Genomic DNA, 55,156 nt, shown 5'->3' with positions numbered 1-55,156 from the left:
CCCGAAAGCTGCGCCCATGAGGGCATCAGCCGCTTGATCCATATCCGCATCCGGCATGACGATCATGTGGTTTTTAGCACCACCCAACGCCTGCACCCGCTTGGCACTATCGGTGCCCCGTTTATAGACATATTCGGCGATCGGTGTGGACCCGACAAAGCTGACGGCCTTTACATCTGGATGGTCGAGCAAACAGTCCACGGCGCTTTTATCGCCATGCACCACATTGATCACCCCTTCCGGCAAACCAGCTTCCATCAGCAGTTCACAAACAAAGTTGGCAGCGGACGGATCGCGCTCGGATGGTTTCAGAACAAAGGTGTTGCCGCAGGCGATAGCCATCGGGAACATCCACATGGGCACCATGGCCGGGAAATTGAACGGCGTAATGCCGGCGACAACGCCAAGCGGCTGACGCTCGGAATGGGTATCAATGCCGGTACCGACATTGCGGGAAAACTCGCCTTTCAGAAGCTCAGGTACACCGCAGGCAAATTCAATCACTTCCAACGCACGAGCCACTTCGCCAAGGGCATCGTCATGGGTTTTACCGTGCTCGCGACTGATTTCGCGAGCGATGTCGTCAGCCCTTTCGCGCACCAAAGCCTGATAGGCAAACATCACGCGCGCCCGCTTGGCTGGCGGCGTTGCTGCCCAGCCGGCAAGCGCTGCCTTGGCGGCAGCCACAGCCGCATGCACCTCATCATCAGTCGATAGAGCCAACGCGCCAATCTGTTCTCCCGTAGCAGGATTATAGATCGCACTCAGGCGCTCCGATTTGGAAGATATACTTATCCCGTTGATGATATTCTCGACGTGATACATCACGCGCCCCCCTCAACTCTGTTTGAGCCCACTATTCCCCTTGAAACGTTTTTGGCTGATTGCATTTTGTTTTGCGATTTTTTTTGCCAAACGCCTCTTTCGTGGTAAGAACGCTTGCATTATCCGCACGATCGGTCAATATTTTTCCTGCACGATCGGTCAGGTTTTTGAGTGTTTGCCAAACATTCATGCAAATGCTCAAAAAACGAACAAGAAAAGTCAAAAATTGCAGCAGGTATTTTTGGATACTTTTAGTTTTATCTACAGGACAATCAAAAATACTTCTGAATTTTTCAAATAACTACAGCGCCCGCACAGACTAACAAAACAGGCAAGTTCATGAGACCCCAACAATACACGAAGCAGAAAAAAAACAGGGCGCAGAATATCGAAAATATATTGACTGCTGCAGAAATAATTTTTGCGCAGTTCGGATATAACGGGGCATCCATAAGTCGTATAGCAGAAGAAGCCGGACTCCCCAAGTCGAATGTCGTTTATTACTTTTCTACCAAAGAGTTACTGTACCGAACAGTGGTAGAGGACATCTTCAATGTGTGGCGTGCTGCAGCTGATGAGATCGTGGAAGATGCCGATCCGAGAGAAGCTTTGGGCAGCTATATCGACACCAAGATGGAGTTGGCCAGAACGCGTCCCTATGGCTCCATGGTCTGGGCCAATGAGATCATTCAGGGTGCCCCCATCGTGCAGGACTATCTGGAAACAGAGCTACGCTCCTGGACGGAAGAGCGCGTCAACGTCATTCACAAATGGATCGCGGCGGGAAAGATTCGCCCGATCAGCCCAAAGCATCTGCTTTTCACCATCTGGGCGACCACCCAGCATTATGCAGATTTCAAGCACCAGATCTCCACCCTCAATGAGGGCAGTGATCTTAATGATGCACAATGGGAAGAAACCAAGCAGGCCGTCAAAGAGCTGCTTTTGTTCGGCATCTGCCACTAAGACAGAAAGGGCGTGGGAGAGCCTCCCACGCAAGCGTGATGGTTCGGACTTACTTCCGCGGTCCGCGACGGGAGCCATAGTCCAGTTCTGCCGTTTTGGGGCCAAAAATCTTGAGCGGTTCAGGCGCATCAAACGGGTCGAGATGGACCTCAATGAAAGAAGCACAGTCCTGCTTGACGCATTGTTCAAGCACTGAGGCCAGCTCGCCTTCTGTTTTCACCGATGCTGTAAAGGCTTCCATTTCGGGTGCGAAAACCTTCATCAACGCCGTATAATCCCAGTTGGCCACATCATTGTAAGTAGCCTTCATACCCTGAATATAGCGCTCGATGGTGTAGCCACGATTGTTGATGAGGAAAATGATCGGCTTCAACCCTTCGCGCAGAATGGTTGAAAGCTCCTGTGCGGTGAGCTGGAAAGAACCATCGCCAATAAACAGGATCTGCCGACGCTCTGGTCTTGCCATTATCGTGCCGAGCAAAGCCGGCAACGTGTAGCCAATCGCCCCCCAGACCATTTGCGATAGATAGCTTACGCCTTCGGGCAATTTGACCCCGGTTAGGGCGATGTTAGAGGTGCCGTTTTCTGCCAGAATGACATCGCCCTCTTCAAAGAAATTCCCCATGATGGGCCAGAAACGGCTTTGCGTCAGCGACCTGCTCGCTTCTACCCCGACGGGCTGCACCGTCTGGTCTTGCACGGCGACCGAGGGCTCGGGCCGCTCTTCAATGCTATCGGCAAGACGGGAGATCAGTTCACCCGCCATGACGCCTTCAAACACCTCACCGCCAATCGTCGAGCTGTGGCCTCTGATGGAGACGACCGTTTCGGCAGGCATCTGATCGATAAATTGCAGGGTGCTGGCTTCCACGAAACTTGGTGCGGTCACGAACAGGCAATCCGATTGCTCAATGATTTCGCGCACCTGAGGCTCAGAGGCGGCGCCATTGTAAATGCCAGCAAACAAAGGAGAGGCTTCGCTTAAGATAGCTTTGCCCGAGCGGAAAGACGCATAAGGGATTTTGTATTTTTCCACCAGACGAACAAGCGCATCGGTGTAGCCGGTGCGATCCACATCCATGTCGATCAGAACAGCCGGGCGCTCGGCCAGCTGCAAATGCTTGAGCACCAGTGCCAGCGCACTTTCAAGGCTCTCGCTGTCACTCTGAGGAATGGACAGATCCAACGGACCTTGTGGCGCATCGATCAACAGATGGGAAATGTTGGATGGGATCTGGATGAAGACAGGCTGACGTTCAATCCAGCAAATTTTGAGAATACGATCAATTTCAAAGGCAGCGTTGGCGGGTGTAAGACGTGTTTGCGCCACAGTAAATTCGCGTACGCTGTTCATGACATTGTCAAAGTTGCCTTCGGCCAGTGAGTGGTGAATGCGCAGGCGGCCTTCCATCGCGTAAAGCGGAGGGGCACCGGAAATGAAAACCATCGGCACATTCTCGGCGCAGGCACCAGCCACCCCACAAAGAGCGGAAAGATCGCCCACCCCATAGGTGGTGATCATGGCCGATATCCGGTTCAGGCGCGCATAGCCGTCAGCCGCGTAGGCGGAATTGAGTTCGTTGCAATTGCCAACAAAGTTCAGCCCATCCACTTCGTCGATCTGATCAAGCATTTGCAAGGTGAAGTCGCCGGGCACACCGAAAATATGTCCTATGCCCATTTCCTGCAAACGCGTGAATAGATAATTGCCAATGCTCGTCTTCTTAGTCACTTGCGGCCTCTAAACTTGTTCTGTTCAAATATCTCATAGAATTCTCTAGCCAGAACGGCTGAAGCGATCATGCTCACTGGAGGCAGCATTGTCCAGAAGCAATCGATCGCTTCAGCGCTTTGTTTAGCATCGCCCGTGCGTTTTAGGAAACGGCCTTCAGCAGGGCGCCCACATGGGCCGGACCGGTTGGACGAATTCCGTTCGGATTCAGGGCCTTGATGGAATAGTAGCCACGGGTGATATGGTCCATATTGACAGTGTCGATGACGCCCGGCAGCCGCAAGATCCGTTCCATATAGGCCGAGAGCCTTGGATAGTCCTTGATCTGTTTGCGATTGGTTTTAAAGATGCCATGATAGGCGGCATCAAAGCGGATCAGGGTCACAAAAGTGCGGATATCCGTCTCGGTGAAGCGATCGCCAAAGAGGTAATCTCCTTCAAGGCGGGCTTCCAGATTGTCCAGCGTTTCAAACACGCCATCAACGGCCTCATCATAAGCTTCTTGGGTTGTTGCAAAGCCAGCTTTATAAACCCCGTTGTTGAGCGTGTCGTAGATCACCGGATTGAGCGCATCGATCTCTTCGTGCAGATCTTCAGGATAAAGGCGCAGGTCAGAAGGCACCATATGCTCGAAGGCCGTATCGAACATTCTCACGATGTCCGCGCTTTCGTTGTTGACCATGACGTTACGCTTCATGTCCCACAGAGCAGGCACTGTTGCACGACCGGAGAAATGCGGATCAGCGCGGGTGTAGAGCTCGTGGATGTAGGTGGAGCCGAAGAGCGGATCTTCATCAGCTCCAGGATAGCCGCCGAAAGACCACCCCTGATCCGTCATGGTCGGGTTGACCACAGTAATCGGGATAAGCTCTTCCAGCCCCTTGAGCTTGCGTGCAATCAGGGTGCGAGAGGCCCATGGGCAGATCAGCGCCACATAGAGGCGATAGCGTCCGGCTTCCGCTTCAAAGCCCCCTTCCCCGGTCGGGCCAGGAGCGCCATCGGGCGTGATCCAGTTGCGGAAGCTTGAGGTCTGGCGAACAAAGCGCCCGTCCTTATCGGATTTCTGTACTGGCTGCCAGTCTTTTGTCCATTTTCCGTCGATCAGCATGAGTGTCTCCTGTTCTTTCTGTTCGCTTTGTTCTTGTTACTTCTTTTCGCGACTGTTGTTCTTTTTATCTGGTGTTTGAGTGTTTGTGTGTTTTTGCCCAGAGGGTGGCTCAGGCACCGTGGAAGATGAAAGACCGCATTGAGACGGAGCCAAGATCAATGCTCTCGGTCATGAAGGTCAGATCGTCTTTTTTATCTGATGCCCCAGCGATGGTGAGCGCAGGCAGATAGTGGTCTACGGTCGGATGGGCGAGCCGCAGCAGGGTTCCCAGCTCTTTAGGGTCCGCAAGCGCCTTGAAGTCGCCGTTCGAAAGCTTGTCTGTAAACAGCGTATCAAATTCCAATGCAAAGTCCTGTGCCTTGCCACCAAAACGCATAGCCCGCAGATTATGCACCACGTTGCCTGAGCCGAGGATCAAGACGCCACGGTTGCGTAACTGGGCAAGAGTCTTGCCGATTTCCAGATGCCATGACAGAGGTTTGGTCATGTCTATGGAAAGCTGGAACACGGGTACATCGGCTTCTGGATAGAGATGCTTCAGAACAGTCCAGGCTCCATGATCAAGCCCCCAAGTATCATCTTCCTGCGCATGGTGGCTAGCCAGTAGCGCAACCACATCACGCGCCAGTTTCGGATCACCCTGAGCCGGATATTGCTGGGCGAACAGTTCATCGGGGAAACCATAAAAGTCATGAATGGTTTTGGGCAGATTGGACACATCAACGAGCGTCGAGCCCTGGGTCATCCAGTGAGCAGAAACCACCAGAATGGCCTGGGGGCGTGGCAAGGTTTCGCCAAGCTGATTCCAGCTTTTGCTGTAGATGTTATCCTCGATAGCGTTCATCGGGTTGCCATGGCCAAGAAAGACCAACGGCATGCGGTCAGACGCCTTAAGACTATCACGAAGGCTTTGAAGGGAATGGGTCACGCTCATTGTCTTTCTCCTTTGATGCGGATTTCTCTTTCAAGGGGGAGCCGTTTTGCGGCTCCCCATTTGCTGGTTTTTCTTATTGTTTTTATTATTCTATTTGTTTTTAGATCAGTGTGTTTTGCTGGGCGATTTATTTATTCAGAGAGCCACTTTGGCGCGATCTGGGTGCCGTAGCCAAGAACATAACCGAAGTTGATGTTGAGGAACCCAAGCGGCTCAAGATAGCGGGCGTTAGAAAGCGGACCAGCATCTTTCGGTTCCAGACCGATTTCAACGGCGAGGCCCGTAACAACAGCCTTGGCTGCGTCATCATCGGAAGCAATGAATGTCTGAAGCGCTTCGCCATTCAGTTGGAGGCCAGATGCGTAATGCTGGGCAAACACGGTGTTGAAGGCCTTGACCACTTTGGCTGTGGGGGCAAGAGCGGACAATTCTTCAGCAGCAGAGCTGGTAAAGCCAACCTGAAGGCCAGAGAAGTCGTCGGTGATCGGGTTGGATACGTCGATCAGGACCTTGCCGGAAAAGTCTGCTTCGGCAACGATTGCCTTGGAAGCAGCGAACGGGGTTGCCAGGATCACCACATCGGCAGCAACAACAGATGGCTTCAATGCACCGGCATTGACTTCAACGCCCTGTTCCTTGAGCTTGGCCGCCGCTGCAACGCCATTGTCGGAGTCAACGACCGTAATGCTGTGGCTGGTTTTTGCCAGTACGCTTGCCAGACCTGAACCGATACTCCCTGCACCTACGATTGCAATATTCATTTTACTCACTCCTTGTTTTCGCTGCCGTCTGTTTTCTTATTTTGTTAGGCGGCTTGTTTCGTCTGAAGTGAATATGCTCATTTCTATCTAAGAATGAAATGGTAATTATATTGAATGACTATCTTGACTTTGTTCCTAATAAATGTTTTTAGAACGGGCTGTTGATCTTGATGTCTTCCAAGGCGAAATCGATGATCGCCCTGACCTTGCGCGGCAACACCGTTCCATCCAGATAAACGGCGCTCAATGGGGTCGAGAGCCCCTGATAATCACTCAGCAAAGGCACCAGCCGCCCTTCAGCCAGATCATCCGCAACGATAAAGCGCGGGCAATAGGCAATGGCGTCCCCTGCCACGGCCCAATCCCGAGCGACTTTGGCGCTGTTGACGACAAAACGGCGCTTGATGACAACGTCAATATTTTCTCCCTCCTTCACAAAAACCCATCGGGTCGGATCGCGCCGGTTGGCGTCCACCATACAGATATGGTCGAGTAGGTCTTGCGGTGTGGATGGTTCGCCATGCGTTTCCAAATAGTCAGGAGAGGCCACAATGGCTGAGCCCATATCTCCCAGTTTGCGCATTTTAAGTGAGGAGACACTGGGCGTGCCGATGCGAAAGGCCAAATCAATGCCATCGCGAGCAAGATCCACATAAGCGTCGCTGAGGCGCAGATCGATATTCATCTGCGGATGATTGCCGACGAAGCGGCGCAGCATATCGCCCACATAGATTTCGCCAAAGGAAACAGGAGCGGAAATGCGCACGAGGCCAGAGAGACCTTTGGATTCCTCACGCACTGAACCAATCAGATCGTCCAGTTCATCCAGCAAGGCCGGTGCTCTCGCCAACAGATCTTCCCCCACGGGTGTGAGGCCCACCTTCCGCGTGGTCCTTTGCAAGAGACGCGCACCGATCCGCGCCTCCAGTTCGGCGACATATTTTGACGTCAAGCGGTTGGATATGCCCATGCGCTCGGCAGCATCGGTGAAGGAACCGGTTTGCGCAGTGGCAACAAAGGCCTTGAGACCATCGACAAGATCCATGAGACACTCTCCTTTAAGAACAACATGGCGACAATAAAGCCACATAGTCGTTACAGCAAAGGAAATAATCTCTTTCTGTTTTTACAGATGTCGCCGCTAGCCGACCTTACGCTCGACGTTATTATCCTTGAGCAAGGAGGCAACAAAGGCCTTCTGCGCCTGAGTTTGACGCTTCTTGTCTATCGCGGCTTTAATTTTGGGAGCGGCTTCCTCGTAGCTCGCTTTTTGGGCTGGATAGATGGCTTCACAATAGAGGATATGGAACCCGGCTTCGCTTTCCAGAATGCCACTCGTTGTGTCTGCATCCATTGCAAACAGAGTTTGGTCCAGTTCAGCATAGAGCGTGTCTTTAGCCACACGCCCCAGAGTGCCGCCATTCAGAGCGCTGGGACATTCGGAATAGCGCAAGGCAGCTTCGGCAAACCGCTCTTGGGTTCCATCCAGTTCCTTGAGCACGCCATTGATGCGCTCAAGGGAAGCTTCACGCCGATTCTCCTCGATATCTTCATTGATGGTGATGAGGATATGACGGGCGTCACGTGTCTTACCGATTGAGAACCGTTCTGGATGAGCGTCATACCATGCTCGCACTTCGGCTTCTGTGGCATGCGGCACTTGCCAGGCCACTCTTTCAAGCGTTGCATCGGCTTTTAATTCGCGGGCCAAAGCCTGCTCTAGGCCAGATTGAGTTAAACCATTGAGGGTAAGGTCTGCGATGAAGTCTGTCTCAGCCTCATAACGCCCCTTGATGCTGGCCATGGATTTTTGCAACAAGGAATCCGGAATGACGACATCGGCAGCGAGTGGACTGGATAGCACCAGTTGCTCCATCTGAAGGGCCCGCTCCACCTGTTGCTGAATGCGGTCTTGTGCGGTTTGGGGCAGCTCGTCAAAGCGGCATTGATGGGCCGCCAACGATGCCGTCATGCGGTGATAGGCCAGAAGCATTGCTTTTTCGCTCGTGCGGTTGGCTCCAGTTCTTTTGCCATAGCCCTATCCAGCGCCATCTCCGGCACTTGCAGCGTGCGGCCGGGGAAACGCACATGATAGGCAACGGTGCCAAAAGTTTCGATGATGGCGTCATCCCGAATGACTTTGATGATCTCTCCTCCGTCGCCAACAGAGGCCACCACTTCGCCTGCAATACCAAGCAAAACCTTTGCCTTGACCTTGTCACCAAATTCAAACCGGTTCGGCACCCATGGAGCGTCCGCAGGGATTAACTCTTTGTCACGGCAGCCTACGATCAGATCTTCCATCGTAAAGTGCACCGTATAAATCACCTGATCCTGTAGAAAGGTGCCCACATCCCGCACGATGCCGGTCGCCCCGCGACGAACCAGAAGCGTACCCTTATCCGAGCCAGGATGAGTGCCATCATTGCGCAGGTTGCGAATAACGCGCACTTCTGCGCCATAATCAAAACGTGGTGGTGGGAGTGTTTCCAGCATGTCAGCTCAACACGTCTTCGAGTGGAACGAAAGTCGGCTGGTTGGTTTTAAAAACCTTAAAAACCTTCTCGGTCAGCGCGTCCGACTGAACGAAATCCATGTAGGCTTTTTTCAGTTCACCGGTGTAGAAATCCCACCAAGACTGTCCGGCTACAGGCATGCGACTTTTCATTTCCAGATAATCGTGAAAGCGCTGCAAGATGTGCAAGCGATTGACCATGACCACTTTGGGATCATAATCAATCTCGAAATAGTCGAGAAATTCCTCTGCGCTTCCCAAGTCAGAGAGTTCTGCGTCCAGCTCTTCGTTTCGCATCGTCCGTTTCCTTTCCTGTACCGCTATGCCTGATCAATGGGCGATTTCACTTGCCATAATCTGTTGATGAAAAGTCATGAGGTCCTGACGGGCCGGGGTGCGCTTATAGGTTTCGGCAAAGGAGCGGACCTTCTCCAAAATGCTCTTAGCCTGACCAGCGGTGAGCGCTATGCCCATTGTGCCATAGATATGCAGCACTGCCTTGGTGCCGGAATGCTTACCCAAGACCAGTTCATGCTGGCGTCCCAACCATTCAGGATCAAGCCCCTGATAGGTTTCCTTGTTCTTCACCAGCCCATCGACATGAATGCCACTTTCGTGAGTGAAGACACTGGCCCCCACAAGGCTTTTCTGATGAGGGACAGGGCGACCAGATGCCCGCGCCACCATCTGCGACAAGGCACTAAACTGGCGCTGATCCACACCGGTCTGTACGTGGTAAAGCCGATCAACCGCGGCTGCGAATTCCTCAAGCGAGGCATTGCCCGCCCGCTCTCCCAAGCCATTGACCGTGGTGTTCACATGGGTTGCACCCCCAACAACTGCGGCCAGAGAGTTCGCTGTCGCCAGACCATAGTCATCATGGGCATGCATTTCCAATTCAAGGTCGGAGTTAGACCGCAACTGACGAAAGATTTCGGCCGTGCCGAAAGGCTCCATGATGCCGACGGTATCTGCAAATCGGAAGCGACAGGCGCCAGCTCTGGCAGCCGTTTCCATGGCCTCCAAGACAAAATCCAGATCTGCCCGTGAGGAATCCTCTCCTCCAACCATGACCTCGAAGCCAGCATCAAGCGCCTTGGGGACCATGGTGGCGATCTGCCTGAGCACATAGTCTCGCGATTGGCCAAGCTTGTGAAAAATCTGCCCATCGGACATGGGAATGGACAGATCAATCATGTCCACACCAAGATCGCGGGACGCATCCAGATCAAAGTCGCACATACGACACCAGACGATCAATCGTGCATTAAGCCCCTGCCCTTTGATCTGCCCGGCGATAGCGCGGATGGTTTCCTGCTCGTCGTCGCCCATGGCTGGAATACCCACTTCCAGTTCGGGTACCCCGGCAGCTACAAGCTCCCGCGCAATGGCGCATTTCTCGGCGCGTGTGAAGGCAACGCCAGCGCTCTGTTCCCCATCACGCAGGGTCGTGTCATCAATTGTCACTTGCCTCAGCAAATTCATCCCGAACCACCCTTCCAGTCAAACGAGATTGATCCAAGCTTTCATGATCGGTGCGCGACGCCAGCACCAAACAGGCATCAGGCGGCGAAACTCTTGCCGCAGGCACACATGCCGGCCGTATTCGGATTATCGAAAGTGAAGCCTCCGCCTTTTTCAGTTTCGGCGAAGTCGATTGTGGTCCCGATAAGAATTTCTGCATTCTGCGGTACGACATAAAGCTTGAGCAGACCACAATCGACAATGTGGTCATCCGGCTCAGGATTTGAGACCAGCGCCAGACGGTATTTCACACCGGCACAGCCAGCCATATCGGCTGCGATGCGCAGGCCTGTCAGCGGCTTGCCGGATTTTTCGATGAGGCCTTGCAGGGTTTCTTGTGCTTTGTCGGTGAGTGTCAACATGATAGTGCCTCTCAGCTCGGGTTCCATTTCTTATCAATGAAATTGCAAGAGCCGTGCCAGCAGCCATTCACTCGCCTATCTTATTGAATTATTTAACTTTTACACAACACAATGACCTACATACATTGTCACAAAACTGACAAACCACACCTGACACACAGTATTAAAATGACAATGCCGCCATGACGGCGGCATTGTTGTACCTATTGATCTATCGATGAATCTATCAGGCGGCTTCTTTTGTCGTATGGGAAAAGCATCCTTTCGGACAGATTTTCGAACATGCTTCGCAGCCTATGCAATCCCCATTATTCTTCAACGACATGACCATGCTGGTATCATCGGAAAATCCATCATCATCGTCATCATCATCGCCGAACGGATCATCATCATCGAGATCCTCGTCTTCATCATCCAGATCGAGACTTTCCCGCTCCACCAGTTCGAACACATCTCTGGCGCACACTCTGTAGCAGCGGCCACACCCGATGCATTTCTTTGCATCGAGAGCCTTGACGAACTGGGGAGTCCATTCGGTGCCGTCCAGCGTCAATCCGACAATTGCAGTCATTTCTTGCTTTCCTCTCAAACTGTCGCCTGCACGGCCTTGCTGGCAGCTTCGGCTTCTTCCCACGCCTTACAGGCGGCATATGTTTCTTCTGCCAACTGCGGTAATTCTTCGAATGCGGCGGGTAGTCGATCTTCAACCAGATCATGCAACGCCATCGCTTTCTCCGAAGCGATGCGTTTGGCTCTTCTGGCTGCTTTGGTCAGTGCTTTCAGCTCTGTTTCATCCATGGTCTGATCCCCTATTTGCTTCTGAACGCCCAGCGATTTCTGACGGTCTGGACGTTAAAGCTTGGCAACATCGCGATGGTCTTCGATAAGCGCCGACGCCTTCGTGATAATCTTTTCGGCCTCTTGCTGCATATGCTCGAGCGACTTGAAGCCGAAGCGGTGGACATCGCGCAAATTCTTGTCAAAGACGATCAGCTTGCCCACCGCGATAATCACCCGTCCGAACCCTTCATAGGTCAGATGAATGAGGGGAACGGCCATCAGGCCCGTTTTGGCTTCGATGCTGGTCGAAAGCGCGTTATACCAAGCCTTGATCCTGACAATGATGTCTTCGTCAGGGTCCCCGATCACGGGCACCTGCCGCTTGCGCTCTTTGGTCAGAATGTAGGGGTCGATGATTTCATGCGCACCCGATTTGTCCCATATACCGTAGGAATCCACGGCCCTAATCTGGCGCACCATCTCCAAAATGAAAGGAGATACCAGTGCCGGATCATCCTGTTCGACTACCATGTGGTCCCAATCGCTCATATCGTCCTCACTCGCTCCAACCTTCGGTTTCCATGTCATCAAACCGGCGCGGATCATCGCGCAGGCCCTTTACGCTTTCCAACGCACGCAGCACCCAGAATGCCGGGTCTCCCTTCAGCTCTTCCTGAAAGAGACCGAGCTGATGCTTGATCATTGTGCCGTCTTTCACCTTTATGGGCTGAACACCCGATTGCTTAAGTTGGGCAATGGCAGACGCTCCAACAGCCCGGCAATAAACCGCGGCCACTCCTTCGAGCGCCGCGATACGTGCCTGCAGCTTATCTTCACTGCCATCCTTTGCGGCTTGCTCAAACGCGATGCTCTGATGGAAATGCGCCTCATCACGGGTCACCAAATAGACTGCAAAGCTCTCGCAGGTTCCGAAATGCTGGTCCACGTGGTGCTGATCGCTGGTGGCGAAGGCGATCTTCAGAGCTCCGTCTTCAAATCCGTCATCAATGGTGCCATCCACCAAAGTGAGCATGCGGCTGATCTGGGCCATGGCTCTCCCCCTCCCTGTCCTGAACCTGTGCATAGATGGATCTGTATGGCTCAACTGCGCCCTGTTCGGTTTCGATAAGCAAGTTTGCCAAATCAAACAGGGTCTGCTTTGATCCCTTGTAACCGACCCAGCAACGCGACGACGCGCCCATGCGATCATATTGCGGGAAACCGGCTCTCAGCAGCGGCAGACCCAGTCGTTCGGCACTGGCGGCACAATGAGCGTTTCCGATCAGCAGATCTGCACCGCCAGCCTCAGCAAATTTCTCCAGCTCCTGCAGATCTCCGATTTTGACCTCTTTGGCGAAGACTTGCTTGAGCAGAGCGGAATTGGAAGGCGCAACAGCGGCGACCAATTCACATCCCATACCCGCCAGAAGATCACTAAAGGCCTTGAGCAAATCCGGATCGGCAGCCACAGCTGCCCGTCCCATACCCAGATTGAAATGGGTATCCAGCATCGCGTCCTGCAATTGCTGGCGATGCCGTTCTATGCGTTTGGGCACTGGGCGACCCGTCAGGTCATGCAGTGTCAGAATGAAACGATCCATTGCCTCGAGCCCCATCAGATGGTCAAAGCGATGGTCCGGTACACCCGTGCGTTCCAAAAGCAAATCAGCAGCGGGCGCCATGCTTGCGCCGATCACAATCGTTGCAGAAGCCTTGTGCAATATTTCAAAATCGCCGACACAGGTGCCACCTGTGGTTAGAGGATTGAAGTCCTTCTCATCCAGATGCCCATCAAGGCTGGTGGAAAGATCAGGCAGAACAATTGGCAACAGACCAAAAGCTTCCACCATATCCTTGATCTCGTCGATATCGGCCGGGGTCAGCGACGCATTGACTAGAATATTGACCTGCCTATTGGTGGCAACACCGCCCTTTTTCTTCGCCTCAGGCACAAGGCGATTGATCATTTCATAAACGGCCTTGGCAAAACCGGCTTCAAGGGAGCCCACATAATCTGGGGTTTCAACCGGCACGACAGCGGTTTTGAAGCATTCGGGATGAGCTTTACGGAAGGTCGCCACGGCCCCGTTGACGTCGGCCCCCTGTGTTTCCGAGAGGCCGGTTGTCGGGATGCCGACAAGAGCTGGCTGAAATTTGTCATAGAGGGTCTTCAAGCCCTCGACCACATTCTCATCAGACCCCATAATGGTGCTGACCTGATCCATCGCCGTTGTCTGCAAGGCAACTGGTTCGCGAAAATGGCCGATCAGATAGATTTTGCCATAAGCGGTACAGCCTTGAGCGCCATGCAGCATGGCGATGCTGTCTCGAATACCCAGAAAGGCGAGCGCCGCCCCTAGCGAGCTGCTGGCCTTGAGAGGGCTGACGGATAGAGCTTTATTGCGTTTGATGATATCTGCCATGTTGCTTACTCCGCCGCGGCCACATTGAGAGATTTCTGCCAAGGCGCAGGCGCCCGCACAGCTTGCCAGATGGGGCTTTCCACCGCTTGCAGGATCTGCTCGGCAAAGGTGATCATGCCTTCATAGCCCGCATAGGCCAGTTCACGCTCCTGATTGATATGCAGGAAGGGAATCCGAGCCTTGAGGGCGGTATACATGTTGCGTCCACCAGCGATGAGAATGTCGGTGTTGGTGTCGTTGACCATGTCTATCAACGCCCGTGCGCCCTGGCTTTCATCAAGCATGACGGTCTTGTCTCCCATCAGTTCGCGAATCTTGGCCTTATCCTGCTCGGTGGACTTGCGGGTCGATGTAGCAACCACATCCATGCCCAGGTCCTGAAGGGCCGAGATAATGGACCAGGCCTTCACGCCACCGGTATAGAGCAACACACGCTTGCCCTTGAGACGCTCCTTAAAGGGGGCCAATCGAGCATACACACTCGCCTCTTCGCGCTTGATCAGCGCTTCTGTGCGCTCTGTAAGGGATGGATCATCGATCAGGCGAGCAAAGTCTCTCAGCGCGATGCCCATATCGCGAATGCCATAGAAACTCCCCTCAAACCATGGGGTGCCAAAGCCTTCCTTGAGCTTGCGGGCGACGTTGATCATGGCCTTGGAGCAGACCATCATATTGACTTCGGAGCGATGCATGGTCTGCACTTCACGAAAGCGCGCATCCCCTGAAAGGGAACCGAGAATGCGCAGCCCCAATTCATCGAACAGTGGCTGCACATGCCACAATTCGCCCGCGATGTTATATTCACCGATCAGTGCGATATCGTGGACGGGGATGCCTTCACGCTCGAGATGAGCGGGCACAGGATCTGGCTCTCGGGTTCCGATCACATGGCGCACCATTGTCTCGCCGGCGATGCGGTTGCCAAGGTTTTTCGTGCCGTAGAAACCGGCAGCATCGACAGGTACAACCGGCACCCCCCAGCGCTGTTGTGCGGCCTTGCAGACAGCACTGATATCATCACCGACAAGAGCAGGAACGCAGGTATTATAGACGAACACGGCTTCAGGATTCTGCTCGTCGATCGCTTGCTTAATCGAATGGAACAGGCGCTTCTCGCCGCGTCCCATGATCACATCTTGCTCGGTGAGATCTGTGGTCAGGCCCAGCTTATAGAGCTTGGCACCGGAAGATCGGCTGCCCCGATTGTCCCAAGCACTGCCTGCGCAGGCGATGGAGCCATGAACGATATGAGCAACATCAGCGATGGGGAGCAGAGCGATCTGGGCGCCGTCAAAACAACAGCCACCAGCAGCAGCGCCCGGCTTTGGTCTGGCACAGCCGGATTTGGATTTGTGGTTATGTTCGCAGGCGGGCTCATCAAGCAGTTGAGCAATTTCACTTTGTTTCATTGGCCACAAACCTCACTAAAAGAAATATCTGCCTTTCTAACTAGCAAGGTCTGTGCCACACCCTAATATATTGAAATAATTATAAAATATAGAATTACACAATGTAGCAAAAGCGACAATTTGGCAGGTGTTACAACAATGTCGGCAAAGCGCCCGCCCCGAAAACGTAAGGAAACCGAATCCAGTTCTCGAGCACTTCAAGGTCTTTGTCCGCCAGATAACGGTAATTGCGCTGATGGTCCATATAGACGGCTGTAGCGATCTGCGGCCAGATCTTCTGTTCGACCAGCATGTTGAAATACCAGGCCATGGGGAAACCGGCATTCTTGTCATATTCCTTGAGGAAATGCGACAGGCTGGTCCCGCTCATGTTGGCGACATTGTCGCTCGGCAACGGCAGTTTTTTAACGGGAACGGGCGTTGCTTCCGTTTTGCGCTCGCCAAAGCGATCCAGAAAAGGCAAGAGCTTGAGGACAAAGTGATCGGAAAAACGCTGCTTGCTGGAGGCTGTGGTTTTGCCCCACTCTTCCAGAAAGCGGATATAGCGCAGATCAGACCCTTCCGAAGAAAGCTGGTTGCTCACAAGCGCGCTGATATCGGTTATGGAATGGAAGACATAGCGCGGTGGAGCAATCTCGGTAGGGTCGACACGGGCAGCAAAAGCCCCTTGCGGATCGAGCAGGTCTTCCAGATCATCTGGCACCAGATCATTGACGAACAGGGGACGATCGATCACCTCCGTCATTTCTTCAACCTTGAGCTGGACAAAGTCGGCTGCTCCCTTGCCTGTTGGTGCCACAAAATAGTGGCATTTGCCATCAAGACGCGTGGTGTAGTAGTCCGCTCCGCCATATTGCTCATAAAGGGCAAACATGTCGTGGTCAGATTCCGCCTCGGCCCATTGCCTCAGATTGGTAGCAATGCGGTTGTCCTCATCGTCGACCAGCCCGCCCAAACGATACCAGCCACTAAGCGTTGTGCGATAGCGAAAGGAAAGATCAGGCAAAATGGTACTGATGGCCTCGACCAGTGAAACATGATGGGTTCCGGGTTTGATCTTGCTGCAGATCTCCTTGAGCTGCGCAATCCGCGGTTCGAATTCCTTGACTGGCTCTGTCATGGTCTTTTCCAAAAGGTCTTCCATCATTCCTCCCACTCTTCAACTTCTGCCACAACGATGCCCGTCGCAGTCTGCTCGGATGAAGTGAAGCTGATGCAGCCCTCTCCGCCCACGACCAGATAGAGATTGAATGTCTTGTGTTCTCTGATCGGCTGCGCTGTTGTGATGTCGTCATCCTGACAATAGGTGAAATGAACCTTGGGCCATTTGCTCCGCAGATAGGCGGAGATTTCCTCGCCAGGCCCCTGTGCAGAGACTTCCCCCGCGACATCATCAAGTAGCGCAGCGTCGATCATTCTTCCATTTCCTCCAGAAAAGGCGTAAGGCTTTTGGCCTCTTGTCCCATGACACGTGCCAGCCATGGTGGCGGGTTTTCGGCCAAAACATGCTGCAGATCAGCCAGAATATCCCGCGCCTGCCTGCTGGCTAGCAATTTGATAGGATGGATACCGGCACGCACCACCTTGGCAGCCGCAGGGCCACCGATGGAAATCACATAGAGAACTTCGCAATCGGCAATCAGAGAGGCGCGCCATTTGTTCTTGTCCTCGGCATCCTCTCCATCACGTGTAGAACGGATATCAATCAAACGGGCTTCCCGGCCCGAGACCTGATAGACTAGAAAACGGCGACAGGAACCAAAATGTCCGTCCATTTCTTCAGCGGAATTGGACGCGCAGGCAACGCGAATGGAACCGGGCATATCACCATCTTGGTAAGGATCGACAGACACATCCTCGGGCGTCTCCTCCACGCCATCTCCCTTGAGGATGCGCAGTGCCGCCTTGAGCTGATCTCCAGGTATCTTGATGAAGGCTTCCCCACCGGCCTGACGAAAATGCTTCATTCCGAGATTGGCAAATTTCTCCTCAGTCATCGGCAAGCCGACCGCTGCACCAAGAATGGAAATCAGGGCACCGGCGTCAATGCCGGGCAAGTCATTTGCCGCAAGGCCAATGCGCAAGGCGATCTCGCGCGATAACGGGGCGGTCATGTTGGACCTCCGATCCAAATTCAAATGTGTTACACAAAAAAGGGACGCGAACTCAGTGAGGAACAACAGGCTGCAGGTGATGTTCGCGTCCCTCCCCTCGACGACTACTCAGCAGGAACTATGCAGTCTTCCTCAAAACAGCCTTCCATGCACTGGGGGCTGTCATGAATGCCTTCGCATTCATTGCAGAGGGCGGGATCGATGTAATAGACACCTTTACGGGGGGAAATTGCATTAGACGGACAGGTTGATTCACAGTCGCCGCAAGCGGTGCAAACATCTGCATTGATCATCATTGCCATGGTCTATCTCCTTTCAGGCGAGACAAAGTCCGGTAGGAATGGCTAACCGCGCTTGAAGCGCAGTGTGGTCGGGAATTCGGGTGGCGGGGAAATCGGATCAATGAAGAACTTGTCTCCATTGGAAAGCTCCACCGTGCCGCCCCATGCTTCATCCGTGTTGGTCTCAACGGAAGCAATCACTTCCTCAAGGTCCTTCTTGGCCACATAGAACAGCAGATCACCCTTGTCGTTGTATCTGAGCATTACGTTTGGCATTTCGGTCTCCTTTTCACCCTGTGCGCCCTCCGCCACGCCTAAGGTGACGGAGGGAACAAGGATGCGATATGTGGCCGATGCTTAGCGCACCAGATCGTAGTTGAAGTCGGTAACGCCCATTTCCATGGTGTCCTTGTCCAACTTTTCCAGAACGGCGTTGGTCAGCGTCGTCAGGATGGTCATTGCGCCCTCATAGCCCAGAGTGGTGGAGCGATGCAGGTGATGACGGTCAAAGATCGGGAAGCCGATACGCACCAGAGGCACCTGGAACTCCGGCCCTTTCTTCAGGGTGTCGCGTTCAATGAACTTGCCGTAGGAGTTGCCAATCATGAAGTCTGGCCGATTGGTGAAGATCAGGGACCGCAGGTGCCACAGATCCTTGCCGTTATGCACTTCACAATCCTTGCCGTAAGGGCTGTCGGCCAACATCTTGTCCATGGCTTTCTTCCAGCGCTTGTTGGCGTGGTTGCAAAGGATGTGCGTCGGCTCGGCACCCAGCTCGAGCAAGAAGGCCGTCAGGCCCATGACAAAGTCTGCATCGCCCCAGATGGCGTATTTCTTGCCATGGAGCCAGGCGTGACTGTCGGTCATCATGTCGACAAGGCGACCGCGTTCGATTTCCAGAGAAGCAGGGATGTCCTTGCCGGAAATCTCGGCGACCTTCATCAGGAAGTCATCGGTTCCCTTAAGCCCCATCGGAATGTTGATGACAGGGGTTTCATGCTTCCATGTGTTCTTGGTGTATTTGCGAGTCTTGACCAGCTGCCATGGCTGCAACAGCAGCGTATCCTTGGCATTTGGCGCGTCTTTCACCTCATCCTGCGTGGTGCCGCCTGAATACATGCGGTATTTGCCATCAGCAGGCGTATCCAGCACTTCGGAAGGATCACAGAGCAGCGAATAGTCGACGCCCATTTCCTTCATGTAGCGATGCAGCACACGGTAGTTGCCAAGATAGGTTTCAAAGCCCGGCACAATGTTGATTTTGCCGTTCGAGCCAACTTCCTTGTCTTCCATGCTATTAAGCGTGAAATAGCGGATGGTGCCTTCGAACATATTGTCCCAACCAGTGGTGTGGGAGCCAACAAAGCTTGGCGTATGGGCGAACGGAACCGGGAAGTCTTCCGGAATATGCCCTTCCTTGCGGGAGTTGCCGATGAAGGCGTTGAGGTCATCACCGATCACCTCGGCCATGCAGGTTGTGGAGACCATGATCATGTCCGGCTTATAAAGGGCACGGGCGTTCTCGAGCCCGTCGAACATATTTTTCTGGCCACCAAACACCGCCGCATCTTCGATCATGGAGTCGGAAACACAGGCGACCGGCTCCTTAAAATGGCGGTTGAAATAGGTGCGGAAGTAAGCCACACAGCCCTGAGACCCATGCACATAAGGCAAGGTATTTTCGAAGCCGAGCGAACAAAGCACAGCGCCAAGTGGCTGACAGGCTTTGGCCGGGTTGATGGTGAGAGCTTCTCGGGAAAAGTTCAGCTCTTTATATTCTTCGGACGTGGTCCATTCGAAGATTTCGTCAACTTTGGACGGCTCATGTTTCTCTTCGAACAGAGCCCGTTTGTCACCCAGAGATTTCTCATACTCCTCTTCCTTGAAGAGAGGATAGCTGGGTTTGATATTATCAACGACTTGGTTCATTTGGTCCTCCTTCGCGCCACCAATCTGTGAACTCACGAAGTGTTGGAGAGAAGTGATGTCTCTGGTGCCGGATCATTCCGCAGCAATCGCGGTTTCATCGCCCATGCGCTTCCATGGTGGGGTCATGCTGTCCCAGCAAGGATTGTTGAGCGTCATGTCCATGTCGCGAGCAAAGATCGCAAAGCCGTCATAGCCATGATATGGGCCGGAATAGTCCCATGAATGCATCTGGCGGAATGGGATGCCCATCTTCTGGAAGATGTATTTTTCCTTGATGCCCGAGCCGATGAGATCCGGCTTGACGCGCTTGACGAATTCTTCGAATTCATAGCCCGTTACGTCATCATAGATGAGAGTTGCGTTGCCCACTTCGGCGATGGTGCGGTCATAATCGTCATTATGAGCAAATTCGTAGCCCGTGCCGACGACTTCCATGCCCAGATCTTCGTAAGCACCGATGATATGGCGCGGACGCAAACCGCCGACATAGAGCATGACGCGCTTGCCTTCCAGACGCGGACGATATTTGTCGACCACGGCCTGCCATTGCGGCTTGTATTTCTCGATGACCTTCTCTGCACCTTCCTTGATCTTGTCATCGAACTGGGCGGCAATCGCGCGCAGGGATTCTTCGATTTTAGTTGGGCCAAAGAAGTTATATTCCATCCAGGGCACGCCAAACTTCTCTTCCATATAACGGGAGATGTAGTTCATGGAGCGGTAGCAGTGCAGCAGGTTCAGCTTGGCCTTTGGCGTATTTTCCATTTCCGCCAATGTGCCATCGCCCGACCATTGAGCAATCACGCGCAGGCCCATTTCCTCAAGCAGAATACGCGAAGCCCATGCGTCGCCACCAATATTGTAGTCGCCGATGATGGTAACGTCGTAATCGGTGGATTCAAATTCCTTGCCGGTTGCCGGATCGATGACCCAGTCACGGATAGCATCGTTGGCGATATGGTGCCCGAGGGACTGTGAAACACCACGGAAGCCTTCGCACCGTACCGGCACGATTGTCTTGTTCAGTTCCTTACCCTTCTGTTTGGCGACGGCTTCAATGTCATCACCGATCAAGCCAATTGGGCATTCGGACTGAATGGACAGACCTTTGGCCAGCGGGAACAGCATGTTGATTTCATCAACGATCTTGTTCAGCTTTTTGTCGCCGCCGAAAACAATATCCTTCTCCTGAAAGTCGGAGGTGAAATTAATTGTTCCGAACGTATCGACGCCAGTGTTGCCGACATAATAGTTACGGCGCCCAGCGCGGGAATATTGGCCGCAGCCAACAGGGCCATGAGACAGATGGATCATGTCCTTGACCGGCCCCCAAACCACGCCCTTGGACCCAGCATAGGCACAGCCACGGATGGTCATGACACCGGGAAGGGATTTACGGTTGGAGGTAATGCATTTGCTCGACTTCTCGATCTCCTGATCGTTGATCGTCAAATGCTTGGCGCGGTCCTTTTGCGCTTTCTCGGGGTAGACTTCGAGCACCTCTTGAATGAGGGCTTCGGTCTGTTCTCTTGTCATTTCAGACATATTCATTTTCCCGTTCTAAGGTGGGAGCTCATGCGCCCCACACCTTGATCAACAGTTCAAAGTGAATGCTTACAAGGCTCAGGCCACAGCGCTGTCGGCAGTTTTCCCAACGATGCTCTCGTCTTCGACTTCCATGATGCCGAATTCCATCAGCAGATCTTCCAGATCATCCATGGAAATTGGTTCCGGAATGACAAAGCGATCATTGTCGATGATCTTTTGAGCCAGATCGCGATATTCTTGGGCCTGCTTGGCTTTCGGGTCATATTCGATCACGGTCATGCGACGGATTTCAGCGTGCTGCACAACGTTGTCGCGCGGAACGAAATGGATCATCCGGGTCCCGAGCTTTGCAGCCAGAGCGTCGATCAGCTCATCTTCGCGGTCGGTGTTACGGGAGTTGCAAATGAGGCCAGCAAGACGCACGCTACCGGAGTTGGCGTATTTCACGATGCCTTTGGAGATGTTGTTGGCCGCATACATGGCCATCATCTCACCGGAGCAGACGATATAGATTTCCTGCGCCTTGTTTTCACGAATTGGCATGGCGAACCCGCCACAAACAACGTCCCCGAGCACGTCATAGAAGACGAAGTCCATATCTTCTTCATAGGCCCCTTCTTCCTCAAGGAAGTTGATGGCCGTGATAACGCCGCGCCCAGCGCACCCAACGCCAGGTTCCGGACCACCGGACTCAACGCATTTGATATCGCCGAAGCCAACTTTGAGAACATCATCCAGTTCCAGATCTTCGACAGACCCTGCTTCCGCAGCCAGGTGCATAATGGTGGTCTGGGCTTTTGCATGCAGAATAAGGCGCGTGGAGTCTGCTTTTGGGTCGCAGCCGACGATCATGACTTTTTTGCCAAGCTCTGCGAGGCCAGCAACGAGGTTCTGCGTGGTGGTGGACTTACCGATGCCCCCCTTGCCGTAAATTGCGCATTGACGAAGTGCCATAGGTCTTCTCCTTGAGGCTTGTTGAGTTCCGTGAGTTCCGCAAACAAACGGGTTCACGAAACGGTGTCTGCCAAAGGGATTTGCAAGGGGTGTGCCAGTTCTGAAAAGTTTTGCTAACCCGTTGTTTTTTCTATATTATATTTTATAATTCAGCAAAATTCGAGCGTTGGAAGAGTGACATTGAAAAAGGGGAATTGTCGCAATGGCGACATGATGTCGTGTGTCTTTGTCAGATCTGCGCGACAAAGCCGTCACTGCTACAGCCGCTGCCTAATCAGGCGACAATTGGACCAGTCTCTCCTATTGTCTGTCGCAAATACGACAAAATCCCAAAACTGGATTATCACGATAATTCAATATCTTATCTATAATTTATAATATGGTTCGTTTTTTGCTTGCCTATCCATCAAGACAAATTGGCACCAACGATTGGCAGGCATGAGATGACACAGGCAAGCATCGAGCAAATTATGGACAAGATCCGCAGTGGTGAGGTCGTCCCCTATCTCGGACCGGGCGTGCTGTTTGATGCGTGCAATCGATCGAGCGGTGAACCAATGCCCGCCGATAGCGACAGCCTTATCCTTGCCATGAACAAGGGACGCCCGATGGCGCCCAAACTGATGTATGAGTTCCCGCGCGCTGCAATGAATCTCGAACTCAAACGCGGGCGTCGCTTCATCGAGCAGTTTCTCACACGTCTATATAAGGCAGAGGACTGGAGCCGTGCGGCGCTGCATGACTGGATCAAGTCTGTGGCCCCACCTTATGTTATCGACATCAACCGCGACTTGCAGCTCCAACAGAGCTATTCTGGCACGCCGCACTATCTCGTGCGTGGGCTAGCCCGTATCGGAGGAACAGATTACAGGTTCACGATCAACCGTTATGATGGCGAGCGCTATGTTCCCATTGGCCCTGAAGAGCTAAAGGACGATCTACCGATCCTTTTCAAGCCACTCGGTTCGCCTGAGCCGACCGCCAGCTTTATCGCTTCTGACGCTGATTTTGTCGACTATCTGACAGAGCTGATGGGCGGGTTCGGTGTGCCATCATTCCTGAAGAGCTATCGCAAAGAAAAGCAATATCTGTTTCTGGGCATGCGGTTTGTGCGCGATACGGAGCGCATGGTCATGTCAGACATCACCTATGATGCAGCATCTCCAGCTGGTTGGGCACTTATAAAACAACCGACTCCCAAGGAAATCCGCTATTGCAACAAGAAAAACATAGAGATTATCGAAATGGATGTTTCTGACTTTCTGGAGAAAACAGCTATTCCCGTTTCGTCGCACGCTATGCTATAACTGTAGAAATTCTAATGTGTGGGGGCACAAGGATGACATTAATCGAGTGGGAAGAAGGTCGGCATCTAGTTGGTGTTGACGAAATGGACTCTGTCCATCAGGAATTTACTCTGATTGTAAACAGGCTGGGTGAAACGCAAGACCCATCCATATTCAAGTCCTTGTTCATACAGCTTCTGGAACATACGCAAGAGCATTTCGCCCTTGAAGACCAACTCATGGAAGAAACAGGCTTCAGAGGGTTTGAAGACCATCGCGAAGAGCATGAGCGTGTTCTCAAGCAGATGAACTATATCAATGAAAAGGTACAAGCCGGCAATCTCGACTTCGGTCGGGCCTTTGTCGAGGATCTGCCACGCTGGTTCGATCTGCATGCCGACACGATGGACAATGCCCTGGCTGTCCATTTGAAGGCAGCTCCAGAAGCGGACAGTTTCGCGGTCTAACAGAATGCCTAGCAAGCCTATGTTCAGGCGCCCTCTGGAGCAAAACAGACATCATATTCACTGCATGTTTCGCAACTGGGAGACCGACAGAGAATAAAGCCCTCTTTGGCGCAAAGCTGACGATAGAAGAATTTTTTCCAGCGCATATTGTTGATGTTTTGCTCGGCGAGCGGACGAAAATTATACAGTAGCATCTCGCCAAGGCTCTTGCGCGTAAACAATCCCAGATCAGACCAGAGATGGTCCGAGCCCATGCAGCCGGTCGCAACGATCTGGGCAATCCATAGTTCCTCATCGCTCCGATGGCTGCGATGGTCGAGCAACAGAGTTTTGACGTCCTCCAGTTCACTTGCGCGGTCCGGTTCAATGTCGCAGCGGGTTTGCAGTCCAGCATTTTTGAACTGGGCAAATGAGCCACTGATCATGGCCTTGAATGTCTCTTCATTTAGTCCCATGAAACGCGGTAGTGCGCCCTTGCCGCTCATCCAACTGGCGAGCATTTGCGCAAGGAAGGGATCATTGCCCTTCCCGCTGGCGCAAGACATCAAGCGCTCGTAGAGCGCCTGATGATCGAGACTGGCTTTGGTTGTCTCGATGATATTCAGCCCGTCATCTCTTGCGATATACATCATGCGCTCTCGTAAGTGATGCGGATATCTTCATCACGCACAATCATCTGGCAAGCCAGACGCCAGTCGCTTGGCATATCGTTGACAATGACTTTTTCAAGCTCGTCTCTGCTCAGTTTGCCCTGCTCCTGCAGGACATTCTTCTCCTTGTCCGTCATATGAACGCCCATATGGGTCGGGCCGCCATCGATATCGCTGACCTTGATGACACAGGAGCCGCACTCCCCGTCGCCGCAATCGAAATGGATGGGAACCTTGAATTCTTTGGCCAACTCCAACACGGTCTTCTTATGACTGCCAGCAGGCGCGTAAATTTCCATTTCATCAAATTCTGGATGCTGAAATATGATCTTTGGCATTCTACTTGGTCCTTCCTTGGTCGAGTAAAAAGGCAAGCTGTTTTTGATATGGTTATCATGCAGCTTGCAGTCTGCCTTGATCCGTTCGGCTCAGGCTGGCTTGATCTTGACTTCGCCTTCACCGATGATCTGGGCCTGACAGGCGCAACGCATGTCTTTGCCCGCCATATTTTCCTTGAGCACCTTGTCTTCCAACACAGTCGGCTCGGAAAGATTTTCCATGCCTTCTTCCACTTTCATCAGGCAAGTGCCGCAATCGCCCTCGCGACAGCCATAGATGATGCCCGCCCCCACTTTCTCGGATACTTCGATAACGCGCGTTCCCGCAGGAACATTGACGGACACATCGATATCCGCGAATGTCAGTTTTCCTTTTGCCATGATTGTCTCCTTGGTCCTTTACTAGTCAGAGTTCGGCAAAGTCGATGACTTTGGGCCTTGCCTTACCAGCCAGAAGCTCGGCGATTGCCTGTCCATATTGGCGACAATCGTCCAGCTCCTGTTCTGTTGGGTGAAACTTGATGCGCTTGCCCTTTTCCGGAACGCGCATCTTGAGGCCTCGCAGGCGATCTTCGATCATAGGAACGGCTTCGCCCGACCAGCCAAACGAGCCAAAAGCCGCCCCGATCTTGCCCCGTGTGTCAATCGCAACGAGCGAAGCCAGCAGATCCCAGATGGGCTTGACCGCATCACCATTAATGGTTGGCGAGCCAAAGATCATGCCATCGGCACCCTCGATCAGATCGACAAAGGGTTCGACCTCTCCGCCTTGCAAATCATAAAGAGAGACCCGCACGCCTTCGATGCTGCTGGCACCTTCATAAACCGAGCGCGCCATATCGGCCGTGGCGCCATAGGCGCTCATATAGAAGATCAGCAGGCTCTTCTCTCTGGCGGACAGCTCGTTAGGCAAATGGGAACCGGAAAGCGTTCTATAGCTTTTGACATAGTCCATCGGGCGCTCTCGCAAGATCGGCCCATGTGAAGGAGCAATCATCAATGGGGCCAATGGCTCGATCTTGTCCATGGCCTGCAACACCCATTTTTTGAAGGGTCGCATGATATGCTTGAAGTAATATTCAAAGGAAAAGCGGAAATCCCCGACCAGATCGTTATAGAGCCGCTCATCACAGAAATGCGCGCCGAACACATCACATGAGAAAAGAATTCTGTCCTCGACCAGAAAGCTGCATTTGGTTTCAGGCCAATGCAGATAAGGTGTCAGCACAAATTTTACGGTGCGTCCGCCAAGATCCAGCGTGTCACCGTCGTCGGTGAGCGTATAGTGATAGTTGGCCAGCTCATCCTTCAGCGTTGCCTGTAGCAACTTGAGCCCGCGTTGCGAGACATAGATATGAGCTTGCGGCGCACGACGCATCAACTCGGGCAACGCGCCTGCGTGATCAAGCTCGAGATGATTGAGCACCACTGCGGTGATCGCATCATAGGTCGTTACGGCTTCAAGGCGCGCGAAGAATTGCTCGGCGAACGCCTCCTTCACCGTATCGATGATGGCCACCCCTTCAGCCCCTTGAATGGCATAGGCGTTGTAAGTGGTGCCATTGGCAGTCTTGAGGATCAGATCGAAGGTGCGCAGATCAGGATCGAACGCCCCGATCCAGTTCACCCCTGGTGCGATTTCTTCTGGTGGCTTGCTTGCGAAGGTGGAGGACATGGGCTTACAGAATCCCTTCGGCCACGAGTTGCGCGACACGCTCCGGCGGGATGCCTGTCAGGCTGCCAGCCGGGTTCACGGCCTCGCCGAATTCATCAAGGATCGCCCCCTCAACCGGACAAATGCTGCCGCACTGGGCGTGGGCATAGTCACCTTCACAATGGTTGCAAGCCTTGGGGTTGATGACAAACTGACTGAGCCCAACGCTGATCGCCTCTGAGGGACAAACATCCATGCAGGCATGGCAATTGACGCAAAGGTTCGTGATCTCATATGACATGATATACCCCTATGCGCTGATGGTTTTTGAACAATCTGGCCCGAGGGCACCGGAAGTGTGCATCTCTTTGTAAACGGCCATCAAAGCGGGAACGATCGGTTCATCGGCATGTTCGCCATTGGGGATGATCCCTGCGCTTTCCAGCTGGTCCCATGGCTTGAAGCCAACTTTGGAACAGAGCACCACTTCACAGCCCTTGAGCATCTCGATGGTTTCAGGCAAGGCCGCGTCGCCCTCTCCGCAATTGACGGGACCGGAGCAATATTGCGCCGTCTTGCGATGACCTATCAGACGAGCGCCTTTTGGCGAAACTTCATAGATCATGAATTCTCTAGCCGAGCCGAAATGCTGATTGATCAGCCCCTGCCCACTGCTGGCCACCGCCATTTGCACGGACCTTAAGTCGCTCGGCAAGGTGCCTTGTTCGGCACGATCGACAACGGCACCAGAGGCAACCGACGCCAGTGGGGCCTGTTGCTCCATCGTCAGGCCATTGACGGTGAAGAGTGTTTTGCCATTGGCTGCTTTGAGCTGTTCCTTTAGGCTGGATTGCCGCGCCTTCTGGCGCTGCCGCTCAGCCTCTATATCAGCCTGCACCTTAGCCCGCTTTGCCATTGCCGCAGCATAATCGACATCAAGCGCGTCAATCTTGTCGAGTGTGAATTCCTCGCCACGATCCTCACCAAGCAGACCGACAGCATCGGCGCGACATTGACGACAGTGACGCATCATGTTCATGTCACCGCACGCATCTTGCAGTTCGGTCAACTCCCGCTGGGTTGGGGCACGTTGGCCCATAACACCATAATAGGTGCCATGCTCGGGTTCAGTGATGAGCGGCATGACGTTATGCAGGAAGGCACCTTTGGCCTTGATGACGCGACTGACCTCTTTGAGATGCGCATCATTGACGCCGGGAATGAGCACCGAATTGACCTTGACCAGCACCCCGCGCTCAATGAGCATCTCAAGGCCCTTCTGCTGGCGCTCGATCAGGATCTTGGCAGCTTTAACCCCGCGCATACGGCGGTTGTTCCAATAGATCCAAGGATAGATCTGGGCCCCGATTTCAGGGTCGACCGCATTGATGGTTATGGTCACATGATCAACATTATATTGCAGCAATTCATCCACGCAGTCCGGCAGCGACAGGCCATTGGTCGAGACACAAAGCTTTATGTCCGGCGCCTGTTCACTCAGCATGCGGAAAGTCTCAAAGGTGCGCGCCGGATTGGCGAGCGGGTCGCCGGGACCAGCAACGCCCAAAACCGTCATCTGCGGGATGGAGGCCGCCACCGCCAAGGTTTTCCGGACGGCCTGTTCCGGCGTCAAAAGCTCTGAGACGACACCGGGGCGGCTTTCATTGGCGCAGTCATATTTACGATTGCAATAGTTGCATTGAATGTTACAGGCGGGAGCAACAGCCACATGCATGCGCGCATAGTGATGGTGCGCCTCTTCGGAATAGCAGGGATGGTTCTTGACGCGCTCTCGAATGGCGTCGGGCATCTGATCCAAATGGTCGTTGGAGCTGCCACAGGAAGTTTGTGTGCATCCGGTTTGTTTGTCCGCCTGCGTCATTCCATCCAGCATGGGTCCCGATCCTTTCTTCAGCATTGGTCCATAGTTGAAGAAAGATTTGCAAAGGCTGTGCCAGACGCAGAATTTTTACTATATCATTGAAATATATAATTTTTCAGGAAGGAATAGGATATTTTGTTTTGTCGCAGTTCCGACAATCACGCGTCAAGCGTGGGGCGGGTTTTGTGGCATACCGACCAATGCCTTACTCTATCTGCCTGTAGGAGAAAGCCCGAAGGCTCACTATGAAAGCAGAAAGCAGGAGAAGGTATCCCGGTCAGATGCGTCTGACCGAGATTCCGAGTATCTTGATGCGGTAAGCAATCTGGCGCGGTGTCATGTCCAGCAGGCGAGCGGCCTTGGCCTGCACCCAGCCAACCTCTTCCAGAGCAGCGATCACCCGCTCGCGTTCATCCAGCTCTTCATTCTGCCAAGCCTTCTCCGCCGATGTCGTTTCTTCGGCGGCAGGAGTTTTCAAGACCGGCGGCAAAGGTTGGGCCGGTACACCGACAAGTGTCTTTTCCGGCAGGCCGGAGAGAGAAACCACATCGCGATCAATGATTCCATTTGGGCTCATCACCGAGGCACGTTCCAGGCAGTTTTCCAGCTCACGCACATTGCCGGGCCAACTGTGTCGCATGAGAAGACGCACAGCACTATCCTTGAGCGAAAGTGGCCGACCTTGCTGCTGGCTGATCTTGCCAATCAGGAATCGCGCCAGTTCTGGAATGTCATCCATACGATCCTTGAGAGATGGCATCTGAATGGCCATCACATTGAGGCGATAATAAAGGTCTTCGCGGAAGTCTCCCGCTTCCACGGCAGCTTCCAGATCCTTGTTGGTGGCCGCGATGATGCGCACATCCACCTTGTGGGTTTTATTGCCACCGACGCGCTCGAATTCGCCCTCCTGCAATACACGCAGAAGCTTGGATTGGAAGGCGGGCGTGATTTCGCCGATTTCGTCAAGAAACAGCGTTCCGCCGTCGGCCTGTTCAAAGCGCCCCTTGCGCATGGAGGTCGCGCCGGTAAAGGCGCCCTTCTCGTGACCGAATAATTCCGACTCCAGCAGATTGTCCGGCAATGCGGCGCAATTGAGCTTGAGATAGGGTTCATTGGCGCGCGGCGAATTGTAATGGATGGCGTTGGCAATCAATTCCTTGCCGGTGCCACTCTCGCCTCGGATCAACACAGTGGTGTTCCATTTGGCGACCATGCGCACCTGATCGAACACCAGCCGCATGGCCTCGGTTTCGCCGATGATATTTTCAAATCCATGCTGGCGCTTCACTCGCCGACGCAGGCTGTCGCGTTCTTCGCGCAGTTTTTCCTGCTCTTCCTGCACCGAGCTGGACAGCAAGATTGCCTGCCCGATGAGCGAAGCAATCATCTGCATAAGTTTGGCATTGTCTTCGAGAAACTTGTCCGCATAGTTCGGTTGCGCAGCGAACACGCCGACGGGATCATTCGAGCCCAGAAAGATGGGCGCACCGATAAAGGGCCGGCGCGGATCATAGACACCGAGACGATCCAGAAAGCGCGGTTCTTCGGCGATGCGTGGCACAACGATCAGTTTCTTTTCGCTCAAGATGGAGCCGACAATGCCCTCGCCGGGCAAGTAGCTGACATTCTTGGTAAAGGTGGCTTCGTCCTGATGAATATCGATGATCCGTAGCAGTCCGCTCTCCTTGTCGAGCAGACAGATCATGCCATAATGCAATCGCCCTTCTTCATGCAGCAGTCGCAGCACTTCTCGTGCCGTATCATGCAAATTGAGGGAACGGCCCAGCAGTTGGCTTACTTTGTATAGGGTTTCCAGTTCTCTTCGATAGAAAGCACAAAAGACGGGCTTTGGGCATAAACCATCTTCGTGATTGATGACTTCATCCGACGTCGTTGGACACTGAATGCTCATGATGCTCGCAATCTTCTAGGGAGGACTAACAGGCAGGCAGGCTGACACAGAGGGTGGAGCCGCGCACGTTGCTCTCCCGGATCTCGATGTCACCATGCAGGTCTGCCACGATCTGTCTGGCAATAGCCAAGCCCAAACCGGCATGGTGAGGGCCTGACTGCCAAGCGGTATAAAATGGCTCGAAGACCTTTGTTCTGGCGGCCCGGTCGATACCGGGGCCGGAATCCTGAATACTGACTTCAACCATTCTATCGGCACCAACGCGCGATATGACGCTAACCGAGCGGGCGGTCGCGCCATTCTCCCCTATGGCGTTGATGGCATTGTCGAGCAACATCCGGAGCAGAACGCGAATGATGACTTCATCACTATAGATCATCGGCAGTTCCGGACTGGCTCGCCAGTCGACCTCAATGCCGCTGGCATCGATCCGGTCGGCTGAAATAATGAGGCAATCCCTTATCGCTTCGTTCATATTGACTGGCGTATGCGGGACATTTTTATCGTTGGGTAGTGAAAGCCTTAAGGTCCGCGCAGCTTCTTGACCGGAATCAAGAGCCTCATCCAGAGCGCAGCCCATAGGCATGCAGCCAGGCGCTTTTGTGCTGCATCCCGTACGTTGCAAGTTGTTGGAAAGGGCCGTCATGACATTGAGCGGCTTTTGCAGCAAATAGAGTGCCCCGTCGATCACCTCGCGGGTGCGATACTCCATCTCTGTTTCAGCCATTCTGGCCCGCACCGCATTCAAACGGGCTTTCTCATATTCCTGTTTCTGGAACTCCACCAACTGGCAGCGCGCGGCGCATTCAACGGTGTAGAAAGGTGCGTGAGCACGATTTGCGAGTTGTTCTGTCATGGCGGCCTGTCGCTTCCGTATCAAATCCATACAAAAGAATGATGCAACAAGCGTGCCGAATGTAATTTGGCGGGTTAGAGCCGTTTTGCGCGGCTTGGTTGTCGTCTTTGCGACAATACAGCGCGTCACTCGCGCAATTTTGTAGCAAATGCATCAGAATTGACCGGGCTGCCCCCCGCAGCTGGCACCGGCAGAAATCAGCCCGTTTTGCACCATTGGAGGGGCCAACCTGCCGGTTTGGCATGGTTGATGCAATCTCTCCATCAAACCCTTTTTCAACCAAGGCGAATGGATTGACCGCATGGAACATACACTGCTGATCCTTCTGGAAACGGCGCTGGTCAACAATGTAGTGCTGGTCAAGTTTCTGGGCCTGTGCCCCTTCATGGGCGTGTCGAACAAATTGTCCGCGGCACTCGGCATGGGCTTTGCCACAACGTTTGTGCTGACGCTGGCCGCAACGGCTGCGTGGGTTGTCGAAACGCTGATCCTCGAGCCTCTGGGGCTTCAATATCTTCGCATATTGACCCTGATTTTACTGATCGCGGCCATCGTGCAATTTACGGAAATGGCCATTCACAAATTCTCACCGGTCTTGCATCAACGGCTTGGTATCTTCTTGCCGTTGATTACCACCAACTGCGCGGTGCTTGGCGTGGCGCTGCTCAATATTCAGGAAGACCATACCTTCTTTGAGAGCGTTCTGTTTGGGTTGGGATCGGCTCTCGGTTTTTCTCTGGTTCTCATCCTGTTTTCCGGACTGCGGGAACGCATCAAGCTGGCCGATGTTCCAACCCTGTTCAAGGGCACCCCGATTGCCTTTCTAACCGCAGGCTTTCTTTCCTTGTCCTTCATGGGCTTTGCGGGACTGGTATCTCACTAGCAACCGATCATTCATGCGCACAGAATGTAGCACTTAAGAGGATTTGACGATGTTGGCAGCGATAGGCGCTCTTTTGGCTTTGGGTTTGCTTATTGGCGGCGGTCTGGGATTGGCTGCGTATTATTTACGCGTGGAAGGCAATCCGATCGCCGGAGAGATCGAAGATATGCTGCCAGGATCCAATTGCGGCCAATGCGGATTTCTTGGTTGTGCTGACGCCGCCAACGCACTGGCCGACCACAAAGCCGAGGTGACCCTCTGCCCACCCGGCGGCAGGGATCTGGCCACGGCTTTAGCAGATAAACTGGGCGTTGAGGCTGATCTTTCCAGTATGAAAGACACCGGCCCAATGATCGCCTTTGTCTTTGAAGATCTCTGCATCGGATGCACCAAATGCTCCAAGCGCTGCCCGACCGATGCCATCGTGGGAGCCTCCAAGCAGATTCACGGCGTCGTCGATGATGCCTGCACCGGTTGCGAGAAATGCGCAGATGTCTGCCCCACCGGAGCGATTGCAATGCGCAAGGAAAGCACCACCATTCAAACCTGGCACTGGCCCAAACCAGAGCTTGCTCTGGCGAGTTAATGGATTGACCCAATGAGACTATTCAAGATCAAAGGGGGCATTCACCCCGACGGGCGCAAGGAACTGGCCGAGAATGAAAAGATCGAGCAGATGCCCTTGCCCACCCTTATGCGCATTCCGCTCAAACAGCATACCGGTGCGCCGGCGAACCCGATTGTTGCAAAGGGCGATATGGTCAAAAAGGGACAGGTAATGGCGCTCTCGCGCGGCGCTGTGTCGGCAACCATCCATGCGCCGACCTCCGGCCGGATCATAGCGATCGGACGGTTTGTGGCGCCACATGCCTCCGGCTTGCCAGAACCCACCATCACACTAAGGCCAGACGGTGAGGACGAATGGGATACACTTCCTCCGCCGCTTGATCCCTTTGAAACAGATCCCGATACCCTTGCCAACCGCATTGCTGAAGCCGGGGTTGTCGGCTTGGGAGGCGCCGCCTTCCCCGCTGCCGTGAAGCTGAATTTGCGCAACCGGACCGAACTGCACACACTGATCATCAATGCGGCCGAATGTGAGCCCTACATCACCTGCGATGACCGACTGATGCGCGAGCGCGCAGAGGAAATTATCGACGGCGTTGCCATCATCTGCCACACGATTGGCGTCAAAAAGGCCCTGATCGGCGTTGAAAAAAACAAACCGGAAGCCATCAAGGCACTCAAAAAGCAAGTCGCCAAACAGGATCGCTATGACATCAAGGTCATCGAGGTACCCACGCGCTACCCGACCGGCTTTGCCAAGCATCTGGTACAAATTCTAACCGGGCTGGAAGTCCCTGCCCGGGCGCTTACAGCCGAAGTCGGTGTCATCGTTCATAATGTGGCCACCACTTTTGCCATTCAGCAAGCCGTGCGCTTTGGTCGCCCGTTGATATCGCGCATCGTGACGGTGAGCGGCGAAATGATCACCCGCAAGGGCAATTTCGAAGTGCCTATCGGCACGCCCATCTCTCATATCATCGAGCATTGCGGCGGCTTTATCGATGAACCTGAAAAGCTGCTGCTTGGTGGCTCGATGATGGGCGATCCGGTTTCCAGCACGCGCGCCCCGATCATCAAGGGGTCAAACGGCATTCTGGCGCTGGGACGCAAGGAAACATCACAAAAACCGATCATGCCCTGCATTCGCTGCACCTCTTGCGTAGCTGCCTGCCCGTGCGGGTTGATGCCTTATGAGATGGCAGCCCGCATCAAGGCTGACGAGCTGGAAAGCGCCGTCGATATTGGGCTTCGAGACTGCATCGCCTGTGGCTCATGCTCCTTTGTCTGCCCAGCCAACATCCCGCTGGTGCAATATTTCAACTATGCCAAGGGCAGCCTTACCGCCAAGCAGCGCGCCGCCCACAAGCAGGAAGAAACAAAGCGTTTGGTTCAATTCCATGATGAACGTATGGAAAAGATCAAGAAAGAAAAACAGGCCGCCATGGCACGCATGAAGGCCGAACGAGCTGCCAAGAAACGGCTGAAAGAACACGAGGAAGCTGCCAAAGCCAAGACAGCCACCCCGGAGGAGGCCTCTTCAGCACCCAAAAGTGAGAAAGTAAGAGCGGAAGCATGAGTGACGTCCAAATTCTGGCTGGTCCCTATTCCCATTCTGGAGCGAGCGTATCGCGCACCATGGGGCTCGTCCTACTGGCGCTGGTGCCCTCCACCGCCTTCGGCTTTATCCAGTTTGGCTGGCCATCCATCTATCTGTTTCTAGTGACAGTCCTTACGGCTATTCTCGCCGAAGCCCTCTGCCTGAAAGTGGCGAAGAAACCGGTCATGCTGCATATCATGGACGGCTCGGGCATCCTCACGGGCTGGCTTCTCGCCATGACCCTGCCGCCATGGGCGCCATGGTGGATCGGGGCTGTCGGCTCGATCATCGCGATCACGCTGGCCAAGCAGGCCTTTGGAGGTCTCGGACAGAATGTCTTCAATCCAGCCATGGTGGCGCGCACGGTTCTGTTGATCTCTTGCCCCATCCAGATGACCCAGTTTCTAGGCCCACAGCCGATTTTTGCAGAATCTGCCCCGGACTTTCTTGGCGGTTTGGCCATTACCTTCGGCGGGCATCCTGAGATTGATGCGATTACCAGCGCGTCCCTTTTGGGCACGATCAAGACCGAACTGGGCCGCGGCGAAGTGCTTCAGCAGATCCTTGCCCAGTCCTTTGACCTCAGAAATATGGTGATCGGCTTTGCACCCGGCTCAATGGGAGAGACTTCTGCAATTCTGGCCCTCATCGGCGGCCTTTTTCTGCTCGCTACCCGCGTCATCAGCTGGCACATACCGGTGGCCATGATCGGAGCTATGTGCGCCCTTTCCGGCCTTGCCCATCTGCTCGATCCAAGCCATTTCCCAAGCCCGCTCGTGCATCTGGTTTCGGGCACCTTTGCCTTTGCGGTCTTCTTCATCGCCACGGATTATGTCACCGCCCCCGGCTCGCCCCTGGGCAAGATCATTTTCGGGGTTGGGGTCGGCACGCTGACTTTCATCATTCGCACCTGGGCTGCATATCCTGAAGGCGTTGCCTTCGCGATCCTTTTGATGAATTCAACCGTGCCTCTGATTGATACCTATATCAAGCCGCGCATCTATGGCCGCACCCGAAAAGGCGACCCGATCAAGCTGAAAGAAGCCAAGAAGGGAGAGGCAAGATGAGCGACGCGGACATCGATGCAAACAATTTGCAGACGCCGGACTCCTCTCCTTCGGCCTGGCAAAAGAGCCGTGAAAGACTTGCAGCTTTCTATGAGCGCCATCGCGATAACCCGATCTATTTGTCAGTGCTGTTGGGTGGGTTCTGCCTGATCTGCGCGCTTATTCTCGCGTCCAGCCATTTGGCAACACTGGAGCCAATCGCCCTTAGACAAAAGGAAGACCTGCAATCATCACTCGCCAAGGTCATTCCGGCGGCCTTGCATGACAATGATCTGGTCAAGGATGCCTACGCCCTCAAAGCCGCTGACGGCACCGAGACCATGCTCTATCCGGCCTATAGAAACGGTGCTTTTGCAGCGGTCGCCTATCAGGTGAGTGCAGTAGGCTATGGAGGTCCGATCCTATCGCTGATCGGCGTGGACAAGGAAGGCTCTCTGCTCGGCACTGAGGTCTTGATGCATACGGAAACACCGGGGCTGGGAGATCGGATAGAGTCCTCTCGCGGAGACTGGATCAAGCAATTTACTGGCCGTTCGCTTGGTGATCCTGAACCTGAAAAGTGGAAGGTAAAGAAAGACGGCGGCTACTTCGACCAGCTTTCCGGCGCCACAATCACCCCGCGCGCAGTGGTGTTGTCAGTGCGCAATGGTCTGCAATTTTTCAAGGCTCATCAAGAGCAAATCGTCCACTGCCCGAAAGGCATTTGCGAAGAAGGAAGCGGATCATGACAAAAAGCTATCGCGAAATTACCCTTGAGGGCCTCTGGACCAACACGATCCTCTTTTCGCAAACGCTGGCGCTGTGTCCGCTACTGGCGGTCACCGGAACAGCTACCAACGGACTGGGCCTTGGTCTGGCCACAACGGCGGTCCTCGTAGCCTCAGGCTTCTTGATTTCGCTGCTGCGCAATTTCATCGAGCCCGAGATCCGCATTCCCGCCTATGTGCTCATCATCGCCGGTCTGGTGACCATCGTTGATCTGTTCATGAATGCCTATCTACATAATCTCTACAAGATTCTCGGCCTGTTCATTCCGCTGATCGTGACCAACTGCGCCATTCTGGGGCGGGCGGAAAGCTTTGCCTCCAAGGCTCGCGTCTTACCGTCAGTGCTCGATGGATTGATGATGGGAGTCGGCTTCACCTTTGCACTCATCCTACTTGGTGCCGTGCGCGAAATTCTAGGCTCAGGCACCCTCTTTGCTGGAGCATCCCTGTTACTGGGGCCAAGTTTCAGCTTTTTGGAGATGACTGTCATCCCAGACTATTCTGGATTTCTCATTCTCATTCTACCACCGGGGGGGTTCATCATGCTCAGCCTCATTATTGTCGGCAAGCGGATGATCGATAATCAGTTTGAAAAAGCACGACAAATGGATGACGACCCGATCGAGCCCGTGGGCAAACAGATCACGATATAGGAGACTGCATCATGAATATCGGCGTTGCCTATGTCACTCCGACCCATAAGGTTTGGCTGAAGATGGAAATGCCCGACGGCTGCACCATAGAGGAAGCCATTCACAGGTCCGGGCTTCTGGACCAGTTTCCCGATATTGACCTAGAAACACAGAAAGTTGGGATTTTCGGACGCATAGCCAAGCTCGGAAAAGTGCTCGAGGATGGAGACCGGGTGGAAATCTACCGCCCTATTACTGCGGACCCCGATCTCGTTGAACGGCGCGATCAATAACACCACACCCGAATTGTCATCCCGCCGAATTTACCAAAAGGAAACCAAGAGGTCGGTCGCTCGCGCTGAAGCGCTGTACATCAGGTTGCCCTTCCCTCTCGGGCCCTGAATGTGGTCCAAAGAGCCGAAGAGGTCTCCTCCCTCTCGCCTCTTCGCTTTAGCCTCTAGGCAGGGCGCAATAAGCCGTGCGACCGGCAACCCAGGTGTGACGAATGGCCGGCATATGGCCTTTTGGCCACCCCACCAGCACAAGATCAGCGCGCTTGCCGACCTTGATTTCACCCCGGTCGTCCAGTTTCATGGCCTTGGCAGGGTTGGTTGAAACCAGCTTCCAAAGAGTCTGGCGATCAGCGAGATTATCCGCATCCATGCGCGCGATAGCCGCGAGCATCGCCGGATAATAATAGTCAGAAGCCAGAATATCGCATAAACCGGCTTTCACCATATCTGCCGCATTGGGGGAATCCCCCAGATGGCTGCCACCGCGCACAACATTTGGCGCACCGAAAATGACCATATCGCTGCGTTCCTGAGCGACAGCGGCAACAGCTACGGTCATCGGGAATTCGGAAATCGTGGCGCCGTGACGGCGATAGAAATCTCGCGTTTCATCCTGCGTATCATCGTGGCTGAGCATCGGGACATTTTTCTCGCGCCCCAATTGCCCGACTTCCGCGATGGCCTCTTTTACCCTCGGGCGCATCTGCCAACGATCCTTGATCAAATCCACATACTCTTCAGCAGAAAGCCCCGACCGCTCGGCGCGGGTAGCCATTTTGGCAAGAAATAGCGGACTTGATGCATCCGCAACGCGGAACTGCAAGGAATGCTCAAATGGGCGGTGTTGTTGGGGAACATCGGGGTGGAGCATCGCCATAGACGTATGGTCATTGAAAGCCAGAGACGGCGTGAGAGGCCCTTCCAGAGCGTCCTTGAGCAAATCCATGCCTTCAAGGCAGAAGGTTTCCCAACGCAATTGAACCCGGTTTTCAACCGTAAGCCTGTTCGCCCAGAGATGGAGCGCCGCGATCATTTCCCGGGCACGGTCAACACTGCGTAACCCCGGCTCCCAACTGATAGAAAGGGCGTGATAGGCGGTCGCGATGCCATTCGCAGCCAGTTGTCTGTCGGTTTCCAAGATGGCAGCTTCCATGGGGAAAAAGACATTGGGGCGCGGCATCAATTGTCGCTCAAAGGCATCGCCATGCACATCAATCAATGCGGGAGCAAGAATACGTCCTGTGCCGTCGATCTCTTCTCCCTTTACAGGGCCTCCAATCTCGGAGATGACCCCATCTGCAACAGTGAGCGAGGTCTCCACGATCTGGTCTGGCAGATAAACCTGAGCCCCGATGATTGTAAAGTCACGCATGGGAATTTCCTTGCCGATGCCGATGCCGATGCACCTACAAGCAACCGATTTGATGTCACTATGATAACAAATTGCACAGATAGTCAGCCCTTCAGCCGGGAATCGCTCCATCCTCCAGAAAAGGAAGAGCAAAATGGCTCCTATGCACCATTTGATGGGCTCATTCGCGTATGATTTACACCTTGGCATTGCAACAGGGGGAAAGTCTCTTTATCCCATAACAGGGCTTGCCAAACGAGCCGGGGAGCCAACCCGAAAATAAGGAATAAACCAGTATGAAAGCGATTGTATTCGATTTGGACGGCACTCTGGTCGATAGTGTGCCAGATCTGCATGACACAGCCAACAGACTGCTGGCAGCGCATGACTGCGCGCCTCTGGAGTTGACACAAGTGCGCTCATTTGTTGGCAACGGCATTCCGGTATTGGTGGAGAAAATCTGCAGAGCTGCCGACCTTACCTTTAACGAAAGCAATCGTGAGGCCATCATTGGCGAATATCTTTCCACCTATGATCTGGTGCTCGAAGACAAAAATACCCAGCCTTTTCCGGGAGTCACCTCTTGCCTTGAGAGCCTCAAGGCCAAGGGCCTGGTGCTTGGGCTTTGCACCAACAAACCCGAAGCGCCAACCCGCATCATTTTAATGGATCTCGGGTTTGAGGCATTCTTTACAAAGGTCATTGGCGGCGACACGCTACCTCAGCGCAAACCGTCCCCCGAACCTCTCTGGGTCAGCTATGAAGGCTTTGATCTGAAAGACTGCCTGTTTGTCGGTGACAGCGAAGTGGATGCCGCTACGGCCGCAGCCGCCGGTGTTGACTGCGCGCTTTACGCTGATGGCTATCGCCAGACACCTCTGGATGAGCTCCCCCATGCCTTTAGCTTTACGGACTTTTCCCAGCTTCTGGCTTATGTCGAAAGCAAGCTCTAAGCGGGCCACCAATAGAAAAATCCGGCTTTCGAGTGCTGAAAGCCGGATCAATTGTCATACCACTCTATTCAGCAGCTTCCAGTGCCCGCTTGATGCGGCGCGCCAAGGCCCTGCGGGCCTTTTCATCGGCAAGCTTGTCGAAGGCTTCCTTAAGATCAATCTGAAGCTCGGCAAACTCGTTATGGGCGTCCCAGCCACAGACGTCACACTGTTGGACACGATGCTTGATGTTCGGCGCATATTCGGCCACGCCTTCGACCTTCAGGTTCACTTCATCATCAATGGCAGGCACGGTGATCATCTTCTCCGGCAGGCCTTTGGCGATCAAATCGGCTTTAAGAGCCTCTGAGGCCTGTTGTTCGCCATGACACAGGAACAGACCGTGGCGGATGGGTTGGCGCTCCAAAATCCACTCGATCAGTTCATCGCCATCGGCGTGGCCGGAATAGGTTTCCAGCTGACGGACCTTTCCTCGGATGCGGATTTCCTCACCCTGAATGCGAACCTTTGTGGCCCCGTTGCTCAGCAAGCGTCCGAGGGAGCCTTCGGCCTGAAAGCCAACCAGCAGCAACGTGGTGTTGGTGCGCCACATATGGTTCTTGATATGGTGGCGGATGCGCCCGGCATCGCACATACCGCTGCCAGCCATGATGATCGCACCGGACTTGATGCGATTGAGCCCTTTGCTCTCTTCCACGCTCTGGGTGAAATGAATGCGCGATGTATCGAGTTTATCGACGAAATTCTCGATATCTTCCAGATCACCGGCATGCTTGACGAACACCTCCGTTGCCTTGATCGCCAGTGGGCTATCAAGGAACACCGGCACATCATGCAATTGCCCGGTATGCTGCAGAATGAGAATATCGGCGAGCAGCTCTTGTGTGCGCTCAACGGCGAAGGACGGGATCAGCAACAGTCCATTATCCTTAAGGCCGAGTTGGATCTCTTCCAGCAAAGTCTGGCGCTTTTCGTCCGGCGTGACATCCGGGCGATTGCGCCCGCCATAGGTGCTCTCGGAAATCACATAGTCATAATCGCTCGACGCGGCCGGATCGGGATAGAACAGCTTGTGATCAGGCCCCAGATCGCCAGAGAAGAGCAAACGCAGGTTTTTCTCATCAGGATCATCAGACGGAATTTCCAATGCGATGGATGAAGACCCCAGAATATGGCCCGCATTCCAGAATTTGGCCCGGATGCCTTCGATCGTCATCCATTCCTCAAAGGGCACGGGCTCGAAATAGTCCTGACAGGCCTGCGCATCCTCCTGCGTATAGATGGGCTCGATCTGCGGCTTGCCACGCCGCGCATTGCGGCGATTAAGGTTCATCACATCCATTTCCTGGATATGGCCACTGTCAGGCAGCATGGCGGCCAACAGGTCTTTGGTCGGCTCGGTCATGTAGGTGGGGCCATTGAACCCTTGCTTATAGAGCTTGGGCAGCAAGCCGGAATGATCGATATGGGCGTGGGTTAGCAACACAAAGTCGATTTCTGCCGGATCGAAGGGGAAGCCGTCATAATTGAGAGACCGGACGGTTTTTGTGCCCTGAAACATGCCGCAATCGACCAGAAACTTGTGTCCCGCCGTCTGCACAAGATAGCATGAGCCGGTGACAATGCCCGCAGCACCACAGAATTTGAGCCTTACATCCATTTTCGCACTTCCTCCCGGTCGTTTGATGAGCGACCTTTTGATCTTGGACTTAAAAAGGTTTGCTTTGTCGTTTGTTCTTTCCCCTCGCCTGTCATCCTTTCACGCTGGTGACGGAACGCAACATCTCATTGAAATAATTATATCATATTCCCTTAAAAACGCGTCAACTTGTTCTATCTATAAAGTAGAAGACGCCGCCCGTTTTCATCCATTTGGCAACGACCAGAGAAGTGACTGTTACCTATGCAATCAAATTCACCTCAACATGACCAAACCAATACCAATGACCTGCTCGCCTATGAAGACGTCAACTTCCTTCGCCGCGAAGAATTGCGCGGGGCACGTCTCGAACTCGAATTCACCAAGGCCGACCTTGGCATGCGGGATCATGGCATCTTGTCAACTGTGGTAGTGTTTGGCAGCGCCCGATTCAAAGAGGATCATCCCTACTATCAGCAGGCGCAGGAACTGGGCCGCATCGTTTCCGAGCGCGGTGGCGCGCTTAATCCGACCAATGGCACGCATCATAACGTGATCTGCACCGGCGGCGGCCCCGGCATCATGGAAGCAGCCAACCGCGGCGCTCATGAAGCTGGCGCCAAGAATATTGGCCTTAACATCGTGTTGCCTCACGAGCAGCATATCAACCCCTATGTCACGCCGGGTCTTAGCTTCCAGTTCCAGTATTTTGCCCTGCGAAAGATGCATTTTGCCATGCGGGCCAATGCTCTGGTGGCCTTCCCCGGCGGCTTTGGCACGCTCGACGAGCTATTTGATATCCTGACTCTCAAGCAGACAGGCAAGGCCTCTGGCATGCCCATTATTCTGCTGGGCAAGGGGTTCTGGGAAAACCTCATCAATTTCGACATCCTGATTGAACATGGTACGATCTCTCCCAAGGATGTCGCGCATTTCATCATAGTCGACACCCCGGAAGAGGCATGGCAGGTGATGGTGGATCACGGACTTCAAACCTCTTTGCCAACCAAAGCCGTTTGACACCAACTCTCAGCAGCAAGAATATATAGGCCACCCCGGATTGTTCCGCCCGGGATGGCCTTTTCTTTTGTCGGTTCGGGGAACACAGCAAAGCTAGGAGGCGGTCGCCTCATAACTTGGTAGTGAGATCGGCCCCTCTTCTGTCACGTTGATCGCAGAGGGATAGAGCACCGCTTTTGCCGCTTGCGTGGTTGGATCGGCAATATAGCCATGAGGCAGGATGAGTGAGAGTGCCAGATCGCCTTCTCCATTCCGCGTGATATCAGAAGCGAGCCATTCGCACCCCACTGTATCAAGTGGGAGATTTCCGCCCGCAGGAATGATCGACAGGTCCAGAGCCTGCCCATTGAGGGTCAGCTCTTCCCCCGCGCATTGCAAGACCAGCGTATCATCGCGTCTTTGTGGTACAAGGTTGATTTTCATGGTGGCTCCTTACCTCCAGCGCCCGATTGCAAAAACCGTGATGTCAGTTTCGGCGCGACTGCCATTGAGGTCCCAGCAATTCACCGCAATGGTTGAGGCAGACCCGGATCCGTTAGGCTGGGCATGATAGGGTGTAAGACCGCGCGCCGTCATCATGACATTTTCCGCAGCGCCTGAAAATTCAGCCGGATAGGTCCAGATGATAAAGGTGCTATCGCTTGACGTGACCAGCGACGTGCAAATCTGCAGGCCATCAGCAAAGCGCACATAGGTTCCGTTCGCGTTGCTACCGCTTTCAAGGACCGCCCCCAGCCCTCCATTGGAGACGTTGCCGACCCAATTGGCAGCAGCCAGCAGCCCGTTGCTTGCATCAACCTGCAATGCCGTTGTCCAGTTGCTGCCATCGGCACTGACCTTGACGGACCAGTCATCATCGCCCGCACAGCCCATTTCTGCGCGTCCGGACCAGTTGGTCTGGAACAGCAAACTGTTTGTATCGCTGGCAGCCGCCTTGTTGACCTTGATCTGATGACCATTTCCAGCATGGTTGAACAGGCTGGCGCCTGCTGAAAGCGCAAGCCTGTTTGTCGCATCTGCGGTGGCGTTGACCCCTATTTTGTCGAAAGATCCGTTCGTCAAGGCACTGCCTAAGCCAGCAGAGATGAAATCGGACCAAGACGCTCCGTCAAAGCAGAGCAGTCTGTTCTCATCCTCGAGCCATGCCAGCCAGCCAGCCAGCGGTTGCAGTTCGGCCCACGCCCCATCCAGATAGGCTGCGATGCTGCCCTCCCATCCGGTCCATGCATCACTGGCACCATCCGCTACGATATAGCGTACACCATTGGTGGGCGCATCTGGCGGTGCCGAGAGATCCCGATCAGCGACAGAGAGCTGCACGAGCGCATCCAGCATCCGCAGAGCTTCGTTGTGGGTGATGTGCTTCTGGTTCTGATTGCCCACGATATAGGGCAAGGCTAGGTTTGTTGTCTGCTCCATAACTCTACCTTTGGTTGTTATGGATAAACAGTACCAACCCTTATCACAGCGATGATAGGTTCAATAGGTCAGGCGGAAAGTGAGCCTTTCCGCCCCCTGAACTGACCTTCGGAAAAGCCCGGATTATTGCTGTTTGTCAGTCTGAGACCAAATATAGCTGAAAGGCAGAAACTACAAACGCATCATAAAAGCCGTTCGACTTATCCGCCTTTTGCCACCTGCAAACTCAAACCCAGCCCTGAAGTTCGTTGATCGTCAGACTTGCCAACATGTCCATGCCTTCTTCGCTGTCATTCAGGCACGGCAGATGGGCAAATTGCTCGCCACCATGCTCCATGAAGATCTCGCGATTTTCGCCATCGATCTCTTCGAGTGTTTCAAGACAATCGGCAGAAAAGCCAGGATTGAAGATGGCAATGCGCTTGACACCGGACTGGGCGAGGCTTTCGACGGTCTTGTCCGTGTAAGGCTGCAACCACTCCTCCGGTCCGAAGCGGGACTGGAACGTGGTGCGCATATAGTCCTTGGACCATCCCAAAGCTTCGCGCACAAGGCGGGAAGTCTTCATGCAATGACAATGGTATGGATCGCCATTGTCAAAATAACGCTGTGGAATGCCATGATAGGAAGCCAGAATAACCTCCGGCTCGAAATCGAGCTTTGACAGGCTGTTCTTGAGCGAGGTCGCCAACGCTTCGATATAGGCGGGGTTGTCGTGATAGGGCGGCAAAGTGCGCAGGGCCGGTTGCCAGCGCATTTCCTTGAGCACATCAAACACCACGTCATTGACCGTGGCTGTCGTTGCTGCGGCATATTGCGGATAAAGCGGCAGAACAAGCAGGCGCTCGCACCCCTTCTCGGCCAGCGCCGTGATCTTTGATTTGATCGAAGGGTTGCCATAACGCATAGCGTAATCCACTTCCACGGGACGGGCCAAAGTCAAGGCTGCAAAACGCTCGGCCAACTTTTCACTCTGGCTACGCGTGATGGTCAGCAATGGTCCCTCATTCTTCTCATTGTTCCAGATGGAAGCATAAGCCTTGCCCGACTTTTGCGGTCGTGTCTGCAGAATGATGCCATTCAAAATAGGCCACCATTTCCATCTTGGTTCCTCAATCACGCGCTGATCGGAGAGAAATTCCTTGAGATATCGACGCATTGATTTGTAATCAGTGCCATCGGGTGTGCCGAGATTTACAAGCAGGACGCCGACTTTGCCGAACGCAACAGAGGGGTGATTATCGGGCCAATTCTTATTCATGGTGTGGTCCTCATCTCGGTCAAGATTTTCAAAGGTCGCACGTCGGTGTAAAAAGTCACAATGCACCGTGTGGTTCGTGCGCCGGGTATCCATTTTTAGCAATGCCTCCGGCCAGATGCACCACTGATGCGTAAAAATACATGAAATTATCGCAATACTGAATTTGATCTGGCAGGACTGTGTCGAAAGGTCTCAAAATATACGCTCCCCTTCCTCCATGATCTCAGGAGTGTGGGGGACACAGAGAGCACAGGGAAGCGGAGCTATAAGTCTGGGTTCACTTTTCTTATGCTATCCTTACGCAACCGCGTTGAAACCGGATCACTCAAAAAGTGAAAAATCTCATTTTCCTCGCCATATACTTGCAAACCAGAGGCCCCTTAGCGGTCAACAAGGTTCCTGATATGCGCGACTGGGGCTTGTAGAATGAATGACGGAACGGGATTGCCCGCTCCCATATCATAGCGCTCTTCACCCACCTGACGAAAACCAAGCTTGTCGTAGAAGTCTCTCGCCTTTTTGCTCGCCTGCAACACGCTCACTTCGACAATCGTATCAACGTGAAGCCCCATCATGGCGCGATCAAGCAGGCCGCAGCCCAAGCCGCGCCTTTGCATGTCTTCAGCCACATAGAGCCCCCAGACATAGAGAAAATGATGCCGATGGGCACAGATGATGGAGCCAACGAGCCGGGCTCCGGTATAGGCAAGATAGGCCTTTTCATCCCGTCCGGGTACAAGCGAGTGAACACCATCTCCCAGCATGCTGCGGATCAGCCCGTCTGTCGCGCTACGTCCCACTTCACTGATGTAGGTATCAAGCCAGCATTGCTTGAGAAAGGTACGGAATGCATCACCTTTCTCCTTTGCAAACGGCTTGATCTCCACATCCATGGGCGCCCTAGTCCTCGTCATCCTGTGCGGATTGACCACGAAAGCCCTTGGCGAACACATACATTTCAGGGCTTTCCTTGCGGCTTGCCGGTGGCTTGATATGAGCGATGGACTGATAGTCCTTCTTCAGCTCTGCAAGCATTTCATGCTCGGTGCCGCCCTTAAACACCTTGGAAAGGAACACGCCTCCTGGCCGAAGGTTTTCCTTGGCAAATAGGGCTGCAACTTCAAACAGATGCACGGTGCGTAGATGGTCCGTCTGCTGGTGGCCGGTCGTTGGTGCAGCCATATCAGAAAGGACAATATCAGGCTTGTGCCCACCCAGCGCATCCATCAGCATCTGCGGAGCGTCATCATCCAGAAAGTCCTTGAGCAACACTGTCACACCCGGCAAGGGATCCATACCCAGATAGTCGATACCAACCACCAGCGGGTTGTCGCTGTTGGACTGCACCCGACGCGCAGCAATGTCGCACCAGCCACCCGGTGCACAGCCAAGGTCCACCACCCGCATGCCCGGTTTCAGAAACTGGAAGCGGTCATCCATTTCGATCAATTTGAAAGTTGAGCGCGACCGGAAACCTTCCAGCTTGGCGCGCTGCACATAGGGGTCGTTCAACTGACGCTGCAACCAGCGCGTTGACGAACTCTTGCGACCACGAGCAGATTTAACCCTTACCTTCTCAACGCGGTGGCCGCGGCTGTCACGCCCTTCTCCACCGCCGGATTTTTTAGCCATCGTCAAGGCTCCGATTGTTGCGTTCTTCGAAAAGGCGGCAGATCTGGATGGGTCCAGAGGCCGCTTCAATTCGTTTCGTCCTGTTATGTCTTGCACCCATATAGGCGCTTATGGTCGTCAGAAAAAGGCATTCACGTAGCTTTGGCGCGCCCATGACCGCCGCGATGGCCACGGCCGCCCCGGCGGCGTGAACGTTTTTTCTTGCCCGATGTCTTCTTGCTAGCCTGATTGGACTGCGGATTCCAGACGCCATCATCAATCATCATTTCCATCAGAATACCTTCGCGCAAGCCCCTGTCTGCAACACGCAGTTGCGAGCAGGGCCATTCCCTATGAAAGGCTTCAAGAATGGCGCAGCCTGCCAACACCAGATCGGCCCGATCGGCACCAATGCACGGGTTATTCATCCGCTCCTGAAAATTCATATCAAGTACGCGCCCAATCATATCCCGCAATTCGGTTGCTGTCAGCCAAGTGCCGTCAACCTGCCTGCGATCATAGCGCTCGAGCCCCAGATGCACGCCGGCAAGCGTAGTTACCGTGCCCGAAGTGCCGAGCATATGGATATGCTTGGTCTCGATGGCCTTCGCAAGAGCATCACGCTCTTCGAAATCACCCAGCATGCCGCGCACTTCTTCCACCATGGTTTCAAAATGGGCGCGGGTAACGACCTTGCCGCCATGTTTCTCCGACAGGGTGACAACGCCAACCTGAAGCGAAGCCCAGCAGCGTATGCGCTCAGACAGATGCCGCATGGCGCGGCGCGTCTGTCGATTGCGCTTTTCGCCAGGATGCACGGTGCCCTCTTCTGAAAGCGGATCTAGATCCAACCAGACGATTTCAGACGATCCTCCTCCGATATCAAACAGCACAACGCCATCGGCTTCGGGATGGACCAGTGATGCGCAGCCGGAAACAGCCAGACGCGCCTCTGTTTCCCGATCCACAATCTCCAACCGCAACCCCGTTTCACGGTGGACACGATTAAGGAAGGCTCCTCCGTTCGTCGCCCGCCGACAAGCTTCTGTCGCTATCAGACGGAAGCGCTTGACAGATCGGTAGTTGAGTTTGGATTGACACACCTTCAAGGCTGCGATGGCCCTGTCCTGCGCATCTTCGCTCAGACGGCCGGATTGGGACAGACCTTCCCCGAGGCGCACGATGCGCGAGAAGGCGTCCACAACGCGAAAGCTTTGGCCATAAGGTTCGGCTACGAGCAAACGGCAGTTGTTGGTTCCAAGATCCAAAGCGGCATAAGGCTCACCACCAGAGGCAAGGTGCGCGCGAACATGCGTCGACGGCTGCGGTCTTGTTTGGGATTTCGGCGCTGGGCGAGGCACAGCACTTGCAGCTTTTGACCCACTGCCGTCTTTCTTTGCCCCATCGGCCTTGTTGACGCCAGAAGGCTGGCCTGTCGCCTTGTTGCCATGAACAGGAACCGCACTGGAATGTGCCTCGCTGCGCTGCGCCGCCATATTGGGAGCCCTTACGGCATCATGCCCACGGCCTCCACGCTTTCTGCGCCGAGAGGATTTACGTCCCTGATTGGGTTGACCGGACGATTGGACCTGACCGCTTTCGCCCTGATCCCCATCGGATTGCGAACGACCGGTCTGCTTACCTGAAGCATTCCCTTTATCAGATGAAACTCCAGGCGCAGTTTCCCCTTGCATGGAACGGGTTTCATCCGTTCCATGAGAGTGTTTTGCCACTGGCTGCGTATTCTGGCGCTCCTGCGCCCCCACTGCTCCCGAAGCATTGTCTCTTTTCTTGCGGGAGCGTGAGCGACGCCTTTTTCGCTTTTGCTGCTGACCATTGGAGCCCTCTGCCTGTCTATGAGCAGAGTGCTCCTGTTGCTCAGTATTATGCGATGAACGGGCTTTGCCTGATGTCTCAGGCCCGTCACCAGCTATACCGACAGGTACCGTGTTTTTTTCCCCGGCTGATGCGGATCTGTTGCGTTCAGATCCACTCTTCCCTCTATGCACACGTCTAAGGCCAGCAGATGCACGACCCCCGTTTGGGGGCTCGCCACCATCTTGTGCCAATATCTGTCTCCTGCTGCGCTGCAATCATGAGGACAAGTCACGGCGCGCAGCTTGTGATTCAATTATGTTGTCCCCTCTAGTCTAGCAGTCTGAAGCCAAAGGGCAAGCCACGAATTGCATTTCACAAATCGCTCTTATTGCGCATTCCCTGCGCTTTTTACGGGTGGTGATGATTTTGCCGTTGGCCCTATTTGCTGGAGGCAAGATAGAAGCTCCTGTGGGAAAAAAGCAAAAACAGTCCACTGTCACATCTTTTTCAAAAACCCCTCTTGACGCCCGCCCACGAGGGGGATAGAAACCCCGCACAACGTTTGAAAACAACGTTCTACCGCTTCTTTAAAGCTTTGGCGCAAGCCATTGATTGTACTGGGGATTAGTTTAATGGTAGAACAGCGGACTCTGACTCCGTCGGTCCTGGTTCGAGTCCAGGATCCCCAGCCAAAATTTCTCTGATAATTCAATAGAGTAAGTTACCGGAAAAAGCGGAACGGGAAGAACAGACCGCGCATATCTTCCGCACAAAAGTCGGCACACCTTTTTTGCACCTACCTCCCTCACTTATCCGCTTTTCCGTCTAGCTTTTCCTCGATGCGGCTCAGGCTTTCGAAAATGCGTTTCATGGCCTCGGAATAGCCCTTGATGCGTTCTTCCAGAACCATGACGCGGGCGCGTAGCATGAAGTGAGAGCCCGCAACGGCCACAACGATTCCCCCGATATAGACCAAATCTTTAATCTCGGTCGTCATCACCTGCCCCTTTGCTGCAATTGCTTTTGATAAGGTCATTATTCGCCCGCAGGCTTTTAAGGAATGCCGCCGCGCCCTTGGGTGCATCGGCTTTGAGTTTGCCTTCAGGCGTTAGCCAGGCGCGCAATTGCTCCTTGATTTCTGGCGAGACAGGCACGGCCTTTGCTTCGCACAGGCTGTCTATCGTGATGGTCTGCGAAGCACAGCCCGCCAGCAACAGGCTAAAGCCCGTCAATAAGAACGTTAAGGTCAGTTTCCGCATTCACCTTGTCCCTTATGGCTTGCGCCTGTTTGCTGATAATGAGTTGCTTTTCAAGATTGGCCTTTTGCTCTTTGAGCTGGCCAATCTCTTCGTTGGATTGGCTGGCGGTATAGTCGGCATAGAGTGAGCGCAAAAGCTCACCCAGAAAGCCAAGCAACGCGCCTATGATCCATTCCCACATGCCGCCAGCCCTCCCTGATTATGCGCTTGGCTGCGCGACAATGTCCGCATCGAGCAAGAAACGCTCACCGAGTTTCGCCGTGATCAGATCGGCCAGCTTGTCCGGTGTCAGCTTGAAGTATTTCACCGCGTCAGGGCTCAGCTTGACCACATAGTTTGCGACTTGCGCGATCACCTCATTGTCAATTTCAAGGGTGGTTTTGCCATCCAGCCTTTTAAGAGCGGCATCAAGGGCGCTGCTTATACCGCGCTCAATGGCCCCGTGCAGGCTTTCGCGCTGTTTGGCGTCCACCTGTAGGCCAAACCAGCGTTTTGCCGCCCACGCAGCCCCGCCGACGATCACAGAGGCCAACAGGCTGACAACAGTCTGCATGACATCATTTGCAAGGGAGGTGAGAGGGGAAAAGTCGATAGTTGCCGCGCTGGCCGGTGCCGCGCACATGCAAGCCAAGGCAAGGCCAATGGCAAGGGCTGGAAAAAATGAAAGTCGGGAAGTCATGAAACTTGCTCCTTTTGTGAGTTGTAAAAACCTTCCCACAAAGAGTCTCACGGCTTCCCGCCCCGTTGATATCTTCTTACGCTTCGTTGGTTGAAAGCGTTCCATCCGAGTTGACAAGCGGCAAGCTATCAAAGCCGCCCCCACTATATGGGATATCATCTTCAGGCCAATGATAGGACAAGACGCGGTCTGTCGAGAATGGCCGGATTGTCACCGCGTCCCCCTGGTTGCCGCCGATCACCATCAGATTGCCATGCTGATCACGTCCGACCACAAAGCCAACATGCCCCTTTGAGCCTGTCTTGCTTCCCCGCCAGAACACCACCACAGCGCCCACACAAGGCCCACTCAGCCGCAAGCCCCAATTCTGCCAGAGGTAAGAGCGAGCGCCCGCCGATCTGGTCGAGCGGATCCCGCATTCTTCCAGCACCCCGCCAACAAAGCCCGCACACCATGGCGTCTCATCATCGGTGAACGGCATACGGATTTTAAGCCACCATTCCAGAATTTTCGGGTTATGCCGGTTGCCCTTATATTCGCGCAAGCCCAGATAGGATCGCGCCACCTGAAGCCACTTTGGTTCATCCAGCGCCGCAATGGCCTTTTCTCGTTTGGTCCGGCCTGCAGTCACCATGTCGACGCGCCCGTCAAACAGAGCGGCTTTTGTGAGCGGCCCCACATAAGCGCGCGCCCGATAGCCAATTGACTTCTTAAAAGCGATGATTGCCCGGTTGGTCAGCCGCCCGCACAATCCGTCGATTGCACCGCTATAAAAGCCCTTTGCCTTGAGTGCCTTCTGGATGGCCTTGATTTCCTTTTTAGACATAAAAATACCCTCGGTTGAATTTGATCAATCCGAGGGTAAAGGCCGGTTTGGCTTGGTTGATTTCTCAGGCTCGCTTAAGCAGGCCACTCGATGGCATCAACCACACTTTGCACCGCTTCAGCGCTCGCCGCGCTTTTGATATCGCTTTTTGATTTAAGCCGGATCGCTTCAAGGCTTGCCGCCGTTTGTCGCCATTGGTTGGCCATCGTGAGCCAAACCGTGGCCAGCTCATCCGCCGTGCTGGCGGTTATGCCCACCTCAGCAAACATAAGCGGAAAATCGGCAAGGTCTGGCGACTCCGAGGCCTGCCAGTCTTTCGCCTCTTGCTCTTTGGCCAGATAGATCATCTCTTGACCAATCAAGTCAGTCATCAGCACGCCCCGCGCGGCGCTGATTTGGTCGGTCACCGTGGCAAGGGCTTTGGCCTTTGCCGCTTCAAGCGCCGTGCTGGCCTTGGTTTCAGCCGTGACAAGCTGGCTTAGATCAACCGTTATTGTCATCTGTTGCCCCCGTTGCTTCATAGCTTGGTAATGTGATTGCGCCCTCTTCGGTCACCTCCAAAGGATCGGGATAGAGCACCGCTTTTGCTTCGTCTGTTGTCGGGTCGGGAATGAAGCCAAGCGGCAAAATGAGAGAGAGGGAAAGCACCCCGTCCGCGTCGCGCTCGATATCCGAGGTCAGCCATTTACAATCCACCGCATCGATCGGCAAGGTTGCCCCGGCTGGAATGCTCGACAAGTCCAGAGCATCCTCGTTGATGGTCAACACATCATCGGCAAAAGACAATTCAAGCGCATCATCGCGCCTTTGTGGGATGAGATTGATTTGCATGATAGCCTCTATTTCCAACGCCCAATTGCAAAAACGGTAATGTCAGTTTCAACGCGCGTGCCACTCAGATCCCAACAATTCACGGCAATGGTTGCCGTTGAGCCCGAGCCGTTGGGCTGCGCGTGATAAGGCGTCAAGCCCCGCGCTGTCATCATCACATTTTCAGCCGCACCATAGAATTCAGCCGGATAGGTCCAAATGACATAAGTGCTGTCACTGGACGTCACCAAAGACGTGCAGATTTGCAATCCATCAGCAAAACGAACATAGGTTCCGTTTGCGTTACTTCCGCTTTCAATGACAGCCCCTAGCCCACCGTCGACAACATCACCAACCCAATTAAGGCCTTTCAAAAGGCCGGTTGCGCTATCGATAGAAAGAGCCGTAAGCCAGCTTGTCCCGTCCGCGCTCACTTTGATGGACCAATCATCATTGCCCGCGCAGCCCATTTCAGCGCGGCCAGACCAATTGGTTTGGAACAACAGGCTGTTTGTGTCAGCCCCCGCCGCTTTATTGACCTTGATTTGATGGCCGTTTCCAGCGTGATTGAAAAGACTAGCCGCCGAGGAAAGCGCTAGGCGGTTGGTTGCGTCTGCCGAGGCGTTCACCCCGATCTTGTCAAAAGAGCCGTTCCCCAAAGCCGTACCAAGGCCAGCAGAAAGGAAATCAACCCAGTCAGCCCCATCATAGCAAAGGAGTTTGCTTTCATCGGATACCCAGGCCAGCCACCCCGGCAAAGGCACAAATTCAACCCACGCCCCATCTTGATAAGCGGCAACGCTGCCATCCCATCCGGCCCATGCATCAGTTGCCCCATCAGCCACGATATAACGCGCGCCATCGCTTGGCGTATCGGGTGGCGCTGTCAAATCGCGATCCAATACGGATAGCTGCACAAGCGCATCCAACATCCGCAAGGCTTCATTATGGGTCACGTGTTTCTGATTCTGATTGGCTGCAATATAGGGCAAAGCCAAGAGCGCTGTAGCCGACATGAAAAGACCCTCAGTTGGTTTCGATCAACACGAGGGTAAGGGATGGATTGTGGTGGTTGAAAAGTGAGAGTTAAGAGAGATCACGATCTGACTGCATGCGAGCTTTCGATATGAGTAGAAATTCGAGCCTTCAGAAGGTTGTTTTGCAAAAGGGGCGGAAAGCGATTATCTTACGCTGGTGCGAGATCTCTAATGCCGCAGGCGGAAGCGGCCAATCGGACTCTGTTGCAAATTTACTTGGCCTCAAATGGTAAATTTGTTTCCTAATTGTGCTACCGCTAATGTCAAAACCAACATCATTTCATAGCCGACGTTTGTGCTTTGTCTTGTTTTTCGGGACCATTTCGCCCAACGTGTTTTAATGAAATTCCTTGCGACTTTTTTACAACAGAGCTCAATAGTGTTTGCTCAAATATGTGCAACAACATAAGATTTGCGTGATATCATGAATACCTTCAAGGGAAACAATTAGGAAGGGTGGTTTTGATAAGCCTAATGTTCTTTGACAGGTGTAGAATATTTAACGAAGTTTGATTTTGAAAAATGACCAAAACGCGAAATAATTTAAGCCTTAAAAAGTTACTGATTCGTCTTAATGTTGACCTTGATGAACTATTAAATTGGATTGATCAATATTATTCTGTAGATTCTTCTTTTTTTCTTTCCGAAGAAGATAAAATCATACCAGAACAAATCCATGATATCCTTCTTCTCGAAGATCGGCGGTATTTTCTGCATCTAGGATTTGAACTACGCTCTCTACCTCGAGGCCTAAAACGATACATTACTTATGGAAAATTCGGCGGAACCAGCACCATAGAGCAACTATTGGTTAGAACCTGCACAGGACGAAGGGAAAGAACTGTATCTCGAAAAATTCGCGAAATAATTTTTGCGGCTATTATAAATTTACATCGTTCAAAAGAGGAAATACTACTTGCTTACATAAATTCTGCATATTTTGGGCCAAACATGCACGGTATCATTAAAGCTTCAAAATTTCTATTTGATACGGCCCCCTCCAACCTCACGCCTGAACAAAGTGCTTTTATTGCGAGTCTTTTGCCCTACCCGTTGCCTCCCAATATATATTACTCGGTAAGTGATCGCGATGTATTTTCAAGTCCAGAAGAAATTCTTCAATTATTCCAATCTTCCAATCCTTGGTGGACAAGCCGGGTTCACAAAAGAATGGACTATCTTGCATCTCTTCGTCTTACAAAGAAAGAAGTCTTTTAATTAAAAACAAAGAACTTATATACTTGTTATTTGGATCCTTCCAATCATTTATTTTTTTTAAGACACCAATATTTTCAGAAGAAATATCTGAAGTTAACAGCGCGCAGTACTCATACACTCTTACTGAAATAATATTTAATTGCTCGTTTAATTCTGAAAATTTTAGTTTTTTTGGTCTACCGTACTTTAATATATGCTCAATTTCGTATGAATTTTCAACAATTTTGTCGTTTAGCTCTCTTTCAAAGTCTATCACATAACTGTAACTTGAAAAATATCGCAGTCTAAATCTAACTTCGTTATATCTTTCGCTATATTCTCTCAGAGATTTTTTGTATTCTTCTAGCATAACCTCCCTGTTTTCCAAAAATATATTTCTCAGCATTAGCCTCTGAGTAACAATTCTTTTGTCAAAGATATTTGCAATATCTCTAACTAAAGAAGTTGCTTCAATAGTTTCTCTAATTCTTATTTCTTCTCTATTTTTGTTTAACCAATGAATGTGATTAAACCATGCAGTCAGGAAAACCCCAATAACAGCAATAGTAATAGTGCTTATTATACTCGCCATTGATTTTCTCTTTATCTTTTGAGCTGCTCCAGCCTAACACATCCACCATACTCCGTCACATATCTTTTCAATATGTCCTGCTTTAATCGAATGTTAGGAATGGGGACGCAGGATTCTTGAAAGTCATCTCTGGCGAATCCCGGCTTTGGGCAGCGAATTCCAATCTCTATGCTGAAAGAGCTGCTTTAACAAATGCTGCGACGCACTAATTCGCTTCGTGTCCAAATTGGGTATTAAAAAGCTGATTATTTCGAGTTTTAGAGGCGGCATATCCGCAACTCTTTTGGTTGTTATTTTTTGAAGTATGTGCGACGTAATGCAATTGCAAGTTCTAATAATTTGATATTGTATTGGATACTATGACAGACCCAATTTGCTTTATATCATACGCAAGTGAAGACTTGCTACAAGCACAAGCTTTGTATCGAAGGTTGCGCGAGGCAGGATTAAGTCCGTGGATGGACAAACCTCCTTCTCCGTACAAACTTGAAGGACTGAAGCCAGGGGAATTGTGGGAAGACCGGCTTCGCGATGTTATCCGAACATCAAAATACTTTTTACCTTTGTTCTCTGAAATCTCTGTGCAGAAAGTCGGATATGTACAATCAGAATTTCGGCAAGCGCTAGCAAGGCTGGCGCTTGTTCCTGCTGGAAAAACGTTTGTA

Annotated in this window: 64 protein-coding genes and 1 tRNA gene (2 of these 65 cut by a window edge); 15 read left to right on the top strand and 50 right to left on the bottom strand. The window is 53.2% G+C overall.

Going from position 1 to position 55,156, the window contains the following annotated elements:
- A protein-coding gene (locus BM258_RS02615; protein ID WP_090068535.1) for a CoA-acylating methylmalonate-semialdehyde dehydrogenase crosses the window boundary here: on the bottom strand, positions 1-825 show its 5' portion. It extends 666 nt beyond the left edge of the window; only the first 825 of its 1,491 coding nucleotides appear in the window; the start codon lies at positions 823-825; its stop codon lies beyond the left edge, outside the window.
- Positions 826-1,164: 339 nt separating this feature from the next.
- On the opposite strand from BM258_RS02615, the gene BM258_RS02610 reads away from it, so the two are divergent.
- On the top strand, positions 1,165-1,791 hold the full coding sequence (locus BM258_RS02610; protein WP_090068532.1) for a TetR family transcriptional regulator C-terminal domain-containing protein: 627 nt from the start codon (positions 1,165-1,167) through the stop codon (positions 1,789-1,791).
- A gap of 49 nt (positions 1,792-1,840) precedes the next feature.
- On the opposite strand, the gene BM258_RS02605 is transcribed toward BM258_RS02610, so the two are convergent.
- From BM258_RS02605 to nifH, 24 genes are all read right to left on the bottom strand, one after another.
- Positions 1,841-3,523: an alpha-keto acid decarboxylase family protein gene (locus BM258_RS02605; protein ID WP_210186626.1), complete on the bottom strand. Its 1,683-nt coding sequence runs from the start codon at positions 3,521-3,523 to the stop codon at positions 1,841-1,843.
- A gap of 142 nt (positions 3,524-3,665) precedes the next feature.
- The gene (locus tag BM258_RS02600) at positions 3,666-4,631 is read right to left on the bottom strand and encodes a glutathione S-transferase family protein (protein ID WP_090068528.1); all 966 of its coding nucleotides are present in this window, start codon (positions 4,629-4,631) and stop codon (positions 3,666-3,668) included.
- A gap of 109 nt (positions 4,632-4,740) precedes the next feature.
- Positions 4,741-5,565, bottom strand: coding sequence for a 4,5-DOPA-extradiol-dioxygenase (gene ygiD / locus BM258_RS02595; RefSeq protein ID WP_090068526.1), 825 nt, complete (start codon positions 5,563-5,565; stop codon positions 4,741-4,743).
- Between the two features lie 131 nt (positions 5,566-5,696).
- Positions 5,697-6,326 carry an NADPH-dependent F420 reductase gene (locus BM258_RS02590; RefSeq protein ID WP_090068524.1) on the bottom strand — a complete coding sequence of 210 codons (630 nt, stop codon included), beginning with the start codon at positions 6,324-6,326 and terminating at the stop codon, positions 5,697-5,699.
- A gap of 148 nt (positions 6,327-6,474) precedes the next feature.
- On the bottom strand, positions 6,475-7,371 hold the full coding sequence (locus BM258_RS02585; RefSeq protein ID WP_090068522.1) for a LysR family transcriptional regulator: 897 nt from the start codon (positions 7,369-7,371) through the stop codon (positions 6,475-6,477).
- A 96-nt stretch (positions 7,372-7,467) separates the two neighbouring features.
- Positions 7,468-8,319 (bottom strand): nitrogen fixation protein NifM, encoded by an 852-nt coding sequence (gene nifM, locus BM258_RS02580; protein ID WP_090068520.1) that lies wholly within the window; start codon positions 8,317-8,319, stop codon positions 7,468-7,470.
- The gene (locus BM258_RS02575) at positions 8,295-8,822 is read right to left on the bottom strand and encodes a nitrogen fixation protein NifZ (RefSeq protein WP_090068518.1); all 528 of its coding nucleotides are present in this window, start codon (positions 8,820-8,822) and stop codon (positions 8,295-8,297) included. The genes nifM and BM258_RS02575 overlap by 25 nt, the downstream gene beginning before the upstream one ends.
- A 1-nt stretch (position 8,823) precedes the next feature.
- On the bottom strand, positions 8,824-9,138 hold the full coding sequence (gene nifW, locus BM258_RS02570; RefSeq protein WP_090068516.1) for a nitrogenase-stabilizing/protective protein NifW: 315 nt from the start codon (positions 9,136-9,138) through the stop codon (positions 8,824-8,826).
- Between the two features lie 33 nt (positions 9,139-9,171).
- The gene (nifV, locus tag BM258_RS02565; RefSeq protein ID WP_090068514.1) at positions 9,172-10,326 is read right to left on the bottom strand and encodes a homocitrate synthase; all 1,155 of its coding nucleotides are present in this window, start codon (positions 10,324-10,326) and stop codon (positions 9,172-9,174) included.
- Between the two features lie 77 nt (positions 10,327-10,403).
- Positions 10,404-10,727, bottom strand: coding sequence for a HesB/IscA family protein (locus tag BM258_RS02560; protein WP_175527887.1), 324 nt, complete (start codon positions 10,725-10,727; stop codon positions 10,404-10,406).
- Positions 10,728-10,953: 226 nt separating this feature from the next.
- Complete coding sequence (gene fdxB, locus BM258_RS02555; protein WP_090068510.1) at positions 10,954-11,298, bottom strand: ferredoxin III, nif-specific; 345 nt, start codon at positions 11,296-11,298, stop codon at positions 10,954-10,956.
- 14 nt (positions 11,299-11,312) lie between these two features.
- On the bottom strand, positions 11,313-11,525 hold the full coding sequence (locus BM258_RS02550) for a CCE_0567 family metalloprotein (RefSeq protein ID WP_090068508.1): 213 nt from the start codon (positions 11,523-11,525) through the stop codon (positions 11,313-11,315).
- 54 nt (positions 11,526-11,579) lie between these two features.
- Positions 11,580-12,056 (bottom strand): NifX-associated nitrogen fixation protein, encoded by a 477-nt coding sequence (locus BM258_RS02545; protein WP_090068506.1) that lies wholly within the window; start codon positions 12,054-12,056, stop codon positions 11,580-11,582.
- Between the two features lie 7 nt (positions 12,057-12,063).
- Entirely contained in the window at positions 12,064-12,558 is a 495-nt protein-coding gene (locus BM258_RS02540) for a NifB/NifX family molybdenum-iron cluster-binding protein (protein ID WP_210186625.1), read from the bottom strand.
- Positions 12,512-13,930 (bottom strand): nitrogenase iron-molybdenum cofactor biosynthesis protein NifN, encoded by a 1,419-nt coding sequence (gene nifN / locus BM258_RS02535; RefSeq protein WP_090068504.1) that lies wholly within the window; start codon positions 13,928-13,930, stop codon positions 12,512-12,514. Before nifN ends, BM258_RS02540 begins: the two co-directional genes overlap by 47 nt.
- A gap of 5 nt (positions 13,931-13,935) precedes the next feature.
- On the bottom strand, positions 13,936-15,339 hold the full coding sequence (nifE, locus tag BM258_RS02530) for a nitrogenase iron-molybdenum cofactor biosynthesis protein NifE (RefSeq protein ID WP_090068501.1): 1,404 nt from the start codon (positions 15,337-15,339) through the stop codon (positions 13,936-13,938).
- Positions 15,340-15,469: 130 nt separating this feature from the next.
- Complete coding sequence (locus BM258_RS02525; protein ID WP_090068499.1) at positions 15,470-16,486, bottom strand: hypothetical protein; 1,017 nt, start codon at positions 16,484-16,486, stop codon at positions 15,470-15,472.
- The gene (locus tag BM258_RS02520; protein WP_090068497.1) at positions 16,483-16,755 is read right to left on the bottom strand and encodes a DUF6129 family protein; all 273 of its coding nucleotides are present in this window, start codon (positions 16,753-16,755) and stop codon (positions 16,483-16,485) included. The genes BM258_RS02525 and BM258_RS02520 overlap by 4 nt, the downstream gene beginning before the upstream one ends.
- Positions 16,752-17,453, bottom strand: a complete 702-nt coding sequence (locus BM258_RS02515) for a dinitrogenase iron-molybdenum cofactor biosynthesis protein (protein WP_090068495.1) — start codon at positions 17,451-17,453, stop codon at positions 16,752-16,754. The genes BM258_RS02520 and BM258_RS02515 overlap by 4 nt, the downstream gene beginning before the upstream one ends.
- A 104-nt stretch (positions 17,454-17,557) precedes the next feature.
- Positions 17,558-17,755, bottom strand: a complete 198-nt coding sequence (locus BM258_RS02510; RefSeq protein ID WP_090068493.1) for a 4Fe-4S binding protein — start codon at positions 17,753-17,755, stop codon at positions 17,558-17,560.
- A 42-nt stretch (positions 17,756-17,797) separates the two neighbouring features.
- Positions 17,798-18,010, bottom strand: coding sequence for a putative nitrogen fixation protein NifT (gene nifT / locus BM258_RS02505; protein WP_090068491.1), 213 nt, complete (start codon positions 18,008-18,010; stop codon positions 17,798-17,800).
- 81 nt (positions 18,011-18,091) lie between these two features.
- Positions 18,092-19,663 (bottom strand): nitrogenase molybdenum-iron protein subunit beta, encoded by a 1,572-nt coding sequence (gene nifK / locus BM258_RS02500; protein WP_090068489.1) that lies wholly within the window; start codon positions 19,661-19,663, stop codon positions 18,092-18,094.
- Between the two features lie 72 nt (positions 19,664-19,735).
- Positions 19,736-21,208, bottom strand: a complete 1,473-nt coding sequence (nifD, locus tag BM258_RS02495) for a nitrogenase molybdenum-iron protein alpha chain (protein ID WP_090068487.1) — start codon at positions 21,206-21,208, stop codon at positions 19,736-19,738.
- Between the two features lie 78 nt (positions 21,209-21,286).
- A complete protein-coding gene (nifH, locus tag BM258_RS02490; protein WP_090068485.1) occupies positions 21,287-22,165 on the bottom strand; it encodes a nitrogenase iron protein in 879 nt (292 codons plus the stop codon).
- Positions 22,166-22,608: 443 nt separating this feature from the next.
- Between nifH and BM258_RS02485 the strand changes: the two genes are divergently transcribed.
- Positions 22,609-23,472, top strand: a complete 864-nt coding sequence (locus BM258_RS02485; protein ID WP_090068483.1) for an SIR2 family protein — start codon at positions 22,609-22,611, stop codon at positions 23,470-23,472.
- 32 nt (positions 23,473-23,504) lie between these two features.
- A complete protein-coding gene (locus BM258_RS02480; RefSeq protein ID WP_175527886.1) occupies positions 23,505-23,918 on the top strand; it encodes a bacteriohemerythrin in 414 nt (137 codons plus the stop codon).
- Between the two features lie 23 nt (positions 23,919-23,941).
- Here BM258_RS02480 and BM258_RS02475 read toward each other — a convergent pair whose 3' ends face one another.
- The 8 genes from BM258_RS02475 to BM258_RS02440 form a co-directional block, all read right to left on the bottom strand.
- Complete coding sequence (locus tag BM258_RS02475) at positions 23,942-24,550, bottom strand: nitrogen fixation protein NifQ (RefSeq protein ID WP_090068479.1); 609 nt, start codon at positions 24,548-24,550, stop codon at positions 23,942-23,944.
- Positions 24,547-24,906, bottom strand: coding sequence for a 2Fe-2S iron-sulfur cluster-binding protein (locus BM258_RS02470; RefSeq protein WP_090068477.1), 360 nt, complete (start codon positions 24,904-24,906; stop codon positions 24,547-24,549). Before BM258_RS02470 ends, BM258_RS02475 begins: the two co-directional genes overlap by 4 nt.
- A gap of 90 nt (positions 24,907-24,996) precedes the next feature.
- Positions 24,997-25,287, bottom strand: a complete 291-nt coding sequence (locus BM258_RS02465; protein WP_090068475.1) for a 2Fe-2S iron-sulfur cluster-binding protein — start codon at positions 25,285-25,287, stop codon at positions 24,997-24,999.
- Between the two features lie 25 nt (positions 25,288-25,312).
- The gene (locus BM258_RS02460) at positions 25,313-26,581 is read right to left on the bottom strand and encodes an FprA family A-type flavoprotein (protein WP_090068473.1); all 1,269 of its coding nucleotides are present in this window, start codon (positions 26,579-26,581) and stop codon (positions 25,313-25,315) included.
- Positions 26,582-26,585: 4 nt separating this feature from the next.
- The gene (locus tag BM258_RS25050; protein ID WP_090068472.1) at positions 26,586-26,861 is read right to left on the bottom strand and encodes an indolepyruvate ferredoxin oxidoreductase subunit alpha; all 276 of its coding nucleotides are present in this window, start codon (positions 26,859-26,861) and stop codon (positions 26,586-26,588) included.
- 9 nt (positions 26,862-26,870) lie between these two features.
- On the bottom strand, positions 26,871-28,454 hold the full coding sequence (nifB, locus tag BM258_RS02450; protein WP_090068469.1) for a nitrogenase cofactor biosynthesis protein NifB: 1,584 nt from the start codon (positions 28,452-28,454) through the stop codon (positions 26,871-26,873).
- Positions 28,455-28,719: 265 nt separating this feature from the next.
- Positions 28,720-30,357 (bottom strand): nif-specific transcriptional activator NifA, encoded by a 1,638-nt coding sequence (nifA, locus tag BM258_RS02445; RefSeq protein ID WP_090068467.1) that lies wholly within the window; start codon positions 30,355-30,357, stop codon positions 28,720-28,722.
- A 25-nt stretch (positions 30,358-30,382) separates the two neighbouring features.
- Positions 30,383-31,213 carry an ATP-binding protein gene (locus tag BM258_RS02440; RefSeq protein WP_175527884.1) on the bottom strand — a complete coding sequence of 277 codons (831 nt, stop codon included), beginning with the start codon at positions 31,211-31,213 and terminating at the stop codon, positions 30,383-30,385.
- A gap of 301 nt (positions 31,214-31,514) precedes the next feature.
- Between BM258_RS02440 and rsxA the strand changes: the two genes are divergently transcribed.
- The 7 genes from rsxA to BM258_RS02405 are packed head-to-tail and all read left to right on the top strand — an operon-like array spanning position 31,515 to position 37,019.
- Positions 31,515-32,096: an electron transport complex subunit RsxA gene (rsxA, locus tag BM258_RS02435; protein ID WP_090068463.1), complete on the top strand. Its 582-nt coding sequence runs from the start codon at positions 31,515-31,517 to the stop codon at positions 32,094-32,096.
- A gap of 49 nt (positions 32,097-32,145) precedes the next feature.
- Positions 32,146-32,682, top strand: a complete 537-nt coding sequence (locus tag BM258_RS02430) for an RnfABCDGE type electron transport complex subunit B (protein WP_090068461.1) — start codon at positions 32,146-32,148, stop codon at positions 32,680-32,682.
- 12 nt (positions 32,683-32,694) lie between these two features.
- On the top strand, positions 32,695-34,239 hold the full coding sequence (gene rsxC / locus BM258_RS02425) for an electron transport complex subunit RsxC (RefSeq protein ID WP_090068459.1): 1,545 nt from the start codon (positions 32,695-32,697) through the stop codon (positions 34,237-34,239).
- Positions 34,236-35,327: an RnfABCDGE type electron transport complex subunit D gene (locus BM258_RS02420; protein WP_090068457.1), complete on the top strand. Its 1,092-nt coding sequence runs from the start codon at positions 34,236-34,238 to the stop codon at positions 35,325-35,327. Before rsxC ends, BM258_RS02420 begins: the two co-directional genes overlap by 4 nt.
- A complete protein-coding gene (locus BM258_RS02415) occupies positions 35,324-36,055 on the top strand; it encodes an RnfABCDGE type electron transport complex subunit G (protein ID WP_090068455.1) in 732 nt (243 codons plus the stop codon). Before BM258_RS02420 ends, BM258_RS02415 begins: the two co-directional genes overlap by 4 nt.
- Complete coding sequence (locus BM258_RS02410) at positions 36,052-36,747, top strand: electron transport complex subunit E (protein WP_090068453.1); 696 nt, start codon at positions 36,052-36,054, stop codon at positions 36,745-36,747. Before BM258_RS02415 ends, BM258_RS02410 begins: the two co-directional genes overlap by 4 nt.
- Before the next feature lie 11 nt (positions 36,748-36,758).
- The gene (locus tag BM258_RS02405) at positions 36,759-37,019 is read left to right on the top strand and encodes an RnfH family protein (RefSeq protein WP_090068451.1); all 261 of its coding nucleotides are present in this window, start codon (positions 36,759-36,761) and stop codon (positions 37,017-37,019) included.
- Between the two features lie 157 nt (positions 37,020-37,176).
- Here BM258_RS02405 and BM258_RS02400 read toward each other — a convergent pair whose 3' ends face one another.
- The gene (locus BM258_RS02400; protein WP_090068956.1) at positions 37,177-38,391 is read right to left on the bottom strand and encodes an alpha-D-ribose 1-methylphosphonate 5-triphosphate diphosphatase; all 1,215 of its coding nucleotides are present in this window, start codon (positions 38,389-38,391) and stop codon (positions 37,177-37,179) included.
- Positions 38,392-38,666: 275 nt separating this feature from the next.
- Between BM258_RS02400 and gph the strand changes: the two genes are divergently transcribed.
- Entirely contained in the window at positions 38,667-39,323 is a 657-nt protein-coding gene (gph, locus tag BM258_RS02395; protein ID WP_090068449.1) for a phosphoglycolate phosphatase, read from the top strand.
- Positions 39,324-39,387: 64 nt separating this feature from the next.
- On the opposite strand, the gene BM258_RS02390 is transcribed toward gph, so the two are convergent.
- On the bottom strand, positions 39,388-40,983 hold the full coding sequence (locus BM258_RS02390) for an MBL fold metallo-hydrolase (protein ID WP_090068447.1): 1,596 nt from the start codon (positions 40,981-40,983) through the stop codon (positions 39,388-39,390).
- Positions 40,984-41,226: 243 nt separating this feature from the next.
- Here BM258_RS02390 and BM258_RS02385 point away from each other — a divergent pair, with 243 nt between their 5' ends.
- Positions 41,227-41,982, top strand: a complete 756-nt coding sequence (locus tag BM258_RS02385) for an LOG family protein (RefSeq protein ID WP_090068445.1) — start codon at positions 41,227-41,229, stop codon at positions 41,980-41,982.
- Between the two features lie 93 nt (positions 41,983-42,075).
- Here the strand turns inward: BM258_RS02385 and BM258_RS02380 are convergent, their stop codons facing one another.
- The 6 genes from BM258_RS02380 to BM258_RS02355 form a co-directional block, all read right to left on the bottom strand.
- Complete coding sequence (locus tag BM258_RS02380) at positions 42,076-42,405, bottom strand: hypothetical protein (protein WP_090068443.1); 330 nt, start codon at positions 42,403-42,405, stop codon at positions 42,076-42,078.
- A 9-nt stretch (positions 42,406-42,414) separates the two neighbouring features.
- Positions 42,415-43,401 carry a DUF2793 domain-containing protein gene (locus BM258_RS02375; protein ID WP_090068440.1) on the bottom strand — a complete coding sequence of 329 codons (987 nt, stop codon included), beginning with the start codon at positions 43,399-43,401 and terminating at the stop codon, positions 42,415-42,417.
- Positions 43,402-43,627: 226 nt separating this feature from the next.
- Positions 43,628-44,662, bottom strand: coding sequence for a ferrochelatase (hemH, locus tag BM258_RS02370; protein WP_090068438.1), 1,035 nt, complete (start codon positions 44,660-44,662; stop codon positions 43,628-43,630).
- 380 nt (positions 44,663-45,042) lie between these two features.
- Entirely contained in the window at positions 45,043-45,555 is a 513-nt protein-coding gene (locus BM258_RS02365) for a GNAT family N-acetyltransferase (RefSeq protein ID WP_175527883.1), read from the bottom strand.
- A 7-nt stretch (positions 45,556-45,562) separates the two neighbouring features.
- Complete coding sequence (locus tag BM258_RS02360; RefSeq protein WP_090068954.1) at positions 45,563-46,294, bottom strand: RlmE family RNA methyltransferase; 732 nt, start codon at positions 46,292-46,294, stop codon at positions 45,563-45,565.
- 131 nt (positions 46,295-46,425) lie between these two features.
- Positions 46,426-47,967, bottom strand: a complete 1,542-nt coding sequence (locus BM258_RS02355; protein ID WP_090068434.1) for a Ppx/GppA phosphatase family protein — start codon at positions 47,965-47,967, stop codon at positions 46,426-46,428.
- Between the two features lie 742 nt (positions 47,968-48,709).
- Here BM258_RS02355 and BM258_RS02350 point away from each other — a divergent pair.
- Positions 48,710-48,783, top strand: a tRNA-Gln gene (locus BM258_RS02350).
- Positions 48,784-48,896: 113 nt separating this feature from the next.
- Here BM258_RS02350 and BM258_RS02345 read toward each other — a convergent pair.
- The 8 genes from BM258_RS02345 to BM258_RS02310 all read right to left on the bottom strand — a co-directional run bounded on the left by BM258_RS02345 (position 48,897) and on the right by BM258_RS02310 (position 52,681).
- A complete protein-coding gene (locus BM258_RS02345) occupies positions 48,897-49,088 on the bottom strand; it encodes a hypothetical protein (protein ID WP_090068432.1) in 192 nt (63 codons plus the stop codon).
- Positions 49,072-49,350: a hypothetical protein gene (locus BM258_RS02340; protein WP_139229187.1), complete on the bottom strand. Its 279-nt coding sequence runs from the start codon at positions 49,348-49,350 to the stop codon at positions 49,072-49,074. The genes BM258_RS02345 and BM258_RS02340 overlap by 17 nt, the downstream gene beginning before the upstream one ends.
- Complete coding sequence (locus BM258_RS02335; RefSeq protein ID WP_090068428.1) at positions 49,310-49,531, bottom strand: hypothetical protein; 222 nt, start codon at positions 49,529-49,531, stop codon at positions 49,310-49,312. Before BM258_RS02335 ends, BM258_RS02340 begins: the two co-directional genes overlap by 41 nt.
- Before the next feature lie 18 nt (positions 49,532-49,549).
- Positions 49,550-50,029 carry a hypothetical protein gene (locus BM258_RS02330; RefSeq protein WP_090068426.1) on the bottom strand — a complete coding sequence of 160 codons (480 nt, stop codon included), beginning with the start codon at positions 50,027-50,029 and terminating at the stop codon, positions 49,550-49,552.
- Positions 50,030-50,105: 76 nt separating this feature from the next.
- Positions 50,106-50,855 (bottom strand): NlpC/P60 family protein, encoded by a 750-nt coding sequence (locus BM258_RS02325; protein ID WP_139229186.1) that lies wholly within the window; start codon positions 50,853-50,855, stop codon positions 50,106-50,108.
- Between the two features lie 74 nt (positions 50,856-50,929).
- Complete coding sequence (locus BM258_RS02320; RefSeq protein ID WP_090068424.1) at positions 50,930-51,355, bottom strand: hypothetical protein; 426 nt, start codon at positions 51,353-51,355, stop codon at positions 50,930-50,932.
- The gene (locus BM258_RS02315; RefSeq protein WP_090068422.1) at positions 51,339-51,686 is read right to left on the bottom strand and encodes a hypothetical protein; all 348 of its coding nucleotides are present in this window, start codon (positions 51,684-51,686) and stop codon (positions 51,339-51,341) included. The genes BM258_RS02320 and BM258_RS02315 overlap by 17 nt, the downstream gene beginning before the upstream one ends.
- An 8-nt stretch (positions 51,687-51,694) precedes the next feature.
- Positions 51,695-52,681 (bottom strand): DUF2793 domain-containing protein, encoded by a 987-nt coding sequence (locus BM258_RS02310; RefSeq protein WP_090068420.1) that lies wholly within the window; start codon positions 52,679-52,681, stop codon positions 51,695-51,697.
- Between the two features lie 543 nt (positions 52,682-53,224).
- On the opposite strand from BM258_RS02310, the gene BM258_RS02305 reads away from it, so the two are divergent.
- Positions 53,225-53,920 (top strand): biosynthetic peptidoglycan transglycosylase, encoded by a 696-nt coding sequence (locus tag BM258_RS02305; RefSeq protein WP_090068418.1) that lies wholly within the window; start codon positions 53,225-53,227, stop codon positions 53,918-53,920.
- On the opposite strand, the gene BM258_RS02300 is transcribed toward BM258_RS02305, so the two are convergent.
- Entirely contained in the window at positions 53,898-54,491 is a 594-nt protein-coding gene (locus tag BM258_RS02300) for a hypothetical protein (RefSeq protein WP_090068416.1), read from the bottom strand. The genes BM258_RS02305 and BM258_RS02300 overlap by 23 nt on opposite strands.
- A gap of 359 nt (positions 54,492-54,850) precedes the next feature.
- On the opposite strand from BM258_RS02300, the gene BM258_RS02295 reads away from it, so the two are divergent.
- Positions 54,851-55,156: the 5' end (the start) of a TIR domain-containing protein gene (locus BM258_RS02295; protein ID WP_090068414.1), read on the top strand. It continues 897 nt past the right edge of the window; 306 of the gene's 1,203 nt are visible here — the first part of the coding sequence; the start codon lies at positions 54,851-54,853; its stop codon lies beyond the right edge, outside the window.

This window comes from Cohaesibacter marisflavi (assembly GCF_900115225.1).
Lineage (GTDB): Bacteria > Pseudomonadota > Alphaproteobacteria > Rhizobiales > Cohaesibacteraceae > Cohaesibacter > Cohaesibacter marisflavi.
The sequence above is the reverse complement of the archived record's forward strand: the minus strand, read 5'-3'. Positions and strand labels throughout refer to the sequence as shown.

Coding starts and splice junctions, on each gene's coding strand:
- BM258_RS02485 (WP_090068483.1), top strand. CDS start 22,609: ATGACACAGGCAAGCATCGAGCAAATTATGGACAAGATCCGCAGTGGT.
- BM258_RS02415 (WP_090068455.1), top strand. CDS start 35,324: ATGAGCGACGCGGACATCGATGCAAACAATTTGCAGACGCCGGACTCC.
- hemH (WP_090068438.1), bottom strand. CDS start 44,662: ATGAATAAGAATTGGCCCGATAATCACCCCTCTGTTGCGTTCGGCAAA.
- BM258_RS02355 (WP_090068434.1), bottom strand. CDS start 47,967: ATGCAAGGGGAAACTGCGCCTGGAGTTTCATCTGATAAAGGGAATGCT.
- BM258_RS02380 (WP_090068443.1), bottom strand. CDS start 42,405: ATGAAAATCAACCTTGTACCACAAAGACGCGATGATACGCTGGTCTTG.
- BM258_RS02320 (WP_090068424.1), bottom strand. CDS start 51,355: ATGACAATAACGGTTGATCTAAGCCAGCTTGTCACGGCTGAAACCAAG.
- BM258_RS02590 (WP_090068524.1), bottom strand. CDS start 6,326: ATGAATATTGCAATCGTAGGTGCAGGGAGTATCGGTTCAGGTCTGGCA.
- BM258_RS25050 (WP_090068472.1), bottom strand. CDS start 26,861: ATGTCATATGAGATCACGAACCTTTGCGTCAATTGCCATGCCTGCATG.
- nifH (WP_090068485.1), bottom strand. CDS start 22,165: ATGGCACTTCGTCAATGCGCAATTTACGGCAAGGGGGGCATCGGTAAG.
- ygiD (WP_090068526.1), bottom strand. CDS start 5,565: ATGAGCGTGACCCATTCCCTTCAAAGCCTTCGTGATAGTCTTAAGGCG.
- BM258_RS02550 (WP_090068508.1), bottom strand. CDS start 11,525: ATGGATGAAACAGAGCTGAAAGCACTGACCAAAGCAGCCAGAAGAGCC.
- nifA (WP_090068467.1), bottom strand. CDS start 30,357: ATGAGCATTCAGTGTCCAACGACGTCGGATGAAGTCATCAATCACGAA.
- BM258_RS02365 (WP_175527883.1), bottom strand. CDS start 45,555: ATGGATGTGGAGATCAAGCCGTTTGCAAAGGAGAAAGGTGATGCATTC.
- BM258_RS02400 (WP_090068956.1), bottom strand. CDS start 38,391: ATGCGTGACTTTACAATCATCGGGGCTCAGGTTTATCTGCCAGACCAG.
- nifW (WP_090068516.1), bottom strand. CDS start 9,138: ATGCGAAACGAAGAGCTGGACGCAGAACTCTCTGACTTGGGAAGCGCA.
- BM258_RS02360 (WP_090068954.1), bottom strand. CDS start 46,294: ATGGCTAAAAAATCCGGCGGTGGAGAAGGGCGTGACAGCCGCGGCCAC.
- BM258_RS02325 (WP_139229186.1), bottom strand. CDS start 50,855: ATGTCTAAAAAGGAAATCAAGGCCATCCAGAAGGCACTCAAGGCAAAG.
- nifN (WP_090068504.1), bottom strand. CDS start 13,930: ATGGCAGATATCATCAAACGCAATAAAGCTCTATCCGTCAGCCCTCTC.
- nifT (WP_090068491.1), bottom strand. CDS start 18,010: ATGCCAAACGTAATGCTCAGATACAACGACAAGGGTGATCTGCTGTTC.
- BM258_RS02525 (WP_090068499.1), bottom strand. CDS start 16,486: ATGATGGAAGACCTTTTGGAAAAGACCATGACAGAGCCAGTCAAGGAA.
- BM258_RS02610 (WP_090068532.1), top strand. CDS start 1,165: ATGAGACCCCAACAATACACGAAGCAGAAAAAAAACAGGGCGCAGAAT.
- BM258_RS02430 (WP_090068461.1), top strand. CDS start 32,146: ATGTTGGCAGCGATAGGCGCTCTTTTGGCTTTGGGTTTGCTTATTGGC.
- BM258_RS02520 (WP_090068497.1), bottom strand. CDS start 16,755: ATGATCGACGCTGCGCTACTTGATGATGTCGCGGGGGAAGTCTCTGCA.
- BM258_RS02585 (WP_090068522.1), bottom strand. CDS start 7,371: ATGGATCTTGTCGATGGTCTCAAGGCCTTTGTTGCCACTGCGCAAACC.
- rsxA (WP_090068463.1), top strand. CDS start 31,515: ATGGAACATACACTGCTGATCCTTCTGGAAACGGCGCTGGTCAACAAT.
- BM258_RS02465 (WP_090068475.1), bottom strand. CDS start 25,287: ATGGCAAAAGGAAAACTGACATTCGCGGATATCGATGTGTCCGTCAAT.
- BM258_RS02420 (WP_090068457.1), top strand. CDS start 34,236: ATGAGTGACGTCCAAATTCTGGCTGGTCCCTATTCCCATTCTGGAGCG.
- BM258_RS02545 (WP_090068506.1), bottom strand. CDS start 12,056: ATGAGCGATTGGGACCACATGGTAGTCGAACAGGATGATCCGGCACTG.
- nifK (WP_090068489.1), bottom strand. CDS start 19,663: ATGAACCAAGTCGTTGATAATATCAAACCCAGCTATCCTCTCTTCAAG.
- BM258_RS02375 (WP_090068440.1), bottom strand. CDS start 43,401: ATGGAGCAGACAACAAACCTAGCCTTGCCCTATATCGTGGGCAATCAG.
- BM258_RS02480 (WP_175527886.1), top strand. CDS start 23,505: ATGACATTAATCGAGTGGGAAGAAGGTCGGCATCTAGTTGGTGTTGAC.
- BM258_RS02600 (WP_090068528.1), bottom strand. CDS start 4,631: ATGCTGATCGACGGAAAATGGACAAAAGACTGGCAGCCAGTACAGAAA.
- BM258_RS02315 (WP_090068422.1), bottom strand. CDS start 51,686: ATGCAAATCAATCTCATCCCACAAAGGCGCGATGATGCGCTTGAATTG.
- BM258_RS02510 (WP_090068493.1), bottom strand. CDS start 17,755: ATGGCAATGATGATCAATGCAGATGTTTGCACCGCTTGCGGCGACTGT.
- gph (WP_090068449.1), top strand. CDS start 38,667: ATGAAAGCGATTGTATTCGATTTGGACGGCACTCTGGTCGATAGTGTG.
- BM258_RS02300 (WP_090068416.1), bottom strand. CDS start 54,491: ATGGCGAGTATAATAAGCACTATTACTATTGCTGTTATTGGGGTTTTC.
- fdxB (WP_090068510.1), bottom strand. CDS start 11,298: ATGACTGCAATTGTCGGATTGACGCTGGACGGCACCGAATGGACTCCC.
- BM258_RS02560 (WP_175527887.1), bottom strand. CDS start 10,727: ATGTTGACACTCACCGACAAAGCACAAGAAACCCTGCAAGGCCTCATC.
- BM258_RS02575 (WP_090068518.1), bottom strand. CDS start 8,822: ATGCTGGAAACACTCCCACCACCACGTTTTGATTATGGCGCAGAAGTG.
- BM258_RS02440 (WP_175527884.1), bottom strand. CDS start 31,213: ATGACAGAACAACTCGCAAATCGTGCTCACGCACCTTTCTACACCGTT.
- BM258_RS02405 (WP_090068451.1), top strand. CDS start 36,759: ATGAATATCGGCGTTGCCTATGTCACTCCGACCCATAAGGTTTGGCTG.
- BM258_RS02345 (WP_090068432.1), bottom strand. CDS start 49,088: ATGACGACCGAGATTAAAGATTTGGTCTATATCGGGGGAATCGTTGTG.
- BM258_RS02410 (WP_090068453.1), top strand. CDS start 36,052: ATGACAAAAAGCTATCGCGAAATTACCCTTGAGGGCCTCTGGACCAAC.
- BM258_RS02475 (WP_090068479.1), bottom strand. CDS start 24,550: ATGATGTATATCGCAAGAGATGACGGGCTGAATATCATCGAGACAACC.
- BM258_RS02460 (WP_090068473.1), bottom strand. CDS start 26,581: ATGTCCTCCACCTTCGCAAGCAAGCCACCAGAAGAAATCGCACCAGGG.
- BM258_RS02305 (WP_090068418.1), top strand. CDS start 53,225: ATGACCAAAACGCGAAATAATTTAAGCCTTAAAAAGTTACTGATTCGT.
- BM258_RS02390 (WP_090068447.1), bottom strand. CDS start 40,983: ATGGATGTAAGGCTCAAATTCTGTGGTGCTGCGGGCATTGTCACCGGC.
- rsxC (WP_090068459.1), top strand. CDS start 32,695: ATGAGACTATTCAAGATCAAAGGGGGCATTCACCCCGACGGGCGCAAG.
- nifB (WP_090068469.1), bottom strand. CDS start 28,454: ATGCTGGATGGAATGACGCAGGCGGACAAACAAACCGGATGCACACAA.
- BM258_RS02540 (WP_210186625.1), bottom strand. CDS start 12,558: ATGGCCCAGATCAGCCGCATGCTCACTTTGGTGGATGGCACCATTGAT.
- BM258_RS02385 (WP_090068445.1), top strand. CDS start 41,227: ATGCAATCAAATTCACCTCAACATGACCAAACCAATACCAATGACCTG.
- nifV (WP_090068514.1), bottom strand. CDS start 10,326: ATGAATTTGCTGAGGCAAGTGACAATTGATGACACGACCCTGCGTGAT.
- BM258_RS02515 (WP_090068495.1), bottom strand. CDS start 17,453: ATGACCGCCCCGTTATCGCGCGAGATCGCCTTGCGCATTGGCCTTGCG.
- nifE (WP_090068501.1), bottom strand. CDS start 15,339: ATGAAACAAAGTGAAATTGCTCAACTGCTTGATGAGCCCGCCTGCGAA.
- nifM (WP_090068520.1), bottom strand. CDS start 8,319: ATGCTTCTGGCCTATCACCGCATGACGGCATCGTTGGCGGCCCATCAA.
- BM258_RS02330 (WP_090068426.1), bottom strand. CDS start 50,029: ATGACTTCCCGACTTTCATTTTTTCCAGCCCTTGCCATTGGCCTTGCC.
- BM258_RS02340 (WP_139229187.1), bottom strand. CDS start 49,350: ATGCGGAAACTGACCTTAACGTTCTTATTGACGGGCTTTAGCCTGTTG.
- nifD (WP_090068487.1), bottom strand. CDS start 21,208: ATGTCTGAAATGACAAGAGAACAGACCGAAGCCCTCATTCAAGAGGTG.
- BM258_RS02470 (WP_090068477.1), bottom strand. CDS start 24,906: ATGCCAAAGATCATATTTCAGCATCCAGAATTTGATGAAATGGAAATT.
- BM258_RS02335 (WP_090068428.1), bottom strand. CDS start 49,531: ATGTGGGAATGGATCATAGGCGCGTTGCTTGGCTTTCTGGGTGAGCTT.
- BM258_RS02310 (WP_090068420.1), bottom strand. CDS start 52,681: ATGTCGGCTACAGCGCTCTTGGCTTTGCCCTATATTGCAGCCAATCAG.